General features: G+C 71.4%; 57 protein-coding genes and 1 tRNA gene (1 of these 58 running past the window's edge). 27 read left to right on the forward strand and 31 right to left on the reverse strand.

Translation table 11 applies throughout. The annotated features are described in order from the left end of the window. Window positions 1–320 precede the first annotated feature (320 nt). Window positions 321–641 (reverse strand): hypothetical protein, encoded by a 321-nt coding sequence (locus DMB42_RS38195; protein WP_125643463.1) that lies wholly within the window; start codon window positions 639–641, stop codon window positions 321–323. 274 nt (window positions 642–915) lie between these two features. Between DMB42_RS38195 and DMB42_RS38200 the strand changes: the two genes are divergently transcribed. After that, window positions 916–2,274: a hypothetical protein gene (locus DMB42_RS38200; protein WP_125643465.1), complete on the forward strand. Its 1,359-nt coding sequence runs from the start codon at window positions 916–918 to the stop codon at window positions 2,272–2,274. Between the two features lie 104 nt (window positions 2,275–2,378). On the opposite strand, the gene DMB42_RS38205 is transcribed toward DMB42_RS38200, so the two are convergent. Then, a complete protein-coding gene (locus tag DMB42_RS38205) occupies window positions 2,379–2,777 on the reverse strand; it encodes a hypothetical protein (protein ID WP_125643467.1) in 399 nt (132 codons plus the stop codon). Between the two features lie 112 nt (window positions 2,778–2,889). On the opposite strand from DMB42_RS38205, the gene DMB42_RS38210 reads away from it, so the two are divergent. The 3 genes from DMB42_RS38210 to DMB42_RS38220 all read left to right on the forward strand — a co-directional run bounded on the left by DMB42_RS38210 (window position 2,890) and on the right by DMB42_RS38220 (window position 4,364). Further along, the gene (locus DMB42_RS38210; protein WP_125643469.1) at window positions 2,890–3,639 is read left to right on the forward strand and encodes a GntR family transcriptional regulator; all 750 of its coding nucleotides are present in this window, start codon (window positions 2,890–2,892) and stop codon (window positions 3,637–3,639) included. Window positions 3,640–3,657: 18 nt separating this feature from the next. Beyond that, window positions 3,658–4,023, forward strand: coding sequence for an NUDIX domain-containing protein (locus DMB42_RS38215; protein WP_125643471.1), 366 nt, complete (start codon window positions 3,658–3,660; stop codon window positions 4,021–4,023). Window positions 4,024–4,085: 62 nt separating this feature from the next. Beyond that, the gene (locus DMB42_RS38220; protein WP_125643473.1) at window positions 4,086–4,364 is read left to right on the forward strand and encodes a hypothetical protein; all 279 of its coding nucleotides are present in this window, start codon (window positions 4,086–4,088) and stop codon (window positions 4,362–4,364) included. Window positions 4,365–4,448: 84 nt separating this feature from the next. Here the strand turns inward: DMB42_RS38220 and DMB42_RS38225 are convergent, their stop codons facing one another. Next, window positions 4,449–4,661: a hypothetical protein gene (locus tag DMB42_RS38225; protein ID WP_125643475.1), complete on the reverse strand. Its 213-nt coding sequence runs from the start codon at window positions 4,659–4,661 to the stop codon at window positions 4,449–4,451. Window positions 4,662–4,926: 265 nt separating this feature from the next. On the opposite strand from DMB42_RS38225, the gene DMB42_RS38230 reads away from it, so the two are divergent. After that, complete coding sequence (locus tag DMB42_RS38230; protein WP_125643477.1) at window positions 4,927–5,472, forward strand: hypothetical protein; 546 nt, start codon at window positions 4,927–4,929, stop codon at window positions 5,470–5,472. Window positions 5,473–5,560: 88 nt separating this feature from the next. Here DMB42_RS38230 and DMB42_RS38235 read toward each other — a convergent pair. After that, window positions 5,561–5,633 (reverse strand) — tRNA-Thr (locus DMB42_RS38235). 40 nt (window positions 5,634–5,673) lie between these two features. Then, window positions 5,674–5,904: a transposase gene (locus DMB42_RS38240; RefSeq protein ID WP_125643479.1), complete on the reverse strand. Its 231-nt coding sequence runs from the start codon at window positions 5,902–5,904 to the stop codon at window positions 5,674–5,676. A 134-nt stretch (window positions 5,905–6,038) separates the two neighbouring features. Between DMB42_RS38240 and DMB42_RS38245 the strand changes: the two genes are divergently transcribed. Next, complete coding sequence (locus DMB42_RS38245; RefSeq protein WP_125643481.1) at window positions 6,039–6,674, forward strand: hemerythrin domain-containing protein; 636 nt, start codon at window positions 6,039–6,041, stop codon at window positions 6,672–6,674. A gap of 49 nt (window positions 6,675–6,723) precedes the next feature. On the opposite strand, the gene DMB42_RS38250 is transcribed toward DMB42_RS38245, so the two are convergent. From DMB42_RS38250 to DMB42_RS38260, 3 genes are read right to left on the reverse strand one after another with little or no spacing between them, the layout of a single operon-like run. Beyond that, entirely contained in the window at window positions 6,724–9,930 is a 3,207-nt protein-coding gene (locus DMB42_RS38250) for a BTAD domain-containing putative transcriptional regulator (protein ID WP_125643483.1), read from the reverse strand. 11 nt (window positions 9,931–9,941) lie between these two features. After that, window positions 9,942–10,496, reverse strand: a complete 555-nt coding sequence (locus DMB42_RS38255) for a C40 family peptidase (RefSeq protein ID WP_125643485.1) — start codon at window positions 10,494–10,496, stop codon at window positions 9,942–9,944. A 53-nt stretch (window positions 10,497–10,549) separates the two neighbouring features. Further along, window positions 10,550–11,548, reverse strand: a complete 999-nt coding sequence (locus tag DMB42_RS38260; protein WP_185845078.1) for a GH25 family lysozyme — start codon at window positions 11,546–11,548, stop codon at window positions 10,550–10,552. A 269-nt stretch (window positions 11,549–11,817) separates the two neighbouring features. On the opposite strand from DMB42_RS38260, the gene DMB42_RS38265 reads away from it, so the two are divergent. The 3 genes from DMB42_RS38265 to DMB42_RS38275 are packed head-to-tail and all read left to right on the forward strand — an operon-like array spanning window position 11,818 to window position 13,999. Next, entirely contained in the window at window positions 11,818–12,759 is a 942-nt protein-coding gene (locus DMB42_RS38265) for an ATP-binding cassette domain-containing protein (protein WP_125643489.1), read from the forward strand. Continuing rightward, window positions 12,740–13,483 (forward strand): ABC transporter permease, encoded by a 744-nt coding sequence (locus tag DMB42_RS38270; protein WP_125643491.1) that lies wholly within the window; start codon window positions 12,740–12,742, stop codon window positions 13,481–13,483. Before DMB42_RS38265 ends, DMB42_RS38270 begins: the two co-directional genes overlap by 20 nt. Before the next feature lie 9 nt (window positions 13,484–13,492). Beyond that, a complete protein-coding gene (locus tag DMB42_RS38275; protein ID WP_125643493.1) occupies window positions 13,493–13,999 on the forward strand; it encodes an NUDIX hydrolase in 507 nt (168 codons plus the stop codon). Here DMB42_RS38275 and DMB42_RS38280 read toward each other — a convergent pair. From DMB42_RS38280 to DMB42_RS38290, 3 genes are all read right to left on the reverse strand, one after another. Beyond that, window positions 13,996–14,661: a flavin reductase family protein gene (locus DMB42_RS38280; RefSeq protein ID WP_125643495.1), complete on the reverse strand. Its 666-nt coding sequence runs from the start codon at window positions 14,659–14,661 to the stop codon at window positions 13,996–13,998. The genes DMB42_RS38275 and DMB42_RS38280 overlap by 4 nt on opposite strands. Before the next feature lie 68 nt (window positions 14,662–14,729). Beyond that, window positions 14,730–15,107 carry a DUF2255 family protein gene (locus DMB42_RS38285; RefSeq protein ID WP_125643496.1) on the reverse strand — a complete coding sequence of 126 codons (378 nt, stop codon included), beginning with the start codon at window positions 15,105–15,107 and terminating at the stop codon, window positions 14,730–14,732. A gap of 72 nt (window positions 15,108–15,179) precedes the next feature. Beyond that, complete coding sequence (locus tag DMB42_RS38290; protein WP_125643498.1) at window positions 15,180–16,055, reverse strand: helix-turn-helix domain-containing protein; 876 nt, start codon at window positions 16,053–16,055, stop codon at window positions 15,180–15,182. Window positions 16,056–16,141: 86 nt separating this feature from the next. Here DMB42_RS38290 and DMB42_RS38295 point away from each other — a divergent pair, with 86 nt between their 5' ends. Together DMB42_RS38295 and DMB42_RS38300 are read left to right on the forward strand one after the other, a co-directional pair. Next, window positions 16,142–17,773, forward strand: coding sequence for an AMP-binding protein (locus DMB42_RS38295; protein WP_125643500.1), 1,632 nt, complete (start codon window positions 16,142–16,144; stop codon window positions 17,771–17,773). A 180-nt stretch (window positions 17,774–17,953) separates the two neighbouring features. After that, a complete protein-coding gene (locus DMB42_RS38300) occupies window positions 17,954–20,446 on the forward strand; it encodes a cytochrome c oxidase assembly protein (RefSeq protein ID WP_125643502.1) in 2,493 nt (830 codons plus the stop codon). On the opposite strand, the gene DMB42_RS38305 is transcribed toward DMB42_RS38300, so the two are convergent. Beyond that, on the reverse strand, window positions 20,430–21,401 hold the full coding sequence (locus DMB42_RS38305; protein ID WP_125643504.1) for a YafY family protein: 972 nt from the start codon (window positions 21,399–21,401) through the stop codon (window positions 20,430–20,432). The two genes, DMB42_RS38300 and DMB42_RS38305, sit on opposite strands and share 17 nt — an antisense overlap. Window positions 21,402–21,461: 60 nt before the next feature. Between DMB42_RS38305 and DMB42_RS38310 the strand changes: the two genes are divergently transcribed. Continuing rightward, window positions 21,462–22,037, forward strand: coding sequence for a DinB family protein (locus DMB42_RS38310; protein ID WP_125643506.1), 576 nt, complete (start codon window positions 21,462–21,464; stop codon window positions 22,035–22,037). A gap of 33 nt (window positions 22,038–22,070) precedes the next feature. Then, entirely contained in the window at window positions 22,071–22,538 is a 468-nt protein-coding gene (locus DMB42_RS38315; RefSeq protein ID WP_125643508.1) for a hypothetical protein, read from the forward strand. Between the two features lie 42 nt (window positions 22,539–22,580). Here the strand turns inward: DMB42_RS38315 and DMB42_RS38320 are convergent, their stop codons facing one another. The 3 genes from DMB42_RS38320 to DMB42_RS38330 form a co-directional block, all read right to left on the reverse strand. Then, window positions 22,581–23,783: an RNA polymerase sigma factor gene (locus tag DMB42_RS38320; RefSeq protein ID WP_125643510.1), complete on the reverse strand. Its 1,203-nt coding sequence runs from the start codon at window positions 23,781–23,783 to the stop codon at window positions 22,581–22,583. After that, a complete protein-coding gene (locus DMB42_RS38325; RefSeq protein ID WP_185845079.1) occupies window positions 23,780–24,118 on the reverse strand; it encodes a YciI family protein in 339 nt (112 codons plus the stop codon). The genes DMB42_RS38320 and DMB42_RS38325 overlap by 4 nt, the downstream gene beginning before the upstream one ends. A 120-nt stretch (window positions 24,119–24,238) precedes the next feature. Then, window positions 24,239–24,730 carry a potassium channel family protein gene (locus DMB42_RS38330; RefSeq protein ID WP_125643512.1) on the reverse strand — a complete coding sequence of 164 codons (492 nt, stop codon included), beginning with the start codon at window positions 24,728–24,730 and terminating at the stop codon, window positions 24,239–24,241. A 171-nt stretch (window positions 24,731–24,901) separates the two neighbouring features. On the opposite strand from DMB42_RS38330, the gene DMB42_RS38335 reads away from it, so the two are divergent. After that, window positions 24,902–25,681 carry a phosphatase PAP2 family protein gene (locus tag DMB42_RS38335; RefSeq protein ID WP_221762530.1) on the forward strand — a complete coding sequence of 260 codons (780 nt, stop codon included), beginning with the start codon at window positions 24,902–24,904 and terminating at the stop codon, window positions 25,679–25,681. Between the two features lie 280 nt (window positions 25,682–25,961). Here the strand turns inward: DMB42_RS38335 and DMB42_RS38345 are convergent, their stop codons facing one another. After that, entirely contained in the window at window positions 25,962–26,474 is a 513-nt protein-coding gene (locus DMB42_RS38345; protein ID WP_125643514.1) for a hypothetical protein, read from the reverse strand. Between the two features lie 85 nt (window positions 26,475–26,559). Between DMB42_RS38345 and DMB42_RS38350 the strand changes: the two genes are divergently transcribed. From DMB42_RS38350 to DMB42_RS38385, 7 genes are all read left to right on the forward strand, one after another. Continuing rightward, a complete protein-coding gene (locus DMB42_RS38350; RefSeq protein WP_125643516.1) occupies window positions 26,560–26,769 on the forward strand; it encodes a hypothetical protein in 210 nt (69 codons plus the stop codon). Between the two features lie 57 nt (window positions 26,770–26,826). After that, entirely contained in the window at window positions 26,827–30,273 is a 3,447-nt protein-coding gene (locus tag DMB42_RS38355; protein ID WP_185845080.1) for a protein kinase domain-containing protein, read from the forward strand. 74 nt (window positions 30,274–30,347) lie between these two features. Continuing rightward, entirely contained in the window at window positions 30,348–30,704 is a 357-nt protein-coding gene (locus DMB42_RS53680; RefSeq protein ID WP_125643520.1) for a hypothetical protein, read from the forward strand. A gap of 116 nt (window positions 30,705–30,820) precedes the next feature. Beyond that, on the forward strand, window positions 30,821–32,215 hold the full coding sequence (locus tag DMB42_RS38365) for an FAD-dependent oxidoreductase (protein ID WP_125643521.1): 1,395 nt from the start codon (window positions 30,821–30,823) through the stop codon (window positions 32,213–32,215). A 45-nt stretch (window positions 32,216–32,260) separates the two neighbouring features. Next, window positions 32,261–32,629: a metalloregulator ArsR/SmtB family transcription factor gene (locus DMB42_RS38370; RefSeq protein WP_125643523.1), complete on the forward strand. Its 369-nt coding sequence runs from the start codon at window positions 32,261–32,263 to the stop codon at window positions 32,627–32,629. A gap of 402 nt (window positions 32,630–33,031) precedes the next feature. Then, window positions 33,032–33,439 carry a YciI family protein gene (locus DMB42_RS38380; RefSeq protein WP_125643525.1) on the forward strand — a complete coding sequence of 136 codons (408 nt, stop codon included), beginning with the start codon at window positions 33,032–33,034 and terminating at the stop codon, window positions 33,437–33,439. Beyond that, window positions 33,436–34,581 carry an RNA polymerase sigma factor gene (locus DMB42_RS38385; protein ID WP_125643527.1) on the forward strand — a complete coding sequence of 382 codons (1,146 nt, stop codon included), beginning with the start codon at window positions 33,436–33,438 and terminating at the stop codon, window positions 34,579–34,581. Before DMB42_RS38380 ends, DMB42_RS38385 begins: the two co-directional genes overlap by 4 nt. 11 nt (window positions 34,582–34,592) lie before the next feature. Here DMB42_RS38385 and DMB42_RS38390 read toward each other — a convergent pair whose 3' ends face one another. From DMB42_RS38390 to DMB42_RS38410, 5 genes are read right to left on the reverse strand one after another with little or no spacing between them, the layout of a single operon-like run. After that, the gene (locus DMB42_RS38390; protein ID WP_125643529.1) at window positions 34,593–35,819 is read right to left on the reverse strand and encodes a hypothetical protein; all 1,227 of its coding nucleotides are present in this window, start codon (window positions 35,817–35,819) and stop codon (window positions 34,593–34,595) included. After that, on the reverse strand, window positions 35,816–36,481 hold the full coding sequence (locus DMB42_RS38395) for an ABC transporter ATP-binding protein (protein ID WP_125643531.1): 666 nt from the start codon (window positions 36,479–36,481) through the stop codon (window positions 35,816–35,818). Before DMB42_RS38395 ends, DMB42_RS38390 begins: the two co-directional genes overlap by 4 nt. Continuing rightward, window positions 36,474–36,980, reverse strand: a complete 507-nt coding sequence (locus tag DMB42_RS38400; RefSeq protein ID WP_125643533.1) for a PadR family transcriptional regulator — start codon at window positions 36,978–36,980, stop codon at window positions 36,474–36,476. The genes DMB42_RS38395 and DMB42_RS38400 overlap by 8 nt, the downstream gene beginning before the upstream one ends. A gap of 54 nt (window positions 36,981–37,034) precedes the next feature. Next, window positions 37,035–37,823, reverse strand: coding sequence for an SDR family NAD(P)-dependent oxidoreductase (locus DMB42_RS38405; RefSeq protein WP_125643535.1), 789 nt, complete (start codon window positions 37,821–37,823; stop codon window positions 37,035–37,037). 50 nt (window positions 37,824–37,873) lie between these two features. Next, complete coding sequence (locus tag DMB42_RS38410; protein WP_125643537.1) at window positions 37,874–38,539, reverse strand: FMN-dependent NADH-azoreductase; 666 nt, start codon at window positions 38,537–38,539, stop codon at window positions 37,874–37,876. A 95-nt stretch (window positions 38,540–38,634) separates the two neighbouring features. Between DMB42_RS38410 and DMB42_RS38415 the strand changes: the two genes are divergently transcribed. Further along, complete coding sequence (locus DMB42_RS38415) at window positions 38,635–39,168, forward strand: MarR family winged helix-turn-helix transcriptional regulator (RefSeq protein ID WP_125643539.1); 534 nt, start codon at window positions 38,635–38,637, stop codon at window positions 39,166–39,168. A gap of 112 nt (window positions 39,169–39,280) precedes the next feature. On the opposite strand, the gene DMB42_RS38420 is transcribed toward DMB42_RS38415, so the two are convergent. The 6 genes from DMB42_RS38420 to DMB42_RS38445 all read right to left on the reverse strand — a co-directional run bounded on the left by DMB42_RS38420 (window position 39,281) and on the right by DMB42_RS38445 (window position 44,235). Further along, window positions 39,281–39,943: a DUF4097 family beta strand repeat-containing protein gene (locus tag DMB42_RS38420; protein ID WP_125643541.1), complete on the reverse strand. Its 663-nt coding sequence runs from the start codon at window positions 39,941–39,943 to the stop codon at window positions 39,281–39,283. 161 nt (window positions 39,944–40,104) lie between these two features. Beyond that, window positions 40,105–41,496: a S9 family peptidase gene (locus DMB42_RS38425; protein WP_125643542.1), complete on the reverse strand. Its 1,392-nt coding sequence runs from the start codon at window positions 41,494–41,496 to the stop codon at window positions 40,105–40,107. Between the two features lie 121 nt (window positions 41,497–41,617). Next, complete coding sequence (locus DMB42_RS38430) at window positions 41,618–42,178, reverse strand: helix-turn-helix domain-containing protein (RefSeq protein ID WP_185845081.1); 561 nt, start codon at window positions 42,176–42,178, stop codon at window positions 41,618–41,620. Window positions 42,179–42,277: 99 nt separating this feature from the next. Next, window positions 42,278–42,622 (reverse strand): hypothetical protein, encoded by a 345-nt coding sequence (locus tag DMB42_RS38435; protein WP_125643546.1) that lies wholly within the window; start codon window positions 42,620–42,622, stop codon window positions 42,278–42,280. A gap of 66 nt (window positions 42,623–42,688) precedes the next feature. Continuing rightward, window positions 42,689–43,261 (reverse strand): DUF6232 family protein, encoded by a 573-nt coding sequence (locus tag DMB42_RS38440; protein ID WP_125643548.1) that lies wholly within the window; start codon window positions 43,259–43,261, stop codon window positions 42,689–42,691. Window positions 43,262–43,635: 374 nt separating this feature from the next. Continuing rightward, entirely contained in the window at window positions 43,636–44,235 is a 600-nt protein-coding gene (locus DMB42_RS38445) for a GNAT family N-acetyltransferase (RefSeq protein ID WP_312024787.1), read from the reverse strand. Here DMB42_RS38445 and DMB42_RS38450 point away from each other — a divergent pair. Then, window positions 44,234–45,109: a metalloregulator ArsR/SmtB family transcription factor gene (locus DMB42_RS38450; RefSeq protein WP_260478186.1), complete on the forward strand. Its 876-nt coding sequence runs from the start codon at window positions 44,234–44,236 to the stop codon at window positions 45,107–45,109. The genes DMB42_RS38445 and DMB42_RS38450 overlap by 2 nt on opposite strands. Window positions 45,110–45,224: 115 nt before the next feature. Here the strand turns inward: DMB42_RS38450 and DMB42_RS38455 are convergent, their stop codons facing one another. Further along, the gene (locus tag DMB42_RS38455) at window positions 45,225–46,697 is read right to left on the reverse strand and encodes a S41 family peptidase (protein ID WP_221762531.1); all 1,473 of its coding nucleotides are present in this window, start codon (window positions 46,695–46,697) and stop codon (window positions 45,225–45,227) included. Window positions 46,698–46,864: 167 nt separating this feature from the next. Between DMB42_RS38455 and DMB42_RS38460 the strand changes: the two genes are divergently transcribed. Then, window positions 46,865–48,103: a sensor histidine kinase gene (locus DMB42_RS38460; RefSeq protein WP_125643552.1), complete on the forward strand. Its 1,239-nt coding sequence runs from the start codon at window positions 46,865–46,867 to the stop codon at window positions 48,101–48,103. After that, window positions 48,100–48,783 carry a response regulator transcription factor gene (locus DMB42_RS38465; protein ID WP_125643554.1) on the forward strand — a complete coding sequence of 228 codons (684 nt, stop codon included), beginning with the start codon at window positions 48,100–48,102 and terminating at the stop codon, window positions 48,781–48,783. Before DMB42_RS38460 ends, DMB42_RS38465 begins: the two co-directional genes overlap by 4 nt. Before the next feature lie 58 nt (window positions 48,784–48,841). Here the strand turns inward: DMB42_RS38465 and DMB42_RS38470 are convergent, their stop codons facing one another. From DMB42_RS38470 to DMB42_RS38480, 3 genes are all read right to left on the reverse strand, one after another. Then, complete coding sequence (locus DMB42_RS38470; protein WP_260478187.1) at window positions 48,842–49,912, reverse strand: serine hydrolase; 1,071 nt, start codon at window positions 49,910–49,912, stop codon at window positions 48,842–48,844. A gap of 99 nt (window positions 49,913–50,011) precedes the next feature. Further along, window positions 50,012–50,674, reverse strand: coding sequence for a response regulator transcription factor (locus DMB42_RS38475; protein WP_125643558.1), 663 nt, complete (start codon window positions 50,672–50,674; stop codon window positions 50,012–50,014). After that, window positions 50,671–51,846, reverse strand: a complete 1,176-nt coding sequence (locus tag DMB42_RS38480; RefSeq protein WP_125643559.1) for a histidine kinase — start codon at window positions 51,844–51,846, stop codon at window positions 50,671–50,673. The genes DMB42_RS38475 and DMB42_RS38480 overlap by 4 nt, the downstream gene beginning before the upstream one ends. Before the next feature lie 339 nt (window positions 51,847–52,185). Here DMB42_RS38480 and DMB42_RS38485 point away from each other — a divergent pair, with 339 nt between their 5' ends. Both DMB42_RS38485 and DMB42_RS38490 read left to right on the forward strand, forming a co-directional pair. Next, on the forward strand, window positions 52,186–52,947 hold the full coding sequence (locus DMB42_RS38485) for an alpha/beta fold hydrolase (protein ID WP_185845082.1): 762 nt from the start codon (window positions 52,186–52,188) through the stop codon (window positions 52,945–52,947). 380 nt (window positions 52,948–53,327) lie between these two features. After that, window positions 53,328–54,315 carry the 5' portion of an alpha/beta fold hydrolase gene (locus DMB42_RS38490; protein ID WP_185845083.1) on the forward strand. It continues 461 nt past the right edge of the window, so only the first 988 of its 1,449 coding nucleotides appear in the window; it begins with the start codon at window positions 53,328–53,330; its stop codon lies beyond the right edge, outside the window.

Consider the following 54,315-nt stretch of genomic DNA (forward strand, 5'->3'; position numbering starts at 1 on the left):
GGCGGCGGGAGGGGACGGGAGGGGGCGGCGCAGCGGGCACCCGGGCGGCGGCGTAAGGGGACACACACCACCCGGGCACCCGAGCTAATGGCGGCTGGACCCGGCACACCCCCGCAAGACCAAGCCTCCGCCGCCGGTACGGCTACGCCTGGCCTTGCCGTAAGACCGAGCCGTTGCCGCTCGCAGGGCTACGCCTGGCCTTGCCGCACGGCCGAGCCTCTGCCCGTAGGGCTACGCCTGGCCTGGCCGCACGGCCGAGCCTCTGCCCGTAGGGCTACGCCTGGCCTGGCCGCACGGCCGAGCCTTCGCCGCTCGTACGGCTACGCTCCGCGTTCGTCTACGCCGACGGCGCCCACTCCGCTGCCCCAGCTGGCGCATTTGCCCTCGGAGCGGCCCGAGGCGCCGGGCCCGAGCGTGACCCACGGGCCCACGACGTCCGGGCTCCAGCCGCAGGTGATCACGGCGCGGTACACCCAGGTCTGGCCGGTGGGGTTGTGGCAGTCGGCCCGGCCGACGTAGGAGTCCTCCGGGGCCCGGCCACTGTTGCACTGCAGGGAGCCGGCGGATGCGGGGCCGGCCGGGATGACGAGGCCGGAAAGGGCGGCGGCGATACCGGCGGCAAGGGCCAGTTTCCTGTTCATGTCGTCTTCCTCTTCTGCTCAGGAATCGGCGCTGGTGAGCGCCCGAATGCCAGGAAAGCGGCCAGATGCCGGTGTCCAACAGGACGGCGGACATGCTCGTCCGCAGTCGTCCATATGTGAGCCTGGCCCGGACGCCACTGAAATCCCCCCGGACACGCTCGGTCATCGTTCGTACACTGTCGGACAGAGGAAGCCGGTCGGGAGAGGGACGATGGGCGAGGACCAGGAAGGCGCGGAACCCGGCGTCGAATCCGTGAACTGCCATGAGGGCCTGGTGAGGCTCTTGGCCGAGCAGTTCGCGCGGGCCGACGTGTCGCTGCGGGAGCTTCAGGCGCGGGCCGACAAAGCGGGCGGCCCCCGCCTTCCCCGGGCAACCTGCGCGGACATGCTGGCCGGGCGACGATTCCCCAAAAAGGCGGTGATGGTGACGTTCCTGCGAGCGTGCGGGGTGCCCGAACACCGGGTGCCCGAATGGGAACGGGCGTGGGAACGCGTACGGCTTGCCCGCATGCCTCCCACGAACTACCAACTCGCCCAGACCGTCCTGTCCACGATCAACCACCCCCCGGACGCCTTCACCCCGTCGGCCGGCGCCCTGCCCCGGCCGGGCATCACCCCCCTCGAAGGCCCCACCCGCGCCAGCACCACCCCCCTTGAAGACTTCACCCCGGGCACCGCGTCGCTCTGGGACCTCACCCGGCCCGCCGCCGCACCCCTCGGCGGGCTCCCCGGCGCCGCGCCCCTCGAAGACCTCGGCCAGGGCGCCGCGCCTCCTGAAGGCGTCCCCCTGCCCGCCGAGGGCGTGCCCCCCGAAAGGAGCGGTCCCCCCGCAGACCCCCAGATGGCAGGCAGCGGCACGCATCCGCTCGGCCGTCCTCCCGCCGACGACGTTCTCCCGATCGGCGGACTTCCGGTCGGCGTGGTCGTGGCCGCCGCCCCCATGACCGGCGGATTCCCTGTCACCGCGCCCACGCTCGGCGGCGAACTGGCCGTTCCGGGAGGCGGGCCGGCCCTGCCCGGTGGCGGGGTCGGGCTGCGGGAGTGGGGGCGGCGGCGGGCGGCCGGAACGGCGGCCCTGGTGGTGGCCGGAGCCGTGGGGGTCGGTGTGGCGGTCGGGTGGTGGGCGGCGCCGCGACAGGCCGATCCCGTCACTCAAGGCCGTTCGGTCTCGGACGACGGCCGCGCGTTCGGGCCCGGAGGTTCGAGCCGGTTCGCGGTGACCGTCGATCCCGCCAACACCGGCGTACGCCTGATCCGCCGCCTGGACGCCGGCATCGCCATGCAGCAGGCCGCCATCACCGTGAACGGCTCCCCGGCCGGCTCCTGGCACCCGCTGCCCGTCGAGAACACCTACCGCTGGCGCGACCAGACCGTCGACCTGCCTCCGGCGCTGACCACGGGCCGGCGTTCCCTGACCGTGGTCAACAGCTTCGTCTCCTCCTCCCTCGACTTCAACGAGTTCCTCTACGTCGTCAAGCAGCAGGTGAAGGGCGTCTGGTCGATCGCGGACACCGTGGACGTGGGGCCGTACCACACCACCAGCGAGGCCGCCCACGACTACCGGCTCACCGGCCCCCAGACCTTCGCCGACACCCGCCACTTCGCCTACGCGCCCCTGGACGGCACCACCTGAACCACGGGTCGGCACACAAGAGGCGAGTCACGGGGGCCGCCATGTGAGAACCCCGGACGTTTCCCAACGTCCGGGGTTCTCAGGGCAACCAACCCTTGTAAGCCTTACTGCCCCACAGTCCGCCTTATATGCTTTTGTCCGTTTTGTAGCGCAAGGACAGCGGAAGACGTCGGGAAACGAAAAAACGCCCGAGTCCGAGATTTCTCGGATCGGGCGTTTAGCCTGCGGTCGAGGATGGCCACGCCCTCGGGGATGGCGCGGGCGGCGGCGGACCGTGCGAGGTAGGAGCAGGCCAGGACGTCGGCGAGGTGTGCGATGGGGGTGGTGTGGAACCACCAGTCAGCCAGGCCGTGGGCCTTTGCGTCCTTCCAACGGGGGTCGTAGGCGTCCAGGGGGCCGAGGTTGTGGGCCTGGGTGCGGCGCTGGAGAAGGCGGGCGTGGGTGGTCTTGCCGACGTTGTCGGGCCCGCTGATTGCCGCGGTGATGCTGGGGTGGTGGCGCATGATTTGTGCACCTTCCGATGAATAGATAACTATCTATTGCGACGCCTGTTAGCGTAACCCGGAAGGAAATAGATCGTGATGTAATCGTGGGTGGCGGAATAGGGAGAACATCATGGCTCGATGGCACGAAGTCGCCGAGGCTTTGCGCGGCGCGATCACTGCGGGGATCTACCAGCCCGGCGCCAAGATCCCGAAGGAGGACGAGCTACAGGAGGAGTTCGATACCAGCCGCACCACGATCCGCCGGGCCGTCGCTCAGCTCACTGCCGAGGGCCTGCTCACCCCTGTACGCCGGGGTGGCACCAAAGTCCGCGAGCAACCCGAGCGGCAGAGCCTCGCCCTGGACACGGCGGTCTACCGCGACGAACTGGGCTACTACTTCAGCAAGACTGTGCAGCACCTGCGCGCCCTGCAACCGCCCACGGTGACCCAGGAGCCCTGCCCGCCAGACGTCCTCGCCTTGCTCGGTCTCCAGGCCGGCGACCATGTCATCATCCGCGACCGCGTGATGGGCAACCCGGAGACGGGCCGCGTCGAGCAACTCGCCACTTCCTATCTGCCCGCCGACCTGCCCGCCGGCACGGTGCTGGCCCAGGCCGACACCGGCCCGGGCGGCATCTATGACCGCATGGAGAACGAGCTGGGCTGGGGCCTGCTGGAGTGGGAGGGCATCATCACGGCGCGGCCGGCGACCGCCGAGGAAGGCGACCTGCTCAGCCTCGCCCCCGGCGTACCGGTGCTGTGCGTCACCCGGTCCACGATCGCCACCGCTGGGGCTGCCGAGGGGCGCGTCGTCGAGGTGAACGTGACCAGGCGCGACGCCTCTCGATTCGAAGTGCGCTACCCCATCAGCCGGGCGTGACGGCATGGCCATGACGCCATGCCGCCGATCGTGGATAGCCGTCGATACCAGGGCGGCTGCGAGGCCCGCGAAGAGCTGGGCATCCTGATCGACCCCGCTGACCTTGACTTCGCCGGCGTGTGCCATCACGCCGACCCTGATGGCCAGGCCCGCATCGGCATCTTCTTCGCCACCAGCCGATGGTCAGGCGAGCCTGTCAACGCTGAACCCAGCAAGTGCGACAAGATCGACTGGTTTGCCCTCGACGACCTGCCCGACGACATCGTCACCTACATCCGCACCGGCATCGACACCTTCCATCGCGGCGATGCCTTCAGCCTTGACGGCTGGCAACGCGAAGCCCCGCCCCACCCTCCCAAGAGTGGGGCGGGGCTCGTGGTTTGATGGCCTGCGCCCCTGGGATGCCCCCTGACCCCCAGGCGCATCACAGCATGGACGGGAACGCAATGGCAGCGGAGTTCGCGATCGGTGACTACATCCTGGTGCAAGACGGCAGGACCTTCGAAATCTTCCACTGCCTGGCAGAGGCCCGGCGATACCACGTGGCGTTCCTCGGAGTGGACGCGAAACCACACGGTGACGGCTTCAAGGTCACGATCGGCACCCGATACAAGGACGGGATCGTCAACGGGGTCTCACTGAAGATGGATCAGCAGCAGTTCGCGCGTTTTCAGAACTTCATGGCCGCGGCCATCGAGGCACGCGACGGCACGACCGCTCAATAGCCGCCCACCAGGCTTGACGTAAGAGCTCAGGCACAAGAGACGCCCCCGCCCCTCCCGAAGGAGGAAGCGGGGGCTGGCTCGTCTCTACCAGTACATCCACTTGGCGTGGCCGCGGTGCCGGGTCGGCTCAGGCTCGACGCCTATGAGCAGAGCGAGCCGTACACGCTGGCGCGCTCGGCGCTCGTAGATGTTGCAGTCCTTGCCTACGCCGGCGTACGTGCCGCCCACGCTACGCATGAACGCCTTGCCGTCCTCCTCCTGAAGGTGGAGGGGCATGGTGTTGTCGGTGCGGGACATCGCGAACCCTTCGGGCCCGCCAGTCGGTCTGGCGTGGCCCTAACAGTCCGCACCCGTGAATCTGCCACTCATGGGAGGCATCCTCCCAACATCCTCCAAAACGAGGAAGAGGCCGGGCCACCCGTAGGTGACCCGGCCCCGTACGTCCGCCGCTGTACCGCTTACGCGGGTGCCACAGCGTCCCGTGGCAGAGGCGGGATGGCCGGGCCGACCGATCCCTGCCTGGCCGAGGGCCCGCCCCGGACAGCCATGGGAGCGGCCGACATTGAACGAGTACCGCGGGCGGCCCTTAGGGCTGGGCGTCAACAGCGGTTCGCTGCGGCGGGAGCTAGTGGCGTACGCGCTCAGTGCCGGGATGCGGGAGGCCGAGGTGGCCGAGATGACCCGCCCGCAGCTCATCGAGCGGTTCGTACAGCCTCACCGGGTGACGGAGGAGACGGCGGTCGCCTCGTGGCTGCCGATCAACGACGGCATGCCTCCGCATGAGCTGCGGCACTGGCACAGCACCCTCATCCACGGGCAGGCGCCTCCCAAGCTCCGCGACGATCGGATGGGACACGTGTCCCCGGACATGCGGGGTATGCGAGGTCGGTACACCGACATCCTCCCCCAGTGGCGGGCCGACCTTCGAGGGTTCCTGCAAGGGGTGTGGGATGAGGCTCTTGCCGAGCGCGCCTGGTTCAACCTTCACTCGCCCGTGAGGGTCTTGGATGGTTTGCTGGCTCCGTTCCGTGACGGGGCGCGGATGCCGATCGCTCCATTCGAGGCTCGCGGAGAGGTTCTGCAATTCCCTACTTCGCGTGCGGGTTAATCGTCTCCCATCGCGAAAAGCTCCGGACAACGAGAAACGCCCGGCTCCGAGACTTCTCGGACCGGGCGTTTTGCCTGCTCTAACTGGGAGCCCCCAAACGGAATCGAACCGTTGACCTTCTCCTTACCATGGAGACGCTCTGCCGACTGAGCTATAGGGGCCTGTCCGCTCGCTGCGGACAGGTGTAACCATACACGGCACTCACCCATGATGCGAACTCGTACGGACCTCCATGGCGTGGCCGGATCGGCGGCGGGCGGCGAGGTCGACCACCTCGCACAGGTCGGCCAGATCGACGTGCCCGGCCACCTCCTCGACCGAACGGCAGTCGGCGACCAGCCACCCGTTCCTGCGCACCCGCAGCACCTGGCGGCCCGCCCGCATCACCGGCACCACCTCGACACCGTCGAGGCCGACCCATCGCCTGTCCATAGCGGCACACATTAGCCGCCGGGTCTCTCATTTTCCGCCACGCCACAACCGTTACGTCCATGCCAAGTCGGCACCAAGAAGTGTCTAAGAGCCGTGCCGCACGCTGGGGGCCACACGACAAGAGGAGTACCGAAATGGCACCCAACATGCTCGGCTTCCGCATCACGCACCGGGCCATGCGCGCCGACACCCGCCGCCTGGCGGAGGTGATGAGCGCGATCGCCGCCGGCGAGGAGCAGGCCGGTCAGGAGCGGTTGCGGGCGATCACGACGTTCACCGCGAAGCTGTGCGCGGGCATCCACCACCATCACCAGGCGGAGGACAACGTGCTCTGGCCGGTCATCGTCCGTTCTGCGGGCGCGGAGGTGGACCTGAGCGACCTGACCGACGACCACGCGGCGCTCGACCCGCTGCTGGAGGAGATCACGACGGCCGCGGGGCAGCTCGGCGGCGACGGTCAGGCGGCACGGCGGATGGCCAAGTCCCTGACCTCCCTGGCCGACCTGCTGGATGAGCACATCGAGGAGGAGGAACGCCTGATCTTCCCGGTCGTCGCCACGTACGTGTCGGAGGAGGACTGGGCCAAGGTCGAGGCCGAGGTGCGGAAGGGCGGTGACGCCAGGTTCGACCTGCCGAGGATCGCCCAGTACGCGCGGCCGGAGGAGATGGCCGAGCTGCGGCGGCTGGCGGGGCCGGTGCTCGTGGTGCTGCTCGCGCTCATGAAGCGCGGCCACCGGCGCCGCCAGGAGCTCATCTTCGGCACGCGGTGAGAGGCCCGTCCCCCGCGGCAGCACCCCGTAGAGGGCTTTGAGGCGGTGCTCAGTGGGGGGACCGGCGGCGGGCCGCCTCGGCCCAGTGCGGGGAGCCGACGCGGTCGGCGACCTTCAGGGCCTGCGCGTAGTGGTCGTCGGCCGGCAACCCCAGAAGCCTCGCCAGGTCGCCGAGGACCAGCGCGACCGGCCCCAGGGTGATCGACCCGCTGCTCATCCCCGCCAGCTCCCCTTCCCAGGGCAGCAGGGTCCGGTAGGAGCGTTCGGCGACCTCGCGGTCCCCCAGGGCGACGGCGGTCTGGCCGCGCATCGCCTGCCACATCAGCCAGTAGTAGTTGCGCGGCAGCCAGGCGTCGGGCCGCCAGACCCGCCGGGCGGCCTCCAGGTCGCCCGCGGCGGCCAGCGCCCCGGCGTAGATCTCGTGCATGGTGTCGCTGTTCACGCGGTCCCGGATGGCGGCCAGCTCGTCGAGGGAGTCGCGCGCGTTCCCGCGGGCCATCCGCACGGCGAACCTGGCCAGCGCGCCCATGGCCCGCGCGTTGACCCCGCCGCGCTCGGCCATCTGCTCGGTGAGCCCGGTGTAGACGGCCTCGGCCTCGTCGAACTCGCCCCCGACCAGCTTCCGGAGCGCGCCGAACAGCGTGAGGATCGTCAGGGACATGCCGAGCTGGCCGCTGGTGGACACCGCGACGCCGCTGTCGGCGTGCCGCCGGGCGGCCTCCAGGTCCGTACGGCCGAGCGCGGCCATGAGCAGCGCACAGTGGCCGAGCGTGAGGTAGCCGACGAGCCGGTGGGTACGGCCCAGTTCCAGCAGCTCGGCGCCGACGGCCTCCAGCTCGTCCCGGCGTTCGGGGCTGAGCAGCGCGAAGTAGCGGGCGTTGAGCGCCAGGCAGAGCAGGTCGGGACCGCCGAGGCGGCGGGCCAGGGCCAGGGCCTCGGCGCCGGCGGCGTCCACGCGGTCGTCGTCGTGCCCCTCCAGCTCGAACACGAGCGCGGCCAGCAGCCGGCAGCGCGTCTCGTCGTCGGGCCCGGCGGCCAGCTCGCTCTCCACGGCCGCGATGAAGTCCCGGTTGTAGAGGGAGTCGACCTGGATCGTCCAGACGACCGGGGCTTCGTACGAGGTCAGCGCGCGGGCGAGGCAGACGCGGGCGGCGGCCGGCTCGATCGCCCGCGACCTGGCGGCCAGGGCGCCCAGCACGTCGCCCGCGTGCCCGAGCGCCGACACCAGGCCGCACAGCAGGTCGAGCCGGGTCTCGTCGTCGTCCGCGAACTCCAGCGCGGCCCGCCACAGCGCCGCCGCCTCGCGGTGCGCGTGCAGGCCAGACGCCTGTACGGCCGCCGCCCTGGCGTACCGCACGGCGCTCGGCGCGGCCGCCTCCAGCGCGTGGTGCGCCAGCGCCGCCACGTCGTTCGGACGCAGCCGCTCCAGCACCGACACCACCCGTCCGTGCAGCCTGGTACGGCGGATCCGCGCGGTGTCCTCGTACAGGGCCTGCCTGACCAGGACGTGCGTGAACCTGATCCGTCCCGGGCCCGGCTCGGCCAGCAGGCCCGTCATGACCCCGGCCTCCAGGCCGTCGAAGACGGTGTCCTCGTCGCCGTCGTGCAGCGCGATCAGCACGTCCACGTCGGCGTCCCGGCCGACGACGGCGGCGTTGCGCAGCACGGTCTGGGCGGTCGCGGGCAGGCGGGTGATGCGGCGGCGGATGAGGTCGCGGACGCCGGGCGGCAGCGCCTCGGCGGCCCCCGGCCCTTCTGAGGCCAGCAGGCGGGCGATCTCGCAGACGAACAGCGGGTTGCCGAGCGTGCGTTCCAGGACCGTGCGGACGGTGGCGGGGTCGAGGCCGGTGCGTTCGGAGTGGCGTTCGAGCAGCGTGACGACGGCGCTCTCGTCGAGGCCGGCGAGCTCCACGTGCCTGCTGCCGGTGGCGAGCGCGGCCAGGGTGGCGGACAGGTCCTCGGTGGTCTCGGCCGGGCGGTAGGTGGCGACGACCAGGATCCGCGCGGCGGGGTCGAGGTGGCGCAGCAGGTGCAGGGTCTCGCCGTCGGCCCGGTGCACGTCTTCGAGTACCACGAGGAGGGGCGCGCAGCCCGCCAGGTAACCGGCCACGGCCCTGGCGAGCTGGAACTGGTTCTGGATCGCGACGCCGTCGTTCAGGAGGGGGGCCAGGCGGGCCGCGTCGGCGGGGGCGGGCGGCCGTACGGCGGCGAGCTGCCGGACGATCTCGCTCCAGGCCCAGGCGGGCGGCGCGTCACCGTCGATCTCCGGGCAGCGGCCGAACGCGACCCGCCACCCGCGCTCGGCCTGCTCGGCCGCGAACGCCTCGGCCAGCGCGCTCTTGCCCGCGCCCGGCTCGCCGCCCAGCCAGACGGTGCTCCGGACGGGCCGGGCGGCCTCCTCCCGCAGTACGGCCAGCTCGCGGGCCCGGCCCACGATCGAGGGCTCCTGCCTGGCCGCGGGGCGTTCCTGGACGCGTTCGACGACCTCGGGCGCGTGCAGGGAGTCGGCCTGGCGGAGAATGTCCTGTTCGAGCGTGCGCAGCGCGGGGCCGGGATCGACGCCGAGCTCCTCGGCCAGGTTCTCGCGGGCCTGGCGCAACACGGCCAGCGCCTCGGCCTGGCTGCCCGAACGGTAGTGGGCCAGGGCCAGCAGGCGTACGGCGTTCTCGCGCAGCGGGTGGGCGTCGGCGTGGGCGCCCAGTTCCGGGACGACCTCGGCGTGGCGGCCCATCAGCAGCGCGGCCTCGGCGCGGTACTCGACGGCGATGAGCCTGAGCTCGGCCGTTCTGGCCGACTCGGGCGCGGCCCACTCCTCGGCGAACTCGGCGTACGCGGGGCCCGTCCACAGGCCGAGTGCCTGGTCGAGCAGGTCGTGCGCGTCGGCGCCCGCGCCGCGTTTCAGGGCCGCGCCGGCCGCGTCGATGAGGCCGGGCAGCCGCCAGGTGTCCACGGCCTCGTCGGGCAGGCAGAGCCGGTAGCCGGGCGGGGCGCTGACGATCACGCCGGCGGGGGCGCGCGGCGGGCGGTCGGGTTCGAGCACGCGGCGCAGGTTCGACACGTAGACCTGGAGGGCGGCGAGCGCCTTGGGCGGCGGCTGCCCCTGCCACAGGTCCTCGATGAACCGGTCGGTCGAGACGACCTGGCCGTCCGCGGCGATCAGGCGGGCGAGCACGGCACGCTGCCTGGCGGAACCGAGGTCGAGCCGGCGGCCGTCCAGGGAGGCGTGGAGCGGTCCAAGGATGTGTAACTGGAGCATGGCACCCTTTTTCAGTACCGGTAGAAGCCCGCAAAGTCTGATCTTCGACCGATATCGTCAATACGCACCGAGGCCCCCGTCTCAGGTGCGTTCATCATCTTGCCACGACCCAGATAGATGCCCACATGGTGCGTCTTGATCTTATTTTTCGTGATTCTTCCGAAGAAGACTAAGTCGCCAGGGCGGCCCGTCGCGACGGGCCGCATCCTGCGCACGTGGTCGTCGGTGTTCCCGGGCCCGAGCACGTCCGTGCCGTGGGCCAGGGCGTACACCCATCGGGCCAGGCCGGAGCAGTCGAGGCCGCGGGTCCGCGCGGCCGGGCAGGGCTTGATCCGGCCGCTGTAGCCCTGACAGGTGCCCTTCGTGGGGCCGGGCCGGGCGCCGTGGCCCCCGCCCCACGAGTACGTGATGTCGTACCGCTCGATCTCGTACGAGAGGCGGACGATCCGGTCCGGCACGAAGGTGGACAGCGGCATGGACGCCGTGGCGGTCAGGAGGACGACCAGCAGGAGTGCCAGCAGGACGGCCGGCGAGTTCACCGCCAGAACCAGCAGCCGCCGCGCCACCCGTTTCTCCTTTATGCCGAGATCCCGGGATTTATCCTACCTATCGCGATTTATCAGGCTTTGAGGTTAAGCGTGACCGTTCCGACCTCGATGACCATCCCCACCCGGCCCTTGGACCTCGGCTTGGTGGTGAGGGTGAAGGTGGCCTTCTGGCCGCGTTCCAGCTTGTCGATCACGCAGCGCACCGCCGTGCCGCTGAACTTGCAGCCGGGCGCCTTGACCACGTTCTGGCCGCCGAACGTGCGCCCGGAGACCACGATGTCCTCGACGGGGTGCGGCCCGGTGTTCGTGACGGTGACCCGGTAGACCTTCCTGCCCTTGGTCAGGCCGGAGACCGACACGCTGGCGGGCGGGTTGGCCAGCGACTTGAGCTGGGACTCCGAGCCGTTGAAGGAGTTCTGGCCGCCTGCCAGCGAGCCCTTCTCGGCCGACTGCCAGAACGTGTACCTCTTCCAGCCCTTCGGCAGCTCGCCCGGGTCGGTCCCCCAGCGGGCGATCCAGAGCGGGCTGGCCTTGAACGCCGCCGAGTTGCCCGTGCACGTCTGCCACCAGCTCGTGGTGGTGTAGATGATCGCGTCCCGCCCGGTCCGCTGCCGGTACTTCTTCGTGAAGTCCTTGATCCAGGTGACCATGTCCTCGGCGGACAGGTCGTAACAGTTGTTCTTGCCGTTCTTGTCCTTGTACGGGTTGTCCTCGATATCGAGCACGCCGGGCAGAGTTTGACCGTCGCTGGTCCAGTTCCCGCCGTTCTGCAGGAAATACTCGGCCTGCGCTGTCCCATCGGATTCATGCGGTTGCGCAAAGTGATAAGCGCCCCGCAGGAGACCCGCCTCGGCGGCGCCGCCGAACTGTGCGTCGAAGCGTGGATTGCGGTAGTTGTTGCCCTCGCTGGCCTGGACGAACGCGAACTTCGCGCCCCCGGAGGCCACGCTTTCCCAATCGACGTCGCCCGTCCAGTTACTGACGTCGACCCCGGGAACACCATCGGCCGCCTGCGCGACCCCGGTCATTCCGACCGTTGCAATTACCGCAATTAACCACAGACGTTTCACGCCGGAGATCATCGCGGAGCCGCCGTACGCGCCGCAAGCCCAGAATTATCGCCTCTCGTCAAGAAAAATCGCGAAAGCGCATGTCGCAGGCCGGAAATTCGCCTCGGGCGACCCCCGTCGACGACGTCGTTTCCGCAGGTCAGCGCCTTATATGAACGTCACATTCGCGTTTGCCAAACCGATCCCGCCCGGCCCAGACTGAACCGACTCCCAAAAGGGCCCCTGACCAGGGGCTTCTTTGCCATGCCCAGGTTCGGAGGCGACCACCCATGATCCACACCCGGGGGCTCACCCGAGTGTTCACGATGAAGAAGGAGACCGTCGAAGCCGTACGCGGCATCGACCTCGACGTCGAACCCGGCCGGCTCGTCGCCTTCCTCGGCCCGAACGGCGCCGGCAAGTCCACCACCCTGCGCCTGCTCACGACCCTGCTCCCGCCCACCTCGGGCACCGCCGTCGTCGCCGGCCACGACGTGACGCGCGACCCGGCGGGCGTACGCTCCCGCATCGGCTACGTCGGCCAGAAGAACAGCGCGGGCGAGAGCTTCCGCGTCCGCGACGAACTGGTCACCCAGGGCCGCTGCTACGGCCTGACCGTCTCCGACGCCGTCGCGCGCGCCGGTGAGCTGATGCGCCTGCTCGACCTCGAAGACCTGGCCACCCGCAGGCCGGGCACGCTCTCCGGCGGCCAGCGCCGCCGCCTGGACATCGCGCTCGGCCTCATCCACCGCCCCGACCTGCTCTTCCTCGACGAACCCTCGACCGGCCTCGACCCGAAGAGCCGCGCCGACATCTGGCGGCACATCCTGCGCCTGCGCGAGGCGTACGGCACCACGCTCTTCCTGACCACCCACTACCTGGAGGAGGCCGACAACATGGCCGAACGGGTGGTGATCATCGACAACGGCTCGATCATCGCCGACGGCACGGCCGAGCAGCTCAAGAACGACCTGGCCGGCGACTCGATCACGCTCACCGCCCACACCGGCCAGGACGCGGCCAGGGCCGCCGACCTGACCGGCGGCGTCGCCGAGGGCGTCACCGTCCGCGTACGGGTGCAGATCGCGCCCGCCGCGCTCCCCGAATGCCTGCGGGCGCTGGAGGCCGCCGGGATCAAGGTGGCCGCCGCCGAGACCGCCCGCCCGACCCTCGACGACGTGTTCCTCACTCTCACCGGGAGAAGCCTCACCGATGACGACCTTCCTGCGTGACACCGCCACCGTCTTCACCCGCGAGTTCCGGCCGGTCCTGCGCGAGCCGGTCGCGCTGCTGTTCGAGATGGGCCAGCCGCTGCTGTTCCTGTTCCTGTTCGGCTCGCTGCTGGACGGCGCGGTGGGCTCGTCGTGGCAGTGGTTCGTGCCGGGCATCCTGGTCATGATGTGCCTGACCGGGCCGATGTCGGCCGGCTACACGCTGCTGGTGGAACTGATCGGCGGCTCGATGGAACGCATGCTGGTCACGCCGCTGAACCGGACGGCGATGCTGGTGGGACGGGCCATGAAGGCGATGGTCGTCCTGCTGGCCCAGGCCGTGCTGATCATCGTGCTGGCCGTCCCGCTGGGGTTCGAGCTGCATCCGGCGGGCGTCCTGGCGGGGCTGGTCCAGCTCACCGTGTTCGGGGTGGGGCTGGGGGCGTTCTCGTTCGTCCTCGCCATCAGGTCGGCGCCCAGCGGCACGCTGTTCTACGTCGTCAGCCAGTCGATCCTGTTCCCCCTGCTCCTGCTGTCGGGGGTGCTGCTCCCCCTGGACAGCGCGCCGGGGTGGCTGCGCGTCCTCGGCACGGCGAACCCGGTCACCTACATCGTCGAGGCCCAGCGCGCCCTGTTCTCCGGCGACCTCACGACCCCCTCCGTCCTGTACGGCACCGCGGCGGCCTGCCTGGTCGCCGCGATCGGGCTGTACCTGGGCAACCGGGCCATGCGCAAGGGCGTGTGAAATGGAGGCATGACACATGTCGTCGCCTCCCATGCCGTGCCGTGGATCCCCGTCGAGCACCGCCTCGACGTGATCCTCTCCTCGGCCCTCCCACCCGCCGACCGGACGACCTCCGCGTTCGCGTTCGTCTCCGACGACACCGGCAGGACCCTGCTCACGTGGGTCGACCGGGTGGGGCGCGGCTGGGACGTGCCGGGCGGCCATCTGGAGGCCGGTGAGAGCGCCACGGAGGCCGTGGTCCGGGAGCTTCAGGAGGAGACCGGCCTTCTCCTGGAGCCGTCGGCCCTGTCGGTGTTCGCGTGGCAGCGCATCGAGCTCCTGGCCCCGGCCCCGGCCGGCTACCGCTACGCGCCGCTGACGTACATGGTGATGTTCCGCGCCCGGCTGGCGACGCCCGGCGTCGCCACCGCGCCGCCGGCGGGGTCGGAGAGCACCGGCGCGGAGTGGCTGCCGCACGAGCGGATCAGGGAGCTGTGCGCCGGGCGCACCTGGCTGCCGCTGCTGGAGAGCGCCTAGACGGTACGCGCCCGTTCGAGGTCGGCGCTGCGGTAGTGGTGCTCCGGGATGCTCGCCAGCGTGGACGGGTGCACCTGGGGGCCCAGCCCGTACAGCTTCTGGAAGCTCATGATGAGCGGGCGCCAGGCGTCGGGGTCGATGTGGTCGTCGGTGCCCTTCAGGCGGATCTCCTCGTGCACCCAGACCCGCTGCACCCGCACCTCGAACGCGAGCACCCCGCCCTCGTCGATCGGGTGCGTCTTCTCCACCACGACCTCCATGCCGACCGGGCACTCGGCCACCCGGGGCGGGGCCACCGTCTCCGAGGCGACGGGGGTCAGCCCGGCCCGGCCGAACTTGTCCGGCACGAACCGGTACCCGCGCTGCCACTTCCGCTCGGACACCGGGTCGCTCCCGGTGGTGAGCGCGAGCCGGTCCACCTGCGGCGCAAGGGCATCGGACGGCAGGTTGAGCACGGCTTCGCCGGTCCGCAACAGGTTCTGGGACGTCTTGGCCTTGGCCCCGAGACCCAGCATGCCGCGCCAGCCCAGCCAGAAGGCCGACGACATGGGGGCGAGGTTGGGGGTGCCGTCCTCGTTCACGGTGGAGATCAGGACGACGGGGGTGCCGAAATAGAGGATGTTGGGTTCAATACGGACGTGCCGCTCCACAGTGGTGTTCATGCCTCCCACTGTCGCCGCTGCCGGCGGCCGGACGCTGGCGGCCTTCGGACCTCTCGTTGCCGTACCGGTCAGGAGCGGGGTACGAGCCTGATCGTCGCGGCGCGGGCCTTCTGGCTGACGACCGTGTCCACGATGCTCTCGGCGTAGTGGCGGTACTTGGCTCGGTACTCGGCGTCGATCCGGTCGTTCAGCTCCGGGTCCGCGTCGGCGAACGTGACGCCCTTGTCGACGCCGCCGGCCTGCACCCGGCCCCGGCCGCGTTCCTGGGCGCCGCGGAACCAGGTGCCGTCGCGGCCGTTCACGGCCCGGACGTACAGGTCGTCGCCGAGGCGGACGACCCAGATAGTCACCGCGCGGCGCAGGTCGCCGTCGCCGCGCAGGGACGCGATCTGGAGTTCGTCGGCGTCGGCGATGCGGTCGAGTTCGTCGTTCGTCCAGGCGGTCATGGGGCTGGCGTACCCGGAGGCGGTCGATGGCGCGTGATGGTCATCGTCCGTTGTTGGTAAACCCGCGCCATGTCAGGGGAGGTAGCCGGCGCGCCTGGCCGAGACCACGCTCTCCATCCGGGTGTGCGTGCCGAGCTTGCGCATCGCGCTGCGCAGGTAGCTCTTGACCGTCTCCGGCTTCAGGTCGAGCCGCCGGCCGACCTCGGCGTTGCCGCAACCGACCGCGACCAGGGACAACACGTCGAGCTCCCGGGGCGAGAGCGGGTTGGGCGGGCCCGGCGGGCCCTGCGGCGCGGTCAGCCGGTCGCAGACGTCCTGGAGGCGCTCGCGCAGGGCCGGGTCGGCGATCTCCTGGGCGATCGAGCGCAGTTCGGCGTGCGCCTCGCGCAGGTGCTCCCATTCGGGTCCCGCGGGCCTCTCGCGGGCCGCGCGGGTGATCGCGGCCGTCTCCAGCGCGGCCACCCGCCGTTCCACCTCCGCGCGTACGGCCAGCTCGACGCCGAGCCGGGCGGCGATCAGGCCCATGCCGTCGAGGACGCGGGTGCCCAGCGGAAGCGGCTCGCGGACGCCGCCGTAGAGCAGGCCGTAGACCGTCTCCCCCACCACGACGGGGACGGCCGCGATCGCGCGCAGGCCCTCCACCACCACCGGTCTGTCGTATTCGTGGCTGATCCGGGAGTCGGTGACGTAGTCCTCGACGCTGCCCGGCCGGGCGGTGAGCAGCACCCGGCCGCCCAGGCCGTTGCGGGTGTGGATGGCCAGCCCGCGCAGCACGTCCGTACGGACGCCCGTCAGCTCGGTGAGGCGCACGGCGCCGCCCGGGACGGAGACCGTGCCGCCGAACAGGACGGGCAGCCCGACCACCTGCCGCATCCGGGTCAGAGCGGCCCGCAGGAGCACGGCGGCCTGCGGGGCCAGGGCACTCGACGGAAGATGTGTCACCGCCATGTCCCCAGCATGTCACGCGGCCGACGCCCCCGGGCTACCCCTGAACGGGGGTAGCGTCCGGTACCGCCCTGGCGGATGCTTCGGGCATGGGTGACTCACTGCTCTCCTACGCGTCCGGCGTCTCCACGCTCCCCCTGCTGGGCGAGACGATCGGGGAGAACCTGGAACGCGCCGCGGCCCGGTACGCCGACCGCGAGGCGCTGGTCGAGGTGGCGAGCGGGCGGCGCTGGACGTACGCGGAGTTCGACACCGCGGTGAACGAGCTGGCGCTCGGCCTGCTGGCCAGGGGCGTCGCCAAGGGCGACCGGGTCGGCATCTGGGCCCCCAACTGCGCCGAATGGGTGCTGACGCAGTACGCCACCGCCAAGATCGGGGCGATCCTGGTCAACATCAACCCCGCCTACCGCGCCCACGAGCTGGACTACGTGGTCCGCCAGTCGGGCATGCGGCTGCTGGTCAGCGCCGTCGAGCACAAGACGAGCGACTACCGCGCGATGCTCGCCGAGATCGGGTTCACGCAAGTGGTGTTCATCGGCGAGCCGGGCTGGGACGAACTGGTCGAGACCGGCCGCCGCGCCGACCCGGCCGCGCTGCGCGTACGGGCGGCCACGCTGTCCTTCGACGACCCGATCAACATCCAGTACACCTCGGGCACGACCGGCTTCCCCAAGGGCGCGACGCTGTCGCACCACAACATCCTCAACAACGGCTACTTCGTCGGCGAGGGCGTCGGCTACACCGAGCTCGACCGCGTCTGCCTGCCGGTGCCGCTCTACCACTGCTTCGGCATGGTCATGGGCAACCTGGGCGCGACCTCGCACGGCGCGTGCGTGGTGCTGCCCGCGCCCGGCTTCGACGCCGAGGCCACGCTGCGGGCCGTGGAGAGCGAGCGCTGCACCTCCCTGTACGGCGTGCCGACCATGTTCATCGCCGAGCTGGGCCACCCGCGCTTCGCCGAGTTCGACCTGTCGTCGCTGCGCACCGGCATCATGGCGGGCTCGCCGTGCCCGGTCGAGGTGATGAAGCGGGTGATCGGCGAGATGCACATGAGCGAGGTGGCGATCTGCTACGGCATGACCGAGACCTCCCCGGTGTCCACGATGACCCGCCGCGACGACGGGCTGGTACGGCGTACCGAGACGGTCGGCCAGGTGATGCCGCACCTGGAGGTGAAGATCGTGCACCCGGAGACCGGGCTCGCGGTGCCCCGGGGCGAGCCCGGTGAGCTGTGCACCCGCGGCTACTCGGTGATGCTCGGCTACTGGAACGAGCCGGACAAGACGGCCGAGTCGATCGACGCGGCCCGCTGGATGCACACCGGCGACCTGGCCACCATGGACGCCGAGGGCTACGTCAACATCGTGGGCCGGATCAAGGACATGGTCATCCGCGGCGGCGAGAACGTCTATCCGCGCGAGGTCGAGGAGTATCTCTACTCGCATCCCGACATCGCCGACGTCCAGGTGATCGGCGTACCGGACGAGAAGTACGGCGAGGAGCTGATGGCCTGGATCGTGATGCGCCCGGACACCGAGCCGCTCACCGCCGAGGCGATCAAGCGCTTCTGCGCGGGCCGCCTGGCCCACTACAAGGTCCCCCGCTACGTCCACCTGGTGAACGGCTTCCCGATGACGGTCACGGGCAAGATCCGCAAGGTCGAGATGCGCGAACAGGCCCTCACCCTCCTGAGCCTGCACGACGACCCCCACGCCCGCTGACCGAGCCCGCCGCCGGGCCCGGCTGAACCTGGGGGTGTAGGGGTGCGTAGCCCGGAATGTGGGGTGGTGGGGTTCGGGTCGGGCATGGTCCGGGGCTGGAGGGCTGTGCGACCATGTGGGGGCCGCGCCCGTCCCTGACGGCGCGGCCGGGTTTCTGGCCTCGGGCGACGTGGCGGTGCTATGAGAGCTTCCGCACGGACGTACGCCGTGTTCGCGGTCGGCGTGGGCGTCCTGGTGCTGGTCGCGGTGCTGCGCTTCGGCGGCGGCATCGGCACGGTGGAGGTCTTCGGGCTGCCCACCGCCGGTCCGGTGACCGACTGGGGGCTGCCGCTGGCGCGCTTCGCCCTCGATCTGTGCGCGGTGGCGTGCGTGGGGACGTTGCTGTCGGGGTCCGTGCTCGCCCCGGCCGGCTCGCCGGAGTCGGCGCGCTGCCTGCGGGCGGCGGGCTGGTGGGCGCTGGGCTGGGCGGTCGCCGCCCTGGCCGGCTACGTGCTCACCCTGTCCAGTTTCATCCCGATGCCGGTGTGGAACCTGCTCGCCGAGCCCGGCATGCTCGACTTCGGCACGTCTCTCCCGCAGACGCAGGCGCTCCTGGTGGTGCTGGTCACGACGTTCGGGGTGGCGGTGGCCACGCTGGTACGCGGGATGCCCGGCTGGGTCCCGCTGGCCCTGGCGGCGTTCGGGCTGCTGCCGCCCGCCTACGTGGGCCATGCCGCCTCGGCGGCCGACCACGACATCGCCGTGTCCGCGCTGATGGCCCACCTGCTCGGGGTGTCGGTGTGGGTGGGCGGCCTGGCGGCGGTCCTGGTGCATTTCCGGCGCTCTGGCGACCTGCGGGTGGTCCTGCCCCGGTTCAGCACGATCGCGCTGTGCTGTTTCGCCGCGGTCGCCTTCTCCGGCCTGGTCAGCGCCTGGGTACGCCTCGCCACCCTCTCCGACCTGTGGCTCAGCCGGTACGGCCTGCTCCTGCTGGCCAAGGTCGCCGCCCTGGCGGCGCTCGCCTGGTTCGGCTGGAGCCATCGCCGCCGTACCGTCGAGGGGGTCGCGGACCGGGGGGTGCGGCGCACGTTCGTACGCCTGGCCGCGGGCGAGGTGACCCTGATGGTGGCGGCGACGGCGCTGGCCGTCGGCCTCTCGCGCACTCCGCCGCCGCCCGGCGCGGAGGGCGCTCATGACCATCCCGTCCTGGAATACGCCCTCGCGCCCTTCTCCCCCGGCGCCCTCCTGACCGAGGTGCGCCTCGACCCGTTCGTCCTGCTGCTGCTGGCGCTGCCCGCCGCCGGTTACCTGGCCGGCGTGCGCCGGGTGCCCGGCTGGCCGGTGCCGCGTACGATCTCCTGGCACGCCGGGCTGGCGTTGGCCGCCGTCGCACTGTTCGGCGGGGTGGGCGGCTACGCGCGGGCGATGGTGTCGGCCCAGGCCGCGCAGCACGTCGTCCTCGCCGTCGTCGTACCGCTCCTGCTGTGCGCCGGAGCCCCGCTCACCCTGGCGGCCCAGGCCACGGGCCCCGCCTCCCAGTACGGCCCGCTCGGCGCGCGTGCCTTCGGGCGGCGCCTCACCCGTCCCGGCTTTTTGACGGCCGCCGTCCCGGTCCTGCTCCTGCTGCTGTACGGCACCGCGTGGCTGCCCTGGTCGCTCGCCGGTTACGCGCCCCACCTGGTCACCGTGGCCCTGTGCACCGGACTCGGCCTGCTGGTGGCCTGGGCGGTGCTGGACGTCGATCCGCTGCCCAGGCCGTTCCCGTGGGCCGCGCGGGTCCGGCTGCTGGCGGTGGCCGCCGCCGCGTACCTGGCTCTGGGGACGTACCTGCTGGTGGGGCCGGCGGTCGCGGCGGAGTGGTTCTCGCTGGCCGCCCCGCCCGGGGTGCCCGACCCGCTCGCCGACCAGCGCGCGGCCGGAGCGGTGTTCCTGCTGGCGCCGCTGGCCGCGTTCATGTTCCCGGCCGTACGCCTGGCGTTGCGGCGGCAGGTCGCCCGCGCGCGGCGGACCCGCGTGGCCCTACACTCGGCTTCCATGGGCGATCTCCCGGTGTACGACGTGGTCCTGCTGCCGCCGCACGACGTCAACGCGCGGGCCGTACACCTGAGCCGGCAGTGCGCGGACGCCGCGCCGGCCGAGTTCGTCCTGCGGGAGGACGGCCTCTACCCGCACATCTCGCTCTACATGGCCAACTTCACCCCGGCCCAGCTCAAAGAAGCCGTCGCGCTGCTGCACGACCTCAGCCGGCGCACCCCCGGGATGCTCCTCGAAGGCGACTCGTTCGCCGCCAACGAGCACGGCATGGTCGAGCTGTTCTACCGCAAGACCGACGCGATCACCCAGCTCCAGGAGGAGATCGTCGCCGCCCTCAACCCGTTACGCGAGGGCCTGCGCCACCGCGACCCGGTCGGTCGTGTCCTGGCCGAGCACCGGCTCACCGCGCCCCCGGTCGCCCGCGCCAACCTCGACCTCTACGGCTACGACGAGATCGGCGACCTGTTCCGCCCGCACATCACGCTCACCCGGCTCCAGCGTCCGGACGACCGGCTCGACCAGGCCATCCTCTCCGCGCCTTCGTCCTTCACCGCCGCCTACTCGACGCTCGCGCTGTGCGTGATGGGCGAGCACGGCACCTGCACCGACATCGTCGAGACCTTCACCCTCGACACCGCCCCGGTCACCCCGACGGCCTAGCCGCGCCGGCCGACAGCAGCCTGCGCGCCAGCTCCTGGCAGCGTCCCGCCAGCTCCGGAGGGTCGAGCACCTCGAAGTCGTGCCCCAGCAGGAGCACGTGCAGGAGCACGAAGTCGAGGCTGCCCGCGCCGCTGACCACCTCGCACGCCTCGCGCCCCCGCTCCCGTACGACGGCCGCCGTCCCCGGGATCTGCGCGCGTACCGTGGCAGCCGGGGCGTGTACGAGGAAACGCGCCTGGTGCGGGTAGACCCGGCTGGCCACGCTCTCCTGCACGTACGCCGCCGCGTCGGGCGCTGGGCGCGGCCGGAACCGCCAGGTCCGGGCGGACACCTCGGTCATCCGGTCGACGCGGAAGCTGCGCCAGCCGTCGCGGTCGAGGTCGTAGGCGAGCAGGTACCAGCGCCGTTCGGAGGCGACCAGCCGGTACGGCTCGACCCGCCGCCGCCGTACCCCGTCCGCCGACGGGTAGTCGAAGCCGGCCTCGACCTCGTCCCGGCAGGCCCTGGCCAGCGTCATGAGCACGTCGGGATCGACCGGCGTACGCCCGCCGCCGAACGACTCCACCGCGCCCGACAACGCCCGCACCTCGTGCCGCAGCCGGGCGGGCAACACCCGGTCGAGCTTGGCCAGCGCCCGCACCGCCGCGTCGCCGGCGCCCACGACCGCGCCGTCCGCCCCGGCGAGCAGCGAGACCGCGGTGGCGATCGCCTCCTCGTCGTCCAGCAGCAGCGGCGGCAGGTCCTGACCGGGTTCGAGCCGGTAGCCGCCGCCGACGCCCTGGCCGGCGTGCACCTGGTAGCCGAGGGCGCGCAGCCGTTCCACGTCACGGCGGACCGTACGGGAGGTGACGCGGAGGCGTTCGGCGAGCTCGGGGCCGCTCCAGACCTGGCGCTGCCGTAACAGGCCGAGCAGGGTCAGCACCCGCTCGGCCGTGCCCCGCTCCGTACCGCTCACCCGCCCACCCTGCCAGAAAGCGGACCGTCTCTGTCCGCCGGTTGCGTCACAGTGTTCCCCATGGACGCAGACACATCCGGCTGGAACCGTACGCTGCGCGAGCAATGGGAGGTCCACTGGAAGCACCAGGTCCGGGCCCGGCTCGACGGCCTGACCGACGAGGAGTACTTCTGGTCACCTGTCCCGGACGCCTGGAGCGTACGGCCGCGCGGGACCTCTGCGGCGCCCGTACAGGCCGGTTCGGGGGACTTCACGATCGACTTCGCCTTCCCCCAGCCGGTTCCCGCGCCCTTCACCACGATCGCCTGGCGGCTCGGCCACGTCATCGTCGGCGTGCTCGCCGCCCGCAACGCCGCCCACTTCGGGGCGCCGGCGGCCTCGTACGACACCTGGGAGTACGCCGGACGCGCGGCCGGCGCGCTCGACCAGCCCGACGGCCAGGTCGAACGGTGGCTGGCCGGCGTAAGCGCTCTCGGCGAGGCCGGGCTCGGCGCGCGCGTCGGCGACAAGGAGCCCTATCCGGAGGCCTCCATGGCCGACCTGGTCCTGCACATCCACCGCGAGCTGATCCACCACCTGTCGGAGGTCTGCCTCCTCCGCGACCTCCACCTCCACGCGGAGCGCCCTCTCCCGTGACCGCGAGCGTCGCGGGCCGTCTACCCTCTCCGCATGGGGACCGAGATCTACGGCTACATCGAGGCCCGTCACCCGCTGGCCCATGAGGACTGGTACGAGGGCGACCCGTGGACCGCCGTGTCCATCCCCCTCTACCCGCTCTACGACGAGCAGGACTACGAGTCGTTCGCCTGCCTCTTCGGCGTTCGCGACCGGCTCGGCTGGGTCCCCGTCGCGCCCGGCCGCGGCCTGCCGCCCGACGTGTCGGAACCGGTACGCACCGACTATGAGCACGCCGCGCGACTCGACGCCGCCGTGCACGGGTGCACGTGGATCTCCTGGGCGGAGCTTCGCGACCTGGACATGACGGTACGTCCCGGGACAGGGCCCGCGGACGCCGCTCCGACGCGGCTCGACGTGCTGGGGCCGGAAACCGGGTGGGGGCCGGTCCTCGGGGTGATGGCGGAGCTGGCGCGGCGGTTCGGGGCTGACGGCGTGCGACTGGTCGTCTGGTTCGACTGAGGGAGGTCGGGTCGTCCGGTTCGGCTGTGGAGGCGTCGCGGGTCAGTCCCAGCGGAGGCGGTGTTCCAGCAGTCGTTGCTGGGCGGGGTTGGCGGTCAGGTCCAGTGCCTGTTCGTCGGCCCGGCGGGCCTCGTCGCGGCGGCCCAGGTCCCGCAGCAGCTCGGCCCGGGTGGCGTGGAACAGGGCGTACCGCCGCAGCGCCTGGCCCAGCTCCTCCAGTTCGGCGAGCGCCACGTCCGGCCCCTGGCCGTAGCGGACGGCGACCGCCCGGTGCAGCCGGGTCACCGGCGAGGGCGCCAGGAACAGCAGCAGGTCGTACAGAACCAGGATCTGCGCCCAGTCGGTGTCGGCGAAGGTCCGCGCCTCGGCGTGGCAGGCCACGATCGCCGCCTGTACCTGGTACGGGCCCGGCCGGTGGTGGGCGCGGGCGGCCCGCGTCAGCAGCGTGCTCGCCTCCTCGATCGCCTGCCGGTCCCACAGGTCGCGGTCCTGGTCGGCCAGCAACACCAGCCGTCCGCCGGGGTCGAATCGGGCCGCGCCGCGCGCCCGGTGCAGCCGGATCAGCGCCAGCAGCCCGGCCGCCTCGGGCTCCTTCGGCATCAGGTTCACCAGCAGCGCGGCCAGCCATTCGGCCTCCTCGACCAGGTCGCGCGCGTGGGCCCGTTCCGCGGTGCTGGACAGGTAACCCTCGTTGAACAGCAGATACACCACGGCCAGCACCTCCCCCAGCCGCTCCGGCAGTTCCTCCCCCGACGGGACCCGGTAGGGGATCCCGGCCTCGCCGATCTTCCGCTTGGCGCGGGTGATCCGCTGCGCCACCGTCGCCTCCGGCACGACGAACGCCGCCGCGATCTGCGCCGTACTGAGCCCGCACACCACTCGTAGCGTGAGCGCGATCTGCGCCGGACGCGACAACGCGGGATGGCAGCAGATGAAGACCAGCCGCAGCCGGTCGTCCGGCACGGCCGGCTCCGGCCAGGTGAGCGCGGCCAGCTTGGCCCGGTAGTTCGACTCGCGCCGCAACACGTCCAGGCCGCGCCGCCGGGCCACGGTGAACAACCAGGCGTCCGGCCGGTCCGGCACGCCCTCCTCCGGCCAGCGGCGCAGCGCGGTCTCGACGGCGTCCTGCACCAGGTCCTCGGCGGCGGAGAAGTCGCCGAGGAGCGACACCAGCGACGCGGCCAGGCGGCCCGCGTGCTCGCGGACCACCCTGGCCAGCACCTCCTCGTGCCCCGGCCCGTTCACGAGAGGGGACGGATCTCCACGATCGGGCAGGCCGGCCACGAACGGGCCATCTTCAGCGCCTCGTCCAGATCGGCCACCTCGACCTCGGCGAACCCGCTGACCACCTCCTTGCCCTCCACGAACGGCCCGTCGGTGACCACCGGCTCCCCCGGGTCCAGCCGAACCGTGGTCGCGGTGTGCGCCGGGGCCAGGTGCGCGTGATGGGTGATCCGGTCCGCGTGCTCGGCGAACCAGCGTCCCACCGCCTCGTACGCCTCCTGCCGTTCCAGCTCGCCCATCTCCGCCAGCTGCCGGGCGAACTCCTCGGTCTCGACGAACATCAGTACGTACTTCACGTCGGCCTCCTCGTATGCCGTTCTACGCGAGTGGGCGTCAGATCGACGCCTCAACAGGAAGACGATCGGGCGGCCCGCCGGCACGACATGCGGGAAGCACTGCCCGCCGATGCCTCGCGATCACTCGCGTGAGCGCCACCCGCCCACGATGAGCGTGAGCGCCGACGTCACGATGACCAGATCGAACATCACCTGCACGATGACCACCGCCTTCGCCCCCTGCCCCACGGGGACGACGTCGCCGTAGCCGATCGTGCCCAGCGTGACGACGGAGAAGTACAGCGCGTCCAGCCGGGTGCGCAGGCCGTGGAACTGGTTGGCCATCAGGAAGTACAGCGCCGCGAAGAAGGCGACCACGAGGGTGACGACGGTCAGCAACATCGCCAGTTGCTCCGCCAGGAGGCGTTCGCGTCGCAGCGCGCGCCCGACCTGCCGGCTCACCAGCCAGGTCAGCACGATCACGCCGGCCACGAAGCCGATCGTACGCAGTTCGGGCGACCCGCCCGGCGTCCTCGCCGCCGGCAGCGGCGCGACGAAGTAGACACCGGTGATCAGGACGACCGCGGCCACCGACCGTGCCCATGCCCGCAGGCCGACCTGAGAAGAAGACATGCGATGAGCCTTCCTCGGCCTCCGCGGCCCTCAACGCGGACGACGGTATGCAATCGGCCAAGCACGCGGCGACCCGGCCGACCCGGCCGTCCCGCGCCGGGCTTGGCCGTCGTCGCCCGGACCGCTCGGCGCTTGATCCACGCCGGAGCGGGATGACTTAGGGTGACCCGCGTGAGCCCGCACGAGGTGGCCGACAGCCGATTATCGCGCCTGATCACACGCGCCCGGTCGGCCGTTCTCGTCCGGAGCACGGGCGGGCGTCCCGCGCCGCTCGTCGAAGCGGCCGTCCTGGCCCTCGTGATCCTGCTCTTCTCCCGGCTGCACGCCGCGGCCGGGAAGGACGTGGTGGCCGCCACCGCCCACGCCCGTGCCCTCCAGTCCTTGGAACGCGCCCTCCACCTGAACGTCGAACTGACGGCGAACCAGTGGCTGACCGCGCATCCGTCCCTGATCCTTCCGGCCGTCTTCTACTACCGCCTGTACTACGTCGCGATCATCGGCGTCCTGGTGTGGACCTACCTCAGGCGTGCCGACGTCTACGTCAAGGTCCGCCGTACCCTCGTCGCGATGAGCGTGCTGGTGTTGCCCGTCTTCTGGGCGCTGCCCATGTCTCCCCCGCGGTTCGCCCTGCCCGGCATCGTGGACATCGTCGCCCGGCACGACCTCCTGACCAGCCGCCCGAGCGGAAGCGGCCAGAACCTGTACTCGGCGATGCCCAGCATGCACATGGGCTGGTCGTTGTGGTGCGCGTACGCCGTGTGGTGCGGGCTGCGGCCGTCCCATCCGCGTCTGGCGTGGCTGGCCTGGATCTTCCCGCTGGGAATGGCGGCCGTGGTCCTCACCACGGGCAACCACTACGTCCTGGACATCGCCGGAAGCGCCGTCCTGCTGATCGTCTCCATCGCGGCCGTACGAGCCTGGAACACCCTCACCCGGCATCTCCGGACCTGATCCGCCGGGCGGCTTCGAGCCGGGCGAGTACGTGCTCCACCTCAAGATCCCAGCCCACCGCTCGCCTGCCGGACCAGTTGATCCCGACCAGAAGGCCGTCCCTCTCGAGGTCGGGCAGCCACTCGCAGTCGGCGGAGCCGGGCAACCATCCCCGTCCTGAACCGTCCACAGCCTGCGACGGGACACGACATCACGAAAGAACGCCGCCGCCTGCGCCCCGCTCTGACTCACCTGGTGGCTTCGTTGTAGCGGATGAGGGTCGTTGACACTTGGAGCGGCCTCAGAGAGCGATCCAGCAATAGAGCGATTCGTTTTCCTTCTGGGCCCGGCGGGCGAGGTCTCGTAGCCCGGTGAGGGTCTCCAGGAGGTATCCGTCGCCCGGCGGTATGTTCGCGAACTCCTCGATGTGCTCCCATTGCTCGACGAGTTCGTCCACCCTGTCGTCGGGAATGTCGGCGAGAGTGTCGCGTACGTCGGGAGAGAGCTCTTCGATGCCCGGCCCGTCCTTGTAGGGCGAGTTGTCAGGAAGGGCTTCCCATTCCTCCATCGTCGCCGGGGCGCCCTCGGGCGGTGGATGAACAGTGCTCGTCTGCACCAGGTCGATACTGAAGGGAATCTCCCTGGCCAGGGAGATGAGCCGGCCGAGAATCACTTCGGGATCGATCCCCTTGGCGTCCACCGCGTCGAATGCCGGCCCGCCGCGCACTGGCTTCTCGACGGCACGAGGAAACTCCGGTTTCTCCGCGGCGGCCTGCCTGTCCGCCGCCCGGTAGTAGTCGTAGAAGATCCCCATCCGGCCCTCCTGTTCCGATCGTCGGCAGCCATTCTCGTGGAAACTCAGGAGTCCGCAGATCATCATGATTGGCTACCGTCGGGACATGACCCTCTATTGCTATGTCTGCCTGGGGCAGAAGCAAGCCGGTGAGGCCTACACGATCATGCGCGGATACGCGTTCTGCTTCGATCACGCCCAGCAGGTCATGGATGACAAGCGGACAGGTCATCCCGGTCTCGACGGCTCGGCGTTCCGCCGGGACCTGCAGAGGCTCATAGAACTCGGGCAAGCCGACAGGAGCGGCGAACGCTGACCCCGCCCGGCCCGCCGGGCATTGACGTTCGTGACGGGCTCGCGCACACAATGGGTCGTGGCTTGGAGCCCGCTCCTCGACGGTGACCCCCAGCGCATCGGCGTGTACACCCTCGCGGGCCGTCTCGGCGCGGGTGGCCAGGGGGTCGTCTACGAGGCGTACGGGCCGGCCGGTGACCGGGTGGCGGTCAAGGTGCTGCACGCCGGGTCGGCCTCCCTCCGCCCGCCCGACGGCGAAGTGCGGGCGTTGTCGAGGATCGCCCCCTTCTGCACCGCCAGGATCCTCGACTTCGACCTGGAGGCCGAGCGGCCGTACATCGTCAGCGAGTTCGTGTCGGGGGCGAGCCTGCGCGCGGCCGTCCAGGAGCACGGCCCCTTCCACGGCGACGAGCTGCACCGGCTGGCGGTGGGGGTGGCCACGGCCCTGGTGGCGGTCCACCGCGCGGGCGTGGTGCACCGCGATCTCAAACCGGACAACGTGCTGCTGGGACCCGACGGGCCCCGCGTCATCGACTTCGGCATCGCCCGGCTGCTCACCGGCTCGATCACCCCGGGCGGCGCCGTCGGCACCCCGCTCTACATGGCCCCCGAGGTGCTGCGCGGCGCCCAAGCGGGCCGGGCGGCCGACGTCTACGGCTGGGCGGCCGTCATGTTGTACGCCGCGTCGGGCCGTCCGCCGTACCGGGCGCAGGCGCACACCGTCCCGCTGCCGGAGCCGCTCCGCGTACTCGTGGACGCGGGGCTGGCCGAGCGGCCGGAAGAACGTCCGGCGGCCCGCGACCTCCTGCTCGGCCTGCTGGAACACCGGGCCGCCCACGGGAACCTCATGGAGGCCGGCAGCCGGGCGGCGGGCGTCGTCGCCGCCCGGAACGGTGCCGTACGGCCGCCGCTCGGCGAGTGCGCCGAGCAGGCGTTCGCGGCGCTGCCCGAGCCCGCGCAGGCCGCCGTCCCCGGCCTCCTGGTACGCCTGGTCGGCCCCGGCGACCAGCTCAGATCCGCCGCCCTGGACGAACTGGGCGACGACCCGGCCGCGCCCGTCGCCGTCGAGGCCCTGCGCCGGGCGGGGATGCTGACCGGCGACGCGAACGGCGTGCGCATCGCCTCGCCCGCCCTGCCCGTCGCCTGGCACCGGCTGCGCGGCTGGCTGGCCGACGAACGTCCCGGCCTGGCCGATCACGAACGCCTGCGCGACGCGGCCCGGGCATGGGCGGCGAACGGGCACAAGGACGCCGACCTGCACCAGGGCTCCGCGCTCGAACGTGACCACCGCTGGGCCGGCCAGACCCGGCGGCACCTGCGGCTCAACCCGGTCGAACGGCGTTTCCTCGCCGCCTCGGCCACGCTGGCGGGCCGTCGCAGGCGGCGCCGGGCTCTGCTGCTCTCCCTGCTCGCCGCGCTGCTCGCGGTGGCGGCGGTCCTGGGCACGCTGGCCGAGACGCAGCGACGTACCGTCACCGGGCAGCGGGACGAGGCGATCGCCCGCGGGCTCGCCGCGCGGGTGCCCGCGCTGCGGCTGGACACGCCCACCACCGCGATGCAGCTCAGCCTCGCCGCCTGGCGCCTGTCCCCCGTGCCCGAGGCGCGGCTCGGGCTGCTGGCCTCGCTCGGCCAGGCCGACGTCAGTACGGGCATCGACGGCAGGTACGTCGCCGTGTCGGCCCGGGGGCACGTCCTGACCTGGGACAGCGACGGCGTGACGGTCCGCGACCCGGCCACGCGCCGGACGCTGGGCACGATCGCCTCGCCCGATTGTTGCGCGAACAGCTTCCTCAGCCCGGACGCCTCCCTCCTGCTCGCCATCGACGCCTACCAGTACACGGCCCGCCTGTTCGGCGTGCGCGACGGCCGCCTGCTGCACAAACTGCCCCTGGTCGGCAACGGAGCGGTCTTCTCCGCCCGGGGCGGCAGGGCGGCGGTCTTCACGTACGACTCCGGCAGGCCGGTCTCGGTGCTCGACCTGCGCAGCGGCACCGTCGTGAGCACGCTGACCAGGAAGACGGTCACGGCGGTGGCCCTGAGCCCCGACGGTTCCACCCTCGCGCTGGCCGGCGCGGACCGCCGGGTGGAGCTGGTGGACCTCGCGTCGGGACGTACGGCACGCGCGTTCACCGTCCCGCCCTCCGACGACCAGATCCGCGCGCTGCGCTTCACCCCGGACGGCAGGACCCTGATCACCCACGCCGTCGAGCTCCGCTTCTGGGACACGGGCACCGGCGCCGAACGCGCCGACCATGCCGCGGCCGGAGAGCACGTGGAGAGCTTCGCCACTGACCCCGGCGGGCGGTGGCTGGTGACCGCGAGCAGCCAGGGCTTACGGCTCTGGGACGTACGCGCCCGCCGGTCGGCGACTGTCGTACCGGACCTGCCGTCCCTGGTGGAGGAACTGGCGTTCACCGGCGACGGCCGCGGCCTGGCCTACACGGTACGGCCGGGCGGCGTACGGTTCGCCGACGTCACCGCCTGGACCGCGCCCGACCGGCTGGGCGGGCAGGCCGTGCAGGCGGCGCTGGCGGCCGGGGCGGGACGGGCCGCCACGGCCGGGGCGGGCGTCGTACGGGTGTGGGACCTGCGTACCCGCGGCCAGGTCGGGCCCACCCTGGTCTTCCAGGGCACGGAGGCGACCTCGCCGTGCTCCGACCCGAACGACCCCAAGCACGCGGTGACCCTCAGCCCGGACGGCTCCACCCTCGCAGCGGTCACCCCGGACGGAGCCGTACGGATCAGCGACGTCGCCACCGGCCGCGAACTGGCCCGCCTCCCCCGTAGCCGGCCCCGCCGGACGGGCGATCTGTGGCGGGTCGGCGACCTCACGTTCGGCCCCGACGGCAGGACGCTCGCCGCCGCCACGACCTACCGCGCGGCCGGCACCTGCGAGGAGGAACGGGCCACCCAGCTCTGGACCGCCACGCCCTCCTGGCGGCCGGCCCACACGGTGAGCGCGACCTATGGAAGTTTCGCCTTCCTCCCCGGCGGCCGGGAAGTGGTGGTACGCGACAACGACGGGCTCGTGCTCATCGACGTCGCCTCCGGGCGCGCGGTCCGGCGGATCACCACCGATGCCATCGGCGGGTCGCTGAGCGGCCTCGCGCCCGACCCCCGCTACGCGCTCACGGGCGTCAACGCGTTGTACCTCGCCGATCTGCGTACGGGCCGCCTCATCGAGCCGCCGCTGGTCAGCGAGGCCGGCATCGACGCCGCCGCCGCCTCCCCGGACGGCAGCACCCTCGCCACCGTCGACAGGGACCAGCGCGTACGCGTACGCGACACCTCCACCGGCCAGGTCGCCGACCTCCCGTTCCCCGGGACCGCGGGCCCCGTGCTCGCCCTGTCCTTCTCCCCCGACGGCCGCACCCTGTACGTGCTGACCGGCGACGGCGTCCTGTTCACGTACGTCACCGACGGCCCCCGCGCCGCCGCCCTGCTGTGCACCCGCGTAGGCGGCCACCCCTCCCGAACCGACTGGTCACGCTACGTCCCGGACGCCCCGTACCGCGAACTCTGCTGAACGGCGCGAGCGGCACGAGTCGTGATCGTGGTGATAGCTGCCGCTGCGAAGATCCAGGACTCATGAGGGGACGAATGACCATGCTGGTTCTCCTGGTGACCGCGTCCACGGTGACCGCGGGACCGGCCGTACGGGCCGATGCCGTGACGGATCCGGCTAGCGCCATCCAGCGCCGGCTCGTACCGGGCCATGGGGTGCGGATCGTTAGCCTCAGCGACCCCGCCACGCTCAGAGCGGTGCTGGCCACCACCACGAGCAGGCGGCCCGCCGGGATGTACGACGGCGTGCGCACCACCGTCCACGAAGGCGTCGGACTGGGGAATGAAGGTGGACATCCAGCCCCCACCCGCGGACGAGACGGTCTCGTTGGAGGAACTGGACGACTGACCCCGACGCCCCACAACCTCAAGGACGTCCCCACGGCGACTTAGATGAGTGTCTAATTTGACAACCTTCCAAGCCGTGGCTCAGACTCGGAGCTGTTTAGATGAATTTCTATTCAGCGGGGTGCCGCACCCATCACCCCCAGGTCGTCTGGAGAGTCGTCATGAGTGACAGTTGTTGTGGTACCCCCGCGATCGACGTCGAGCAGTCCGCCGGCCGCGAGCAGATCGACGCGTTGCCCGTCGTCGTGATCGGCGCCGGGCCGGTCGGGCTGGCCGCCGCCGCCCATCTGGTCGAGCGGGGTGTCGGCTTCACCGTTCTGGAGGCCGGTGAGCGGGTCGGCGCCTCGGTGGCGCGGTGGGGGCACGTACGGGTGTTCAGCCCGTACCGGTACGACATCGACGCCGCCGCCCGCCGGCTGCTGGAGGCGGCAGGCTGGACGGCTCCGGACCCCGACTGGCTGCCCACCGGCAGTGAGCTCATCGACGACTACCTGACCCCGCTGGCCAGGTTGTTCGGCGACGACGTACGGCTCGGCGCGAAGGTCACCGCGATCAGCCGCCTCGGCCACGACCGCGTACGCACCCTCGGCCGCGACACCGCCCCCTTCGTCGTCCGGCTCGACACCGGCGAGGAACTGCACGCACGCGCGATCATCGACGCCTCCGGCACGTACACCAGCCCGAACGTGCTCGGCGCCGCCGGTCTGCCCGCCCACGGCGAGGGCGAGGCGCCCGTGGACCACGCGCTGCCCGACGTGCTCGGCGCCGACCGCGACCGCTACGAGGGCAGGCACGTACTGGTCATCGGCGCCGGCCACTCCGCCGCGACCACGTTGCTCGCACTGGCCGAGCTGGAGAACACGCCGATCACCTGGGCGATCCGCGCCGGCAGCGCCACCCGCGCCTACGGCGGCGGCGACGCCGACGCCCTCCCCGCCCGTGGCGCGCTCGGCACCCGGCTGCGCGCCCACGTGAACGCCGGCCGCATCCGCGTGCTGACCGGCTTCTTCGCCCACCGGCTGAACACCACCGCGAGCGGCGTCGAGGTGATCAGCCGCGACCCGTCCGGCCATGAGCAGACCGTCACCGTGGACCGGATCGTGTCCGCCACCGGCTACCGCCCCGACCACTCCATCGCCGCCGAACTGCGCCTCGACCTGGACCCGGCGCTCGGCTCCACCCGCGCCCTGGCCCCGCTGATCGATCCGAACCGGCACTCCTGCGGGACCGTCCCGGCCCATGGCGTGGACGAGCTGTCCCACCCCGAGCCCGGCTACTACGCGGTCGGCGTCAAGAGTTACGGCCGCGCCCCGACCTTCCTCATGGCCACCGGCTACGAGCAGGTTCGCTCGGTGGTGGCCGCGCTGGCCGGGGACTGGGAGGCGGCGCGCGACGTACAGCTCGAACTGCCCGAAACGGGCGTTTGCTCCTCCAACCTGGCCGAGGCCCAGGAGCGGCGGGTCGGCCTGGCCACGGGCGTCGGCGGCGGCCTGCTGGCGACCCCGCTCCCGCTCACCCCCGTCGGCGCCGCGAGCTGCTGCGGCTGCTGCGGCTGAAGGGACCTATGATTTAGACAAGCTTCTAATCAGTAGGAGGTCGTCATGACAGGTCAGTGCTGCGCGCCGATCGCCCGCGAACCGCTCACCGAAGAGGCCGCCGCCGAGCTCGCCACCCTGCTCAAGGCCGTGGCCGACCCCGTACGGCTGCGCCTGCTGTCGATGATCGGCTCCCACGCGGGCGGCGAGGCGTGCGTGTGCGACCTGACCGACACCTTCGACCTGACCGCCCCCACCATCTCCCATCACCTGAAGGTGCTGCGGACCGCCGGGCTCATCGACGGCGAGCGCCGCGGCACCTGGGTCTACTACCGGATCATCCCGGAGACGGTGGCCAAGCTGGGCGCCCTGTTCACCCCGCCGGCCGAGCCCGCACCCGCCGGTCCGGTCGACGTAGAACTCATCACCGTTTGACCGTACGTCCCGCGCCATCACGGCATCGGCGACCTCCAGAACTGTGTCGAGAACGTGGTGCCGGCTCCGTCCCGGGTACGACGAGCCGCGCGTACGCGGCGGCGTCGTGCGCACGCCGAAGAACGCCCCGTAGCTCCAGGCGTTGCGCGAGAACCCGATGGTCGCCCTGACGATCGACACCGAGACGCGGCATGGTCCGGATCGTGGTGACCCCGACCTGGGCGAAGCTGATCGACTTCGAGACGACCCTGCCGAGCCCTGTCGAGGAACTGCTCCGGCGGCGCCCCTGCCGCGGAAAATTCTGCCGAAGAAATGTCGTGGCGGGATGTCGAGATCCCGCGGCTGGTTCCGTCCCCGGTATGAACACGGCCAGACTGGGCCGTAGCGCAGAAGGAGAATCTGATGGCCAAGTACCTGCTGCTCAAGCACTATCGGGGCGCGCCGGCATCGGTGAACGACGTGCCGATGGACCAGTGGACGCCGGAGGAGGTCTCGGCGCACATCCAGTACATGCGCGACTTCGCCGCCCGGCTGGAGGAGACCGGCGAGTTCGTCGACAGCCAGGCGCTCCTCCCGGAGGGCACGTTCGTCCGCTACGACGGCGAGGGACGGCCGCCGGTCACCGACGGCCCGTTCGCCGAGACCAAGGACCTGATCGCCGGCTGGATGGTGATCGACGTCGAGACCCGCGAGCGGGCGCTCGAACTGGCCGGCGAGTTGTCCGCGGCCCCGGGCGCGGGTGGGAAGCCGATTCACGAATGGCTTGAGGTGCGCCCGTTCATGGCGGAGCATTCCGCGGTGATCGAGTGAACGAGTCGTTGCTGCGGGAGCTGGTCCCCGCGGTGATCGGCGTCCTCGTCCGCCGCGGGGCCGACTTCGCGGCGGCCGAGGACGCCGTGCAGGACGCCCTGGTCGAGGCCGTACGGGTGTGGCCGGACGGCCCGCCGCAGGACCCCAAGGGCTGGCTGGTCACCGTGGGCTGGCGCAAGTTCCTCGACGCCGCCCGCGCCGCGGCCCCCCGCCGGCACCGCGAGGTACGCGTCGAGGCCGAGCCCGCGCCCGTCCCGGGCGAGGCGGTGGACGACACGCTGCGGCTCTACTTCCTGTGCGCGCACCCGTCCCTGACGCCGGCCTCGGCCGTCGCGCTCACGCTGCGCGCGGTCGGCGGCCTGACCACGCGCCAGATCGCGCGGGCGTACCTCGTGCCGGAGGCGACGATGGCCCAGCGCATCAGCCGGGCCAAACGCACCATCTCCGGCGTACGGTTCAACCAGCACGGTGACGTCGCCACCGTGCTGCGCGTGCTCTACCTGGTCTTCAACGAGGGCTACTCCGGCGACGTCGACCTGGCCGACGAGGCGATCCGGCTCACCCGCCAGCTCGCGGCCAGGACCGGCCATGAGGAGGTCGCGGGCCTGCTCGCGCTCATGCTGCTCCACCACGCGCGGCGTCCGGCGCGGACCGCGCCCGACGGGAGGCTCGTGCCTCTCGCCGAGCAGGACCGCGGCCTGTGGAACACCCGCCTGATCGTCGAGGGCGTCGACGTGCTCCAGGCGGCCCTCGCCCGCGACCGGCTGGGCGAGTTCCAGGCCCAGGCCGCCATCGCCGCGCTCCACGCCGACGCCCAGGCGGCCGAGGAGACCGACTGGGTGCAGATCGTCGAGTGGTACGACGAGCTCGTGCGCCTCACCGGCAGTCCGGTGGCCCGTCTCAACCGGGCCGTCGCCGTCGGCGAGGCCGACGGCCCGCGGGCCGGTCTGGCCGCCCTGGCCGAGCTCGACCCGGCCCTGCCTCGCCACTCCGCCGTTGCGGCGTACCTGCACGAACGCGACGGCGACCCGGACACGGCGGCCCGTCTCTACGCCGAAGCCGCCCGTTCGGCGCCCAGTCTCCCCGAACGCGACCACCTCACCCGGCAGGCCGCACGGCTCAACGCCCGCCTACGCGACTGAACGTACGGTGATCAGGCCCTTGCCCGGAGGCGCAGCGCGCCGCGCAGCAGCGGCCGGGCCGCCAGGGCGACGAGCACCGCGGCGAGCACCCCGACCCCGGCCATGACGACGGCCCTGGCCCCCGCCCAGCCGAGCCACTGCACCTGGTAGATGTCCAGGAGGGTCAGGACCACCACCGCGACTCCCGACACGGCCGCCACCACGCACACCGGCAGCGCGGCGATGACCGCCTGCCGTACGAGCACCCCTCCCAAGGACCGCTCCGGCACGCCGGCGGCGGCCAGCGCCGCGAACGAACGGCGCAGGTCGATCAGCTCCTCCGCCTGGTGCACCACCAGGGCGACCGCCGCGGTCACCAGGGCCACCAGGAGCGCGACGTCGACCAGCATGTGGGCGTGGGAGTAGGCGACGGGCGCCTGCTGGGCCCCGGCTCCCGCGCCGAAGAACACCGTCAGGCTCACCACGGACAACGCCCTGGCCCACGCCCTCGGGTCCGCCTCGACCAGCCGCGCCGCCAGCAGCGACTCCGCGGACAGGGCCCGCCGCCCGGCCCGGCGCGCGGACGCCCCGATCAGCCAGGTCGTGGCCAGGGTCAGCCCGAACAGCATCATGACCAGCCCGGCCGTCATGGCCACCACGGACCCGTACGGACCGAGCAAGGGGAAGCCGCCCTTCAGCGAAGCTCCGAGGACGAACAGGCCGACGCCCGCCGCGAGGAGGAGCAGGTCCTGCACGCGCGGCCCCCGCACGCGCGCCCGGCGGGTCACTCCCAACGGCGAGACGACGACGTGCCGCCCGGCGCGCGCCCCCGACAGAACCCCGCCGTACGTCACCAACGCCACGACCACCGGCACCTGCGGCAGCGGCCCGGAGAGATGGGTGAGCACGTAGAGCACGCCGCCGGCCAGCGACCCGCCCGACGTCAGCAGACCGCCCTCCAGGGCGCCCAGCCGCCGTACGTCGTGCGGCGTCGCGCCCGCCAGCCGCAGGGCGGCGAGCCGTCGATCCCTCGTGGCCGAGGCCAGCCGGTTGGCCTGGTGGACCAGGGCGGCGACCGGCACGGCCAGCAGGGCCAGGCCGAGCCCCGTCAGCGAGCCGCCCTCGTCCTCGAAGTCGGCCAGGCTGACGGCCGTGCAGACCAGGAACGTCGCCACCGCCGCGCCCGTCCCGACCAGCCAGGCGCGTACGCGCTCGGCCCGCGAACGCCCCCTGTTCAACATCAGCAGTACGGCGATCACCGTTCCACCCCTGCCAGCACCGCTCCGTCACGCAGGGCGATCTCCCGGTCGGCGTAGGCGGCCACCCGGTTGTCGTGGGTGACCAGGACGACGGCGACGCGGGCGGCACGGGCCGCGCCGAGCAGCGCGCTCATCACCTGCTCGCCGCCGAGCGTGTCCAGCGCTCCGGTGGGCTCGTCGGCGAAGACCACGCGCGGGCCGGTCACCAGCGCCCGCGCGACGGCCACCCGCTGCCGCTGTCCTCCGGACAACTCGTCGGTACGCCGGTCGGCGCAGCCGGACACCTCCAGCCGGGCCAGCCACTCCGCCGCGGCGGTCATCGACTCCTGCCGGCCGTGCCGGTTGAACAGCAGCGGCAGCGCGACGTTCTCCGCCGCGGTCAGCTCGGGCACCAGCTCGCCGAACTGGAACACGACACCGAAGCTCTCGCGCCGCAGCCTGGTCAGCTCCTCCTCGGGCAGCGTGTCGATGCGCCTGCCGTCCAGGACGACCTCGCCGGCCTCCGGCCGGACGACCCCGGCCAGGCAGTGCAGCAACGTCGACTTGCCCGAGCCGCTCGGCCCCGTGACGGCGACGATCTCGCCCTCCGCGATCTCCAGGGAGACGCCGGCCAGCGCCCTGGTCGGGCCGAACGACTTGCCCAGGCCCCTGGCCTCAAGCATGGTTGTCCTCCTTCATCCGCTCGAGGGCGGTTTCGATCCAGCGCAGGTCGGCGTCGAGGTGCTGGAGCGCGTAGTCGGCCGCCAGCACCTGGGCGGGCGCGCCGGACGCCTTCTCGGCGGTCAGCTCCCGCATGCGGGCCAGGTGCGCCTCGCGTTGCCGTACGAGGTAGCCGTCGGCGGCCTTCCCCGCGACGGCGACCCGGGCGAACAGGGCACTGGCGACGTACGGCGCCGACGGCTCGACGGTGTTCAGCCACCGTTCCAGCTCCGCCCGGCCGTCGTCGGTGATCGCGTACAGGGTTCGCTCGGGGCCGCCCTCCTGCTGGGTCTCGGCCACCTCCGCGAAACCGTCGCGTTCCAGGCGTTGCAGGGTGGCGTAGACCTGCCCGTACGCCAGCGGCTTGGCGCCGGCGAGACGGTGGTCGTGCTCCTTCTTGAGCTCATAGCCGTGTTTCGGGCGCTCGACGAGGAAGCCAAGCAGCACATGACCGGTTGACATGATCACGACTATACATTCAATGAATAGTCGCGACAACGGCGCTTCTCCGGGGGGCTATCCGCCGATGTGTGGCGCGCGGGCGGCGGCGGAGCCGTCCCTGATCACCTCGCCGGTGAGGTTGCCGTTGGCTCCCGAGCCCAGGAAGACGATCAGGTTGGCCACGTCGTCCGAGGTGGAGAGCCGGTGCGTGGGAGTGGCGGCGGCGAGCGCGTCGGGGACGAACGCGGGGATGCCGGGGCGGCTGTCGGTGAGCGTGAAGCCCGGCGCCACGACGTTGACGAGGATCCCGTCCCGGCCGCCGTTCCAGGCCAGGCTGCGGGCGAGTCCGTACAGACCGGACTTGGCGGTGCCGTACGGCCCCGGCCCGGGCAGGCCCTCCTCGGCGACGCTCGACGAGATCAGCACGATCCGGCCCCAGCCCTTGGCACGCATGCCGGGCAGCACGGCCCGGACCGTCGCCGCCGTCCCGATCAGATTGGCGCCGATCATGGCCTCCCATTCCGGCAGGGACACGTCCTCGAACCGCACACTGGGGTCGGGCGGCCCGTCGCCGCCCCAGCGCACGGCGTTCGCGACCAGGACCTCGATGCCGCCCCAGCGCTCGACGACGGTCGCGACAGCGTGCTCGACGGTGGACAGGTCCTCAAGGTCGAGCCGGACGAGGTGCGCCTGCCCACCGGCGGCTTCGACGTCGGCGGCCACCTTCTCGGCCCTGTCGGGACGGTCGCGGTAGGTGATCGCCACACGGGCGCCTTCGCGGCCGTAGGCGCGGGCGGTCGCGGCGCCGATGCCGGACGACGCGCCGGTGACCAGGACCACGCGGCCGCTGAGCTCGGTGTTCATGATGTGGTTGCCCTTCTTGTGTCTGCTGTTGCCAGGTCGGGAGGTCGTGGTCAGGACGGCGTCTCGGCACGCACCCGGGTCGCCAGGGCGCGCACCGCGTCGAGCGCCGCCGCCTGGGACACCTCGTGCTGCTCGCGGAATCGCGCGAGGAACGGCATGACCGTGGCGTGGGTGAGTTCGGTGTGGACGAAGGTCACGTCGTCGAGCCCGAGCACGGAGAAGTAGGCGCGCAGGTAGGGCTCGTGGAAGTCGTACTGCTCGCGGGGGGTGCCGGGCCCGTAGGCGCCGCCGCGCGCGCTCAGCACCACGGCCGTCTTCCCCTTGAGCGGCAGCCAGGGCAGCGTCACCCGGTCGATCCACGCCTTGAACGCGGCGGGCACCGTGAAGTTGTACATCGGCACGCCCAGCAGCAGGACGTCGGCCGCGAGGAGCTGCTCCACCAGCGGACGGGTGATCGCCCAGCTCCCGGCCAGCCCGGGGGCGCCGGCGACCATCCGGTCCATGGCCTCGATGTCGCGCACCCCGTGGACGGACGACTGTGTGGCGAGGTGTACCCGGTCCTCGTCGACGGGCGGCACCGGGTCTGCCACCAGGTCACGGTAGGTGTGGACGCCGTCCGGATGGGCGGCCCGCCAGTCGGCCAGGAAGGCCGCGCCGAGTCTTCGGGAGAAGGAGTTGGTACGTCCGCTTGCGTCCAGGTGCAGAAGATGCGTCAACAGATTGCCTCACGTTCAAGATGGTCTGGAATCGCAATCAATATAGACCAAGATAGTTGTAAATCAAGAACATCTCGGGTTGGTATCATGCTGCCATGGCCCACGTCCCCGCCACCGAAGGTTCGCCAGGCAGCCGGTTGCACCACGATCTGCACTGGTTGTTCGCCCGGCTGAAGCAGGGACTGGCCACGGCCGAGACCGCGGCGGTGCGCGAGCACGGTCTGAGCCTGTGGGGCTACACGGTGCTGACGGCCGTGGTCGAAGCCCCCGCCCGGACCCAGCTCGCCCTGGCCCAGGCCGTGTCGGTCGACAAGAGCAAGCTGGTCCTCATCCTCGACGAGCTGGAGGACGCCGGGCTGGTGCTGCGCCGTCCCGATCCCGCCGATCGCCGCGCCCGCATCATCGAGGTCACCCCCGAAGGCAGCCGCGTACTCACGGCCGCCCGTACCGATGTCGAGACGATCGAGGACCGGCTTCTGGACGATCTCGAACCGTCGGCGCAGGCCACGCTGCGGAGCGCCCTGCGCCACCTCGTCGGCGAGCCCGTCTCACGGGTCGAGGACGGACGTCCGGCCGAGACCGCCTGCCCGCCCCCGGACCTCGCCGACGGCTCGGCCCCTCCGCGGTGATCCGCCGCCATGCCGCCGGGCCTGGCCGCAAAGCGGGAGGCCCGCCACAGCGTTTCCGCTGGTGACGGGCCTCTTTCCGGTAGTGCGGCAGGTGTGGTGCCGCAGCTCGCGTTCACAGGCTGCGGGCGGTGATGTCGCCGCTGGAGGTGGTGGCGCGGATGTCGAGGTCGGCGTTGCCGTCGTTCTTGAGGGCGTTGCTGACGCGGCCGTAGCTGGTGCCGGCGTCCATGGCCGCCGAGACCCCGGCGGCGGCGGTGATCGAGATGTCGCCGGACTGGGTGGCGAGCACGACCTTGCCGCCCGCGGCCTCGGCGACCCGGATGTCACCCCGTGCGGTGCTGATCTCCGCGGGGCCGCCCAGCCGCCCGACCTCGACGTCGCCGTCGACCGCGGTGAGGCGCAGGCTCGCCACCTCCTCGATCTTGATCTGGCTGTACGCGCCCTCGAAGGCGACCTCACCCAGACGGCCGGCGGTCAGCAGCTCGGCGCCGACCGCCTTGGCCTCGACGCCGGAACCGGCGGGCAGGTTGACCGTCACCTCGACGGCCCCGGACGGGCCGAGGTACTGGTTCTTCTCCGGGGTCGTGATCCGGAGGACACCGTCGGCGTACTCGACCGTGGTCTGCTCCGCCGCCTTCACGTCACGGCTCCTCGAGGCGTTCGCGGGCCGGACCTCGACCGTGGTGTCGGCCCGGTCGGCGGCGACGAACCGGACGCGTCCCGCGGGGACGTCCAGGACGGTGCGGATGGCGGCGGGGGTGTCGAACGTCTGCATGATGCTCTCCTGTGGACTCATGTTCGGCGGGCCCGGTTCGCGACCCGGAGGCCGCATCGCCGAACCCTTCATGCGTCTACCTTCGCCGACCACCCTGATACCGGACCGTCGCCGTCCTGACACCGCCACTGACACCCATCAGGACGCGACCGGCCACTCGGCTAGACGGTGAGCAGGCCCCAATAGGCCGCCCACGGGACGAAGAGCACTCCGGCGATCAGGAGAAGGGGGAAACGCATCCCGCCGACGCCTGGTTCGCGGCGGCGGAGCACAAGGATCACGCCTGCCACCAGGACGGCCACCGTCAGGGCTTGAAGGAGCAACCAGAGCGGAGGACGGCCCAGGAAGGCGCTGCCCACGTCGGTGGCACCTGTCGCGACGATCCAGAACAGGTACGCCGACGTGCCGAGTACGCTCACCAGGCCGCCGAGAGCTGCCAGGACGGCCAGCCGGCGGACGGTCCTCGGGGCGCGGCGGAGTTTGTTCGGGAAGAGCCCGGTGACGAGGAACCCGGCGAAGGCCAGCAGCAACAACATCGTCAAGGTGACGTGCAGGGCCGGTGCTTCGTACCAGGCCGGGGGGCGTACGGGCTCGGTCGGGAGGGTCTGGGCGGGGGGTTCGTCGGACGTGGGCGGGCTCTGGTCGGCGAGGGTGGCGATCCAGCGGGTGACCGTGTCCAGGTACGCGGGAGCGAAGGCGGTCTCGGGCTGGTCGAAGCCGGTGGTCGAGCTCCGCATGTTGTGGTCGGCTCCGCGGACCACGCTTAGTTTGTAATGGTTGTTCCCGCCTCGGGTCAGTGCCTCCCGGAACAGGCGCATGCTCTCGCCGGGCGGCGTGGACCTGTCGTACTCGGCGAACAGGGCCAGCAGCGGTTGGCGTACCTTCTCCAGGGCGGCCACGGGGGTGTTGCCGACGTCGCCGAACAGGCCGGCGGCCACCAGCATCCTGCTGACGTTCACCCCGATCGGCGCCTGTAGTGATGGTTTCACCCCGGCGTGGGTCAGGTAGGTGCGGTTGCTCCACAACTGGGTACGGTCGGCGGTCAGCGCGGTGGCGCCGGCGACGACCACGAAATCCACCGCGCCGGAGCGGGACGCGGCCAGCGGCGCCACCCAGCCGCCCTCGCTGTGCCCCCACACGCCCACCTTGCGGGGTTGCACGTCGGCGCGTGTGCGCAGGAGCCGTACCCCCGCGACGGCGTCGTCGGCGAGGTCGGCGAAGGAGCTCGTCGCCCGGGAGTAGTCGGCGCGCTTGTCGTAGATCAGCACCGCGGTCCCGGCGCGGGCGAACGCCTCGGCCTCGGCCCGGTACGAGTCGCGGCTCCGGGCCCCGGCCCCCGCGATCAGCACCAGCCCCGGCCATCGTCTCCCGGTGTCGGCCGGGGTGATCACCGTGCCCTGGAGGGTGACAGGGCCGTTCTTGAAGGTGACGTCAGTGGTCACGAGGTCGTCCGACGCCGCCATGGCGGGCGCCGGGATCGACAGGGAGGACAGTACGAGGAACACGGCCGCGAGCCGGCGGCGTAACCTGCCGTGTTTGCATTCGGGCAGCACGAAGTGCTCTCCTTTGCGTGGAGGTCGGACACATCAAGGCATCGCCCATCGGGCGAGGTGTTGCGGCTTTCGTTTCCTGGGTCGTCGAGTTGCAGCTCGACGACCCAGGGTCGTCTTCAGATCAGGCTTCCTCCTCGGGATCGGGGAAGGCGACGAATCGGGTGAGGACCGTACGGGCGCCGCGCGGGGTCTCGTCCGGGGCGCGCTGGTATCGCTTGAGCAGCGCGAGATAGTCCTCGAAGAAGTTCTCAAGTTCGCCGAGATCGAGCCGGATCGAACCGCGCGAGTACGGCACGGCGTCCGACCACACGCCCAGCCGTTCGCGCCGGGCCTGGAAGCGGGCGAACGTCTCCAGGTCCTCGGCCAGCCAGAGCTCGTTGAGCTTCTCGATCGCGGACCGCAGCTCGGGGCTCTGCCTGCTCAGCACGGGGAAGCGGAGGCTCTGGCGTGACAGTCTCCACCAGCGCTCGCGACCCTGCCCCCGGTCCGGCACCTCTTCGACGAGGCCGTGCTGGGCCAGGATGCGCAGGTTGTAGCTGGTGCCCCCGGTCGTGATGCCGAGGCGGTCGGCCAGGACGGTGGAGGTGGCCTCATCGATGATCTCCAGCTCACGGAGTATGCGCTGGCGTACGGGGTTGGCCAGGGCTTTCGCCGTTGCCAGGTCTGCGATGGGGTCTGTCACCCTTCCACGATAACTCATGCACGAGAAGTCGTGCATGAGTGGCGCACGAAAGTTCGGGCGGCGAGAGGTGGCGTTCGTTGATCGTCTGGACCGGCCGCGTCACATCCGGGCGACGAGGGCGACGATCAGGGCGGCCACCCCGTCCTTGACCACGGACAGCACGGCGTCCTTGGCGCCGCCCGCGATCGCCTGGCCGAGCGCCCTCAGACGGCCCGGCTCGGACTCGACCGCGGCGACGACGGCGCCGGGGTCGGTGACCGTGCCGTCCGATGCGACCGCGCCGTCGCGGCCGAGCTGGGCGATGAAGGCACGCAGCTCCGACACGGCGGCGTCCAGCTCCTGACGGGACACGCCCGCCGAGTTGTTGACCGTGAAGGTGTTGTGGTCGCCGGTCTGCTTGTACTGGTTTCCGCCGACCTTGTCACCGAACACATAGTCCGACACGTGACCGCCTCTCCGTGGCTCTCCGTTGAAGTGGCTATCTGTTGAAGTGGCTACCTGTTGAAGTGGCTACCTGTTGAAGGTCATCCTGTTGTCGCGTCCGCCCTGCTTGTACTGGTCGCCGCCCACCTTGTCGCCGGCGACCAGATCTCCGTGAACCTGGATGATCCGGTCCCCGCTCGGCGGATCCTCGATGGCCCCGACGATCTCGCCCTTGATCCGGTGGATCTCGTGGTTGTCGGTGCCGGACAGCGCGGTGTACTGCGTGCCGGCCGTCTCGATGACCAGCGCGTACCGCGTCCGCCTGACCAGCAGCCGGTAGAAGAGCACGAACAGCAGGTACGCCAGCCGGATCCCGCCCAGGATGAAGACCCCCATGGCGAACTGCCGCGCGGCCTCCTCGATGTCGAGGTCCGCGTCGAGATCGAGCCGCGGCAGCACCATCCGGGCGGCGACGACCACCGCCCCGACCAACAGCACGAGGACGGCGATCTGACGGAGGGGATAGAGCGTGGCGTACTTCCCGCTCCAGACCAGTCTCAGGGTCTGCACCCGGGAGATGTTCGCCAGCGGGTAGACCTCGTGCCCGATCCGTACCGTGCGCTTGCTGATGCGGATCTCGCCGATGTGTTCCTTGGCCATGCGCCTCCACCTCCAGGCTGCTGAACGCGAGGTTCGCCCGACTGCCGGCGACGCCCTCATGGTCGCGCCGACCGCGACGGCACACCTGAGTACCCCTGTACTCAAATGCCGTCGAACGGGCGACAACTGCGGGGTCGGCCCTGAAGAGGGCGAGGCGTTGCGGTGAACCCGTGAGGGTCAGCCGTGAGATCGACCGCGCGGATCGGCTTGGCGCCTACGCGATGGGTGTCGGCCGCAAATGGGCACTGCTGCGGCCTGGAGGGGCTCGACCGTGGCCCGCGCCCTCACCTCGCGCGGGGAGCACCCTCAGCCTTTGCCGGAGATCGACCTGGATTCCACCACGGGCCTGATCACGACGTTGACCAAGGCGTGGTTCAACGTCGGTGGCGGGTACATCGATGCGCTTCACGCGGTCGGCGGAGATCCACCAGAGTGTCGATGCTCGGCTGATCGGCCCCCCGTACGCTGAGCCCCCTCACGGGCCCGCGACGGGCACGCGCTCGGGCCGTGTGGTCACGTCCAGTACGGCGACCGTCTCGCCTTCGCTTTTCTCGCCCGTGAGCTGAAACCCGAGCTTCCGGTAGAAGCCTTCCGGACCGCCCGCTCCCGGGTTCCCACGTGACGTACATCCGCGTGCCGCCACGACGCCTGATCTCTCCGGCCACTGATTCGACGGCGAAGCGGCCGACGCCGCGTCCTTGTGCGTCGGGGGTGATGTTGAGGCGCCACAAGCCGGACCGGAAGTCGACTCCCCTGCCGTCCCAGTCGAGGTCGAGGAAGGCCATCACGAAACCGACCGGACCGTCGCCGTCGAGGATGATGCGTGGCCAGGCCACGTTCGGGTGGACGTACGCCTCGGCCAGCGATTTCACCACAGGCGAGACGAAGTGCTCCTGTTCGGGACCGACCTTCACCGCGATGGCCATCTCGATGTTGGCGGGTGTGACAGGCACCAGGCGGAGACTTTCGGTCATGCAAGGACCTTATGAGGTGGTCGCGTGCAGGATGATCGACACCCCCGTACGCCGGCTTGACAGGAGGGCGAAGGCGGGCATGGACGAGGTGTTCAAGGCACTGGCCGATCCGAGTCGGCGTGCGCTGCTCGACTCGCTCAACGCCCGCAACGGGCAGACGCTGCGCGAGCTGTGCGCCGGACTCGACATGGCCCGGCAGTCCGTCAGCAAGCACCTCGCGGTGCTGGAGGAGGCCGGGCTCGTCGCCACCGTACGGCGGGGCCGGGAGAAGCTCCACTACCTCAACGCCGCGCCCGTGCACGAGATCGCCCACCGATGGATCAGCCGCTACGACCGGGCCAGGGTCCAAACCCTGGCGGACCTGAAACTCGCCCTGGAGGAGAGCTCGATGGACGCCCCGACCTTCGTCTACGCCACCTACATCCGCACCACCCCGCAGAAGCTCTGGCAGGCGCTGACCGAGCCCGCCTTCACCCGCCGCTACTGGGCCACGGAGTTCGCCACGGACTGGTCCGTCGGCTCCCAGATGACCTGGGACAACCACGGCGTGCTGGTCAGCGACCCGGAGCAGGTCGTACTGGAGGCCGAGCCCTACAGCCGGCTCTCCTACACCTGGCACACCGTCACCCCGGAGCTCGCCAAGCGCTTCGGCTGGGACGAGGAGACGCTCGCCCGGCTGTCCGGCGAGCCCCGCTCGAAGGTCACCTTCACCATGGAGGAGGCTTCCGCGCAGGTCGTGAAGCTCACCGTCGTGCACGACGGCTTCGAGCCCGGATCGACCCTGGCCGCGATGGTCAGCCAGGGCTGGCCGAGCGTGGTGGCGAGCCTGAAGTCACTGCTGGAGACCGGCGAACCGCTGCCCGAGGACGTTTGACCTCTCCGATCAGCGGCTCGACGACGTCACGAGACGCCGCTCATCCCACGGTTCCGCGGGCGGACCGAGAGGCCGCTCCCTCGGGCCGTTCTCGGGCGCGGAGGTGGTTGCGCGACTACCGTCGGCGCTGGTCCGTCAGGTAGGAGACGGCCTTGGCGAAGGCGGCGTCGTGGTCACCGTTCAGTTCCTCGTCGCTGAGAACGCCGGGAACGGACAGGTGTGGCGGGATACCCGTCACGTCGTAGGAGGTGCTGTCCCGGGTGAGGAAACGTTCGTTGGGCAACGCGAAGCTCCACCCGTTCGGCAGCTTCCGCCACAGGAAGTCGGAGAAGGCGCCCTGGGTGTTCTCCCCGATCCGCTCAGGCCGAGGTGTCCGTCCCGTCATGGCCTGGGTGAACGTCTCGCCCGCGCTGATGGTCAGGCCGCTGGTGAGCAGGGCGACGGGGCCCGTGTACACCGGCCCGGTCGCCGGCCGTACGGGCACCGGCTGGGGCCGGGTGAACCTGGGCGGGTCGTCCGGGGTGTTGCGGGCCTGCTTGGCGTACGCAACGTACGGCCTGCCTGTGAGCCTGGAGGCGAGCCGCAGGCCGAGCCCGTCGTAGCCGCCCAGGTTGACCCGGAGGTCGAGGATGAGGCCGCGCAGCCGGTCGGGACCCGAGGTGCGGGACGCGGTGAAGATCTCGTCGAGTGCCCGGTCCAGCTCGGCCGCATTGGGTTCGAAGCCACCGTCGGCGTAGCCGTCGAACGCGCCCAGCCGCAGGTAGCCGAGCCCGTCGGGGAGGTCGGCGTACCCGATCACGCCTCGTCCCCACTGTTTCAGGGGTTGGTGGGTGGCGTTCGTCTCGATGAACTTCTGGACCCGTGCGTTGAAGGCCAGGTAGGCCGGTATTCCGTCGAGCTGCCTGGTGCCCGGCCGCAACGGCCTGGCGAACTGCCTGTCGCCCGCGAGGAGGGCGGTGTGCGCGTCGCCGAGTTCCTTGAGGATGTCGCGCAGCACGGCGAACAGCTCCTCGTCCCCGGTGTTCGAACTGACCTTGGGACGGTACCGGTCCCGTACGGCTCGCCAGTCGACGCCCTTGGCGGCGAAGAACGGGTAGTTCTCGGCGAAGGTCGTCCAGAAGACGTCGAACACCTTCACCGGATCATCGGACGTGGGCGTGGAACACGCCACGGGCAGGCCGGACAGCCTCCGCAGCTCGATGGCGCCGACGCTGCCCGAATACCGCAGCTGTGCCCGGCCCGGTCCCCGCGTCCGGACGCTGATCCGCCGGCCGCCGGCCGGCGCCGTGAAGGACGCCGAGTCGCGCGTCGCCGCCGTCCGTTTCGCCGAGAGCACTCCCGGCAGGCAGCTGGTCGCCGTCGTGTCGAAGGTGGTGAGCCGCCCCTGGCCGATGCCGAAGATCGTGCCGTAGCCGTCGGCCCGCCAGAACCCGTCCAGCGGTTGCCGTCCCGCGGAGGCGGCGCCGGCGGCCGGCGCCGCGACCGACGCGGCGATCCCCAGCGCGACCAGGACAGCGGCCAGCCTCCGTGACGTCCCTCCGCGCTCGATGTTCCGTTGATCGTTCGCAGGAGTCCTGTTGTCGTTCACGGGATCCGACGCTAGGCGGCGAGCCCGGCGGGGCACGTCACACCACGGAGCCATCCGGACCCGTCATACCTTCGAGCCATCCGGCCCTCGGGTCATACCCAGGTGGGAGGCCCGAGGTCGGCCGCGAGACGGAGCTCTTCGTGGAGGCCGGGGGCTACTGTGAGGGCATGTCGCGCGCCTTCGCTCCGGCCCCGGCCGGACCCGCAGCGCTGCCCGCGCTCCGGTTCGCGAGGTCACGGGCCGTCGCGTCCTGGGTGATCGCCTGCTTCATGTTCGCGATGAACGTGGGGATGCTCGCCACCGTCTATGACGCTCCGGTCGAGCTGACGGTCCCGCTCGCCGCGGCCTGCGCGGCTCCGGTGACGATATGCGGACGCCGGCCGTTGACCGCCTGGCTGATGATCTACGTCGGGATGCTGGTCACGCCGGCGCTGGTCTCGCCGCCGGTGGCGAACAACCCGTGGCCGTGGCTTCCGATGCCCGTGGTCGCCTACCTGATCGTGCTGTTCGCGCTGGCGCAGCACCGGCCGCGATGGACGCTGGCGGCCGTCTGGGCGCTGTCCCTCCTCGGCGCCCTGGTGGACGTGTCCCTGATGCCCACGTCGTCCACGAGCCCGGCGGTGGTGCTACAGCTGGTGGCGGCCGTCGTGCCGGTGCCGCTGATCGTCGGCGACAACCTGCGCTGGCGCCGCCTGGCCCAGGCGCGGGTCGCCGAGCAGGAGCAGATCAGCGCGGCCGAGCGGGCCCGGCGCGAGCTGCTGGAGGAACGGACCAGAATCGCCAGGGAGATGCACGACGTGGTGGCGCACCACATGTCGGTGATCGCCGTACAGGCGTCCAGTGCGGCGCGCAGGCTGGGCGGGGTGCCCGCCGAGGCCGAGCGGGAGTTCGACTCCATCGGTACGGCGGCCCGGCAGTCACTGGCCGAGATGCGGCGCCTGCTGGGTGTGCTGCGCAGCGACGACGCGACGCCTCGGCGTACCCCGCTGCCAGGGCTCGACCAGCTGGACGTGCTGATGGAGAGCGCCCGGCAGGCTGGAACCCCCGTCGAGCTGACAGTATCGGGCCTGCCCGCGTACCTGCCGCCGGGGACGGAACTGCCGGTCTACCGGATCGTGCAGGAGGCGCTCAGCAACGTGATCCGGCACACCACGGGCGCCGCCACGGCCGTGGCGGTCACCGGGAACGGGACCGGCCTGCGGGTCGTGGTGGAGAACGCGCCGCCCGCGGACGCGGGACGGGCGCTCGCCGAGCCCGCGGGCACCGGTCACGGGCTGGCCGGAATGCGGGAACGGGCCGCCCTGGTGGGCGGCGTTCTGCTGACCTTGCCGACGCCACGCGGCGGGTTCCGGGTAGAGCTGACGCTGCCCCTGGCGCAGGCCGAGCACGAGGAGGAGCCCGCGTGACGATCCGGGTGCTCATCGCCGACGACCACGCGATGGTCCGGGCGGGCTTCGGCGCCCTGCTGGCCGCCGAACGGGACATCGACGTCGTCGGTGACGCGGCCGACGGCGAGCGGGCGGTGGCCGAGACAAGGCGGCTGCGGCCCGACGTCGTCCTCATGGACGTCCGCATGCCCGGGATGGACGGCCTGCGGGCGGCCCGGCTGCTCCTGGCGCCGCCCGGCGGGGAGTACAGGCCGCGTGTGCTGATGCTCACCACCTTCGACCTGGACGACTACGTGTACGAGGCGCTGCGCGCGGGTGCCAGCGGATTCCTGCTGAAGGAGGCGTCGCCCGCAGACCTGGTCTCGGCGGTGCGGGTGGTGGCGGCCGGGGACGCCCTGCTCGCCCCTTCGGTGACCCGGCGCCTGATCGAGGAGATCGCCAGGTGCAGGCCCGCGCTGCCCGGCGCCGCACCCCGGGTGCAGTCGCTGACCCAGCGGGAGTCCGAGGTGCTCATCCATGTCGCCCGCGGCCTTTCCAACATCGAGATCGCCGCGGCCCTCGTCGTCGCCGAGCAGACCGTCAAGACGCACATCGGCCGCATCCTGGCCAAACTCGACCTGCGAGACCGCGCCCAGGCAATCATCTTCGCGTACGAGAGCGGCCTCGTCGTCCCCCGCTCCGACCTTCCCTCCCGGTGACCGTTCACCATCGGGCTTCGGCCGGGCCAGAGCGGACGTGACCGGTAGGCGGCCGGGGTCAGCCATCCACCATGGCCGGCTGTACCGGTGCGGAGATCGCCTGTCCGGCGCGGCGGTAGCACCAGACGCGACGGCCGAGCGCGACCGCCCCGAGTACGCAGCAGGTGAGGCAGAAGAGCGCCAGCAGCGGATTGCTCATCGGCGTCACCGGTGCCCCGATCCGTTCGGCGAGCAGGTCGGTCGAGAGCAGGCCGGGGTCGCCGACGCCGTTGGTGAGGACGAGGGCGGCCACACCGGTCTTGGGCGAGAAGACCATGTCCCCGGTCCACGTCGCCAGTGTCCCGCCGTGGCCGACCAGCGACGGCGGCGCGCCTGCCGTGACGGGACGGGCCTGCCAGCCGAGGGCGTGGTCACCGGCCTTCGGCTGTACGGTGTGCAACTCGGCCAGGGAGCCGGCGCTCAGCAGGCCCGCCCCGAGGGTTCCCTGGTTGAACCGCAACCACCGCACCATGTCGTCCAGGGTCGAGATCACCCCGCCGTTGCCGACGCACATCCCCGGCATGTCCGGCGCCGCGACGGCGACCCCGAGTACGACCTCGTACCCGGACGACAGGCCCTCGGCACGATCGGAACATCCCAGCGTCGAGCTGGTGCCGGTCATACCCAGCGGCGTGAACAACTCGGTGTGGAGGAAGTCGTCGAACGACTTCCCCGACATCACTTCGACGATCCTCGCCGCGATCGAGAAGTTGGTGTTGTGGTACTCGGCGCGGGTGCCCGGGGCGGCGGTCAGGGTCTTGTCGGCCAGCGCGGCCACGATCTCCCGCGCGGTGCGCAGAGGCGGGAACACGTACTCGTTGTTCGTGTCGTTCGACAGTCCCGAGGTGTGGCTGAGGATGTGGCGCACGGTGATCCCGGTGAAGCGCGGATCGGCCATCCTGAAGTCGGGCAGGAGCTTGACGACCGGGTCGTCCAGGGAGACGCGGCCGCGATCGACCAGCAACATGATCGCCGTGGCCGTCATCGACTTGCTCATCGACGCGATCCGGAACCGGGTCCGCGCCGTCACCGCGCCGCCGTCCCCGTCCCGGCCGCGGACGATCGTCTCGACCGACGACCCGTCGATCACGGCCGCCGCGACGCCGGGCGTGCCGTAGACGGAACGGTAGTCGTCGACCAGTTGTCCGCCGGTGGCAGGCGTGAGACGGCACCACCCGGCAGGATGGAATCAGCCGGGCAGGTCGTCGCGTCCCACGAGCCCGTTCTCGTACGCGTGGATCACCGCGTGCACGCGGTCGCGCAGGTTCAGTTTCTGCAGGATGGCCCGGACGTGCGACTTCACCGTGTTCTCGCTCAGCACCAGTTCCGCGCGGATCTCGCTGTTGGACCTGCCGCGGGCGAGCAGGCCGAAGATCTCGACCTCGCGCGGGGTGAGGCCGTCCAGGGCCGCCGTCCGCCGCACCGGCACCTGCCGTACGAGGTCGAGGATCGTCGCGGCCACCCCCGGGGCCAGCGCGGACGTCCCGGAGGCGACGTCGCAGACGGCCTGGGCCAGGGCGGCGGGCCGGACGTCCTTGGTCAGGTAGCCGCTCGCGCCGGCCCGGATGGCGGCGACGACCAGCTCGTCGTCGTCGAACGTCGTCAGCATGAGCACCCGGGTCGCCGGTGCGATCCTGACGATCTCCGCCGTGGCGGCGACCCCGTCCATGCGCGGCATGCGGATGTCCATCAGGACGACGTCGAGCCGGTGGCGCCGGACGACCTCGATCGCGTCGCTGCCGTTCGCGACGTCGTGGGTGACCTCGATGCGTTCGTCGGCCGACAACACCGTACGGAGCGAGGCCCGCAACAGCTCCTGATCGTCGACGAGCATGACGTGGATCCCGGTCATGCCCCCTCCTTCGTGGGGAGCCGCGCCCGCAGCACCCATCCGTCGTCCCCGTCGTCGATCGACAGGGTGCCGCCCGCGTTATGCACACGTTCCTCGATCCCCATCAAGCCTGTCCCCTGGCTGCCGCCGCCGCGCAGCTGCTTGCCGCCGTCGTCGCGTACCTCCACCACCACCTCGGACGGGCTCCAGCTCAGGCGGACGGTCACCTCGACCGGCGGTTCGAGGTGGCGCAGCGCGTTGGTGATGCCCTCCTGCACGGTCCGGACCGCCGCGACCTCGGCGCTCAGGCTCAGCGGCCGCCGCTCGCCCACCTCCGCGAACGTCACCGCGTGGAGCGGGCTCGCCGCCGAGGCCACGAGGCCGGGGAGGGCGTCGAGCGAGATCGGCACCTCCTCGGGCCGGGAGCCGGCGCGCGACGCCACGGTGGCCGGGCCCAAGGTGGCCAGCATCGCTCGCAGACCCTGGTGGGCGTCCCGGCCGGCCTCGGCGATGTCGCCGAGTTCGCGGCGGGTCGCCGGATCCGCCGTCGTCACCGCCGCGGCCTCGATGCGCGCGACCATGACGGTGACCGTGTGGGCGATCACGTCGTGCAGGTCGCGGCGGATGCCGGCCCGTTCGCCCGCGACCGCCGCGGCCAGGCGTTCGCTCTCGGCCCGCCGGTCGGCCGTGTGCCTGCGACGTACCAGCAGGGCCGCGAGCCACACGCCGCCGACCACGAGCATCAGCAGCCCGCCCTCGGCCAGGCGGGTCCAGCCGGTGCTGTCAGGGGGCTGCCGGGCCCACCCCACCAGCTCGGTGAGGACGATCCCGAGCACGGCGACGGCCAACGCGGCCACCGAGGACCTGACCGGGACCAGGCCGGTCAGCCGCCACAACATGAGGGGGAACCAGAGGGCCGAGGGCAACATGTTCGGCGACCAGCCCAGGAAGGGTGTCGTCACCAGGACGAGCATGGCCAGCGCGCCGATCGCGTACCCCGCCCACGGCCGTCGGCGGGCCACCACCGCGCCCACGTGGAGCAGGGCGGCGGCACCCGCGACGGCGATGATCTGCCACGACTCCGCGCCGAGGTACCGGGCGCCCGCCAGGATGATCAACGTCGGGAGGGCCAGGGCCACGTGCGTCACCACCGTCGTCGCCGGCCAGGTGCTCCGGCGCTGGGAGGCTGTCACGGTCGTCGCCTTCCGATGGGCTATGGGGTGGCTCGTGTTCGGGAGCCGGGCCCGGCTCGACGTGCCACAGGATAGCCAGCCGAGGGGGCAGGCGCCGCCCTGAGCCGTGGTCGAGCGGCCCGCGGCGGAGGTGGGCGGTCCCCCCTGGTGGAGGCGGCTTCCGGCTGCCAGCGTCCTGCCAGCCGGGTAACAGCGTCGGCGGCAACGCTGCTGTCTCCACCAACCCGAAGGCAGGACGTGATGGGCGGCAAGCAGCCGATGCGATGGCAGACCGCGAAAGTGACCTCGCGGGACGGGACGACGATCGCCGTACTCGGTGCCGGGCGAGGACCCGGGCTGGTGGTGATACCCGGGAACAACCGGCGCGCCCACCACTACGAAGCCCTGGCGCAGGAGTTGTCCGGCACGTACGGCGTGCACGTGATCGAACGGCGCGGACGTGGCCTCAGCGGCCCGCAAGGACCGGCGTACAGCGTGGAGACCGAGGTCGACGACGCCTTGGCCGTCATGGACCACACGGGTGCGCGCCTGGTCTTCGGACACAGTTACGGCGGTCTCGTCGCCCTGCACCTCGGGCTGCGGCGAAGGGTGAGCGCGCTCATGGCCTACGAACCGGGCGTGAGCATCGACGGGTCCTTCCCCGCCCGCTGGTTGCCGTCGTTCAACCGCCTGCTGGCGGAGGGCAGGCACGCCGCGGCGATGGCGACCTTCCTCAAGGCCACCCGCCTCGCCCCCATCGGCGACGCGCCGGCACCGGTGTTCCACGCGCTGGCGTTCCTGCTGATGCGCGGGGCCGAAGGACGCGACGCGCGGGCGATGATGGCGACGACCCCCGCCGAGGCAGGCGAGATCATCCGCCTGGACTCCGACGGCACCCGGTACGCGAACGTCGACTCCCCGGCGTTGCTGCTCGGCGGCGACAGATCCCCCGGCTACCTCACGGGCGTGCTCGCCCGTCTGGCCCACGTCATGCCCGACGCCCGGCACGAGATCGTCGCCGGCCTCGACCACAACGCCCCCGACCTGAACGCCCCTGGCGTCATCGCCGAGCAGATCCGGGCATTCGTACGGTCCCGCGTCCCGGGAGAGCAGTCCCACTGAACGACCTCCCGGAAGCAAAGTCGCCGACCTGTGAGAAGGCGTCGCAAAGCCAACAGGACCCCCGGAGCCCTGCTCATATCTGTCCAATTTCTGGCTTAATGTCCAACGAAACGGCCTTCGCCTGTTAGATTCCGTAGTCATGATCAAGGAGAGGCACGTCAACGGTGCCGCCAAGGACCGCTGAGGCGTGACGGGGTGCTTCACGGTACGGGGACCTTCGACGGGGGTCTGATCCTGTCCCCGCAGCGGCCGTCCGGTACGGCGAGGCCAAGACCCGATCGTGTGCCGTGCGAGCAGCCCGCCCGCCGATCAACGTGCCGATCGACGATAGGAGCAATGTGCTGAGAAGAACTCCCCTGCTCGCCACCGCGGTCATGCTGATGACATCGCTGTTAACCGTCCCGATCGCGGGGACGGCCGGCGCCGCGGTGACCGGGCAGGACGTCACGGATGCCGTGGGGAAGCGCGGCATCACCTGGGGGCCGTGCGAGGAGGAACCAACCGTCGAGTGCGGCACGCTGGCCGTGCCCATCGACTGGTCCAGGCCCAACGGGCCCAGCATCGACCTGGCCCTGGCCCGCCGCAAGGCCACCGACCCGTCCGCACGGATCGGTTCCCTGCTGAGCAACCCCGGCGGGCCCGGCAACTCGGGCGTGAACGACATCTTGCGCCCGTCCGGCTTCAGCGAGGACGTCCAGCGACGGTTCGACATCGTCGGCTACGACCCTCGCGGCGTCGCCCGCAGCGGCTCGGTGACCTGCTCGGCCTCGGTGTACAACCAGATGCCGTACCCGGTCATGACCAGCCAGGCCGACTATCTCAAGTGGGTCGCCTTCGACAAGACCCTGCGCGCGGACTGCCGCAAGCTCACCGGCCCGCTGTACGACCGCATCGACTCGGTCAACGTGGCCCGCGACATGGACGCCATCCGCTCCGCGCTCGGCGACGACAAGCTGACCTCGTACGGCGTCTCCTACGGCACGCTGGCCCAGCAGATGTACGCCGAGCTGTTCCCCGGCCGGATCCGCGCCATGGTGCTGGACAGCAACATGGACCACAGCCTGGACGTCAAGGCGTTCCAGGTGACCGAGGCGGCCGGCGTCCAGGACAGCTTCGACGAGTTCGTCGCCTGGTGCGAGCGCGACACCGAGTGCGTACTGAACGGTCGTGACATCCGGGCGCTGTGGAAGGGCCTGCTGGACAAGGCGGGCCGGGGCGAGCTGTTGTGGCCGGGCGACGGCCGTCCGGTGAGTGCCCACAACCTTCAGTGGCTGGGCGTGGTGCTCAACGAGGCGCCCGCCTGGCGCCAGGAGGCCAGGGTGCTGCTGGCGCTGGACGGCGGTCCGGTGCCGGACGACATGCCCGGCC

Source organism: Nonomuraea sp. WAC 01424 (assembly GCF_003947315.1).
Classification (GTDB): domain Bacteria; phylum Actinomycetota; class Actinomycetes; order Streptosporangiales; family Streptosporangiaceae; genus Nonomuraea; species Nonomuraea spiralis.

Excerpts from the sequence above, each read along its gene's own strand:
- DMB42_RS38195 (WP_125643463.1), bottom strand. The coding sequence starts at position 641 with ATGAACAGGAAACTGGCCCTTGCCGCCGGTATCGCCGCCGCCCTTTCC.
- DMB42_RS38205 (WP_125643467.1), bottom strand. The coding sequence starts at position 2,777 with ATGCGCCACCACCCCAGCATCACCGCGGCAATCAGCGGGCCCGACAAC.
- DMB42_RS38210 (WP_125643469.1), top strand. The coding sequence starts at position 2,890 with ATGGCTCGATGGCACGAAGTCGCCGAGGCTTTGCGCGGCGCGATCACT.
- DMB42_RS38215 (WP_125643471.1), top strand. The coding sequence starts at position 3,658 with ATGCCGCCGATCGTGGATAGCCGTCGATACCAGGGCGGCTGCGAGGCC.
- DMB42_RS38220 (WP_125643473.1), top strand. The coding sequence starts at position 4,086 with ATGGCAGCGGAGTTCGCGATCGGTGACTACATCCTGGTGCAAGACGGC.
- DMB42_RS38225 (WP_125643475.1), bottom strand. The coding sequence starts at position 4,661 with ATGTCCCGCACCGACAACACCATGCCCCTCCACCTTCAGGAGGAGGAC.
- DMB42_RS38240 (WP_125643479.1), bottom strand. The coding sequence starts at position 5,904 with ATGGACAGGCGATGGGTCGGCCTCGACGGTGTCGAGGTGGTGCCGGTG.
- DMB42_RS38245 (WP_125643481.1), top strand. The coding sequence starts at position 6,039 with ATGGCACCCAACATGCTCGGCTTCCGCATCACGCACCGGGCCATGCGC.
- DMB42_RS38250 (WP_125643483.1), bottom strand. The coding sequence starts at position 9,930 with ATGCTCCAGTTACACATCCTTGGACCGCTCCACGCCTCCCTGGACGGC.
- DMB42_RS38265 (WP_125643489.1), top strand. The coding sequence starts at position 11,818 with ATGATCCACACCCGGGGGCTCACCCGAGTGTTCACGATGAAGAAGGAG.
- DMB42_RS38270 (WP_125643491.1), top strand. The coding sequence starts at position 12,740 with ATGACGACCTTCCTGCGTGACACCGCCACCGTCTTCACCCGCGAGTTC.
- DMB42_RS38275 (WP_125643493.1), top strand. The coding sequence starts at position 13,493 with ATGACACATGTCGTCGCCTCCCATGCCGTGCCGTGGATCCCCGTCGAG.
- DMB42_RS38280 (WP_125643495.1), bottom strand. The coding sequence starts at position 14,661 with ATGAACACCACTGTGGAGCGGCACGTCCGTATTGAACCCAACATCCTC.
- DMB42_RS38285 (WP_125643496.1), bottom strand. The coding sequence starts at position 15,107 with ATGACCGCCTGGACGAACGACGAACTCGACCGCATCGCCGACGCCGAC.
- DMB42_RS38290 (WP_125643498.1), bottom strand. The coding sequence starts at position 16,055 with ATGGCGGTGACACATCTTCCGTCGAGTGCCCTGGCCCCGCAGGCCGCC.
- DMB42_RS38295 (WP_125643500.1), top strand. The coding sequence starts at position 16,142 with ATGGGTGACTCACTGCTCTCCTACGCGTCCGGCGTCTCCACGCTCCCC.
- DMB42_RS38300 (WP_125643502.1), top strand. The coding sequence starts at position 17,954 with ATGAGAGCTTCCGCACGGACGTACGCCGTGTTCGCGGTCGGCGTGGGC.
- DMB42_RS38310 (WP_125643506.1), top strand. The coding sequence starts at position 21,462 with ATGGACGCAGACACATCCGGCTGGAACCGTACGCTGCGCGAGCAATGG.
- DMB42_RS38315 (WP_125643508.1), top strand. The coding sequence starts at position 22,071 with ATGGGGACCGAGATCTACGGCTACATCGAGGCCCGTCACCCGCTGGCC.
- DMB42_RS38330 (WP_125643512.1), bottom strand. The coding sequence starts at position 24,730 with ATGTCTTCTTCTCAGGTCGGCCTGCGGGCATGGGCACGGTCGGTGGCC.
- DMB42_RS38345 (WP_125643514.1), bottom strand. The coding sequence starts at position 26,474 with ATGGGGATCTTCTACGACTACTACCGGGCGGCGGACAGGCAGGCCGCC.
- DMB42_RS38350 (WP_125643516.1), top strand. The coding sequence starts at position 26,560 with ATGACCCTCTATTGCTATGTCTGCCTGGGGCAGAAGCAAGCCGGTGAG.
- DMB42_RS53680 (WP_125643520.1), top strand. The coding sequence starts at position 30,348 with ATGACCATGCTGGTTCTCCTGGTGACCGCGTCCACGGTGACCGCGGGA.
- DMB42_RS38365 (WP_125643521.1), top strand. The coding sequence starts at position 30,821 with ATGAGTGACAGTTGTTGTGGTACCCCCGCGATCGACGTCGAGCAGTCC.
- DMB42_RS38370 (WP_125643523.1), top strand. The coding sequence starts at position 32,261 with ATGACAGGTCAGTGCTGCGCGCCGATCGCCCGCGAACCGCTCACCGAA.
- DMB42_RS38380 (WP_125643525.1), top strand. The coding sequence starts at position 33,032 with ATGGCCAAGTACCTGCTGCTCAAGCACTATCGGGGCGCGCCGGCATCG.
- DMB42_RS38395 (WP_125643531.1), bottom strand. The coding sequence starts at position 36,481 with ATGCTTGAGGCCAGGGGCCTGGGCAAGTCGTTCGGCCCGACCAGGGCG.
- DMB42_RS38400 (WP_125643533.1), bottom strand. The coding sequence starts at position 36,980 with ATGTCAACCGGTCATGTGCTGCTTGGCTTCCTCGTCGAGCGCCCGAAA.
- DMB42_RS38405 (WP_125643535.1), bottom strand. The coding sequence starts at position 37,823 with ATGAACACCGAGCTCAGCGGCCGCGTGGTCCTGGTCACCGGCGCGTCG.
- DMB42_RS38415 (WP_125643539.1), top strand. The coding sequence starts at position 38,635 with ATGGCCCACGTCCCCGCCACCGAAGGTTCGCCAGGCAGCCGGTTGCAC.
- DMB42_RS38420 (WP_125643541.1), bottom strand. The coding sequence starts at position 39,943 with ATGCAGACGTTCGACACCCCCGCCGCCATCCGCACCGTCCTGGACGTC.
- DMB42_RS38440 (WP_125643548.1), bottom strand. The coding sequence starts at position 43,261 with ATGGCCAAGGAACACATCGGCGAGATCCGCATCAGCAAGCGCACGGTA.
- DMB42_RS38450 (WP_260478186.1), top strand. The coding sequence starts at position 44,234 with ATGCAAGGACCTTATGAGGTGGTCGCGTGCAGGATGATCGACACCCCC.
- DMB42_RS38445 (WP_312024787.1), bottom strand. The coding sequence starts at position 44,235 with ATGACCGAAAGTCTCCGCCTGGTGCCTGTCACACCCGCCAACATCGAG.
- DMB42_RS38460 (WP_125643552.1), top strand. The coding sequence starts at position 46,865 with ATGTCGCGCGCCTTCGCTCCGGCCCCGGCCGGACCCGCAGCGCTGCCC.
- DMB42_RS38475 (WP_125643558.1), bottom strand. The coding sequence starts at position 50,674 with ATGACCGGGATCCACGTCATGCTCGTCGACGATCAGGAGCTGTTGCGG.